We start from the raw sequence: 57,671 nt of genomic DNA, 5'->3' as shown, positions 1-57,671 counted from the left end.
CCTGAACCTGTTCACGCAGCCGTTTCAGCAACTCCAGCTCCGCCTGGAAATCGACGTAATGCGGCAGTTTCAGATGCGAAACAAAGCCCGCCGCTTCCACGTTGTCGGCATGCGACAGCACAAACTCTTCATCCTGCGCCGGACCGGCAATACGTTCATCGTAATCGGGTGCTTGCAGGGCACGATCCACCAGCGCCATTGCCATCGCTTTACGCTCTGAGCGCCCAAACACCAGGCCGTAACCACGGGTGAAGTGCGGCGCACCTTCAGTTTGCGTGGTGAAGCCGTTAACCATTTCACACTCGGTCAGCAGGATTTCGCCGATATCAATCTCGAAGCCCAGCTCTTCCGGGCAGATTGATACGCTGAGATAGCCGGTGCGAATCTCACCGGCAAACGGATGGTTACGCCCGTAGCCACGCTGGGTGGAATATCCAAGCGCCAGCAGAAAACCTTCATCGCCGCGTACCAGCTGTTGCAGGCGTGCCGCGCGCGTCGCCGGATAACCGGGCGGCTCGCGGGTGATATCGCACGGCTCGCTGCCATCATCCTCTTCACGCGCCGCCAGACCCTCTTTGGTCATCATGCTGAACACGTGCGGACAGCGTTCAGGCAGTGCCTGATCGTCACGCGGTGCCGCCGGGATTTCACCGTTGGCCAGCAACGTGAAATCGAGCAGACGATGGCTGTAATCGTAAGTGGGGCCGAGCACCTGGCCGCCCGGCAAATCCTTGTAGACCGCCGAAATACGACGTTCGATGCGCATCTCATCGGTTTCCAGCGCCAGGCTGTCGGCCAGACGTGGCAAGGTGGTGCGATAGGCGCGCAGCAGGAAGATGGCTTCCACCAAATCGCCGCTGGCTTGTTTAATCGCTAAGGCCGCGAGCTGGGGATCGTAAATGCCGCCTTCGGTCATCACGCGATCCACCGCTAATCCCAACTGTTGCGCGACCTGATCGCAACCCAGTTCCGCCACGTCACGGTCGCCACGGCGCAGATCGGCCTGAAGCTCATGGGCGCTGGCTATCGCCTTCTCGCCCCCTTTCACCGCAACGTACATCAGCACACCTCCACGTCAGTGGTGCGTGGCAAGGCCATCATCGCTTCACCGCAGGTGAAAATCAGATCCACGCCCAGTGGGAACGGATGCGGACGCTCGCGCAGATAAGTCAGAATCGCTTCCGGCAACTGTGGCGCGATGGCGCGTGATTCACGCAGGCCAGGGCCGGACAGGCGCAGGGTTAAACCCCCATTCAGGGAAGGCACTTCAATGATCAGCGTGGTGCTTTTTTCCGGTGACATATTGTCGCCCGGCGCGAACTGCGCAGGATCCGGATTTGACGCTGCATGGGTTAAGGCAAACGGTGCATGGCGCTCTTCCACAATCGGCACACCGGTGTGGAAACGCAGGTTGTTACGCACGATTTCGCTGTCTACACGGCTATCCAGCCACAGCGCACTCTCCTGATCCACCAGCGTCAGCAGTACCGCCGTCGCGGCAGGAGACAAATCGCCCCAGCCCTGTTCCAGCGGCAGTGAGACCATGACGCCTGGCTCGCTCATGGCTTTCAGGATGCGACGAAAAGCACGCTGTGAATCGGCAACCGGATGGTTAAAACTGGCGAGTAATGTCATTAGTTATCTCCGCGTACCAGCGTAAAGAAGTCCACTTTAGAGCTGGCGATTTCACGTGCACGCAGCTGACGCTGCTCTTCACGCAAGGCCGCCAGCGGGGCAATTAATTTTTCCTGCAACAGCGCATGGGTTTCCGGCTGTTGCAGCAGCGCATCAATCACGGCGCAGCGTTCGGCATGGGCTTTATCGCGGCCCAGCACATAGCTGAAGCCAAGGGTGCCATCGTACAGTTTCACTACGGCACGCGTGACGGTGGCATCGCCCATTACGAAGCGTTTGCCGCTACCGCCCATGCGCGCCTGCAAACGGGTTAAACCGGTTTCGGCGGGACGAATCGCTTCAAATTGTGCATTGAGGTGCAGCGACTGCCAGTGGGCATTTAGCTGGCTGGCTTCGCTGTGCGCGAGTACCGATAGCCAATGCTGGCGAGCGGTTTGCTGTTTCATTCATGCTCCAGAGTCAGTTCAATCATGTCGCCACGCGTCAGGCTGACGGAGTATTCCGCTACCTGACCGTCACGGTGTTTATTCAGGGTGCGCACGCACAGCAGCGGTGACTGCAGGGCAATCTCCAGCTGTTTACACTCTTTAGCCTGGGCGCGGCGGGTGCTGATTCGGGTTTGCGAACGCGTTAAATCGAGGCCAAGGTGCTGCTGCATAAAGTCATGCAGCGAGCCGTTCTGGAACTGCTGTATCGCCGGCCACCAGCTCAGTTCCGGCAGGAAGTGATTGATGACACACACCGGTACGCCATTGACGCGGCGCAGCGTGCGCAGATGAATCACGTTGTCGCCTTCATTAATGGCCAGTGCACTGGCCACGTCGCTGCTGGCCGGTCGCAGCACTGCCAGCAAACGTTCGCTGGTCGGATGGCTGCCCTGCTCCAGCAGGTTTTGGCTAAAGCGCGCCTGCGCATGCAAGGGGTAATCATAGGGACGCATCAACACCAGGATGCCGACGCCGTGACGGCGTTGCAGCAGCCCTTTGTTCACCAGTTCATCCACCGCGCGGCGCAACGTATGGCGGTTGACTTCATAGTGCTCGGCTAACTGCTGTTCGGAAGGCAGATAGTCACCGCAGCGATAACGCTCTTGCAGTGCCTGCTCCAGTTGGGCGGCGACCGCCTGGTAAACAGTGGTCGGATGTCTGGATATCTCCATCACGTTCAATACCTCATTCGCTAGGGTTGAGGAACGCAGCGACAAGTGCTGCGAGATGGCGACTACAGTGCGCGAGCCAGATGACAGCGCCGTGACGACTCAATGACGTGAGGATGAATTTGCTATAGGGCAGCAGGATCGAAGCGAAACGGCTGCGGTTGTGATAAAAAATTTTTAACTGTTGCCTTTGTGACAGTGTTCAAAAAATTATCGCTTATTTTCACCGCTTTATCGCTTTCCTTACTGGGTGAAGCTTGCGTAAAGTCTGCTAACGTTATTGATGAGCCCTCCTTGTCACGCGAACCTTAAAATGATTAATACAATCAAACTGTCAGATGGATTCAGACGCAATTTCGTTCGGGAAGTGATTTTGCCTTTGGTGGCGATTTTAGTTTTAGCCTTTGCCGGAGCAGGTGTTGGCTTGTTCTGGGGCAACTCGCTGAGCAATGAACAGGCTCGCGATCAACAGCAACGCATGATTGAGGCCTCCTTTAGCCAAAGTTTGAATGAACATTTGCGTCAGTTGCGCAGTTTGACTCGCTGGTCGCCTCTCGCTGACCAATTGGCGTTGGGCGTGCCGGATCAGAACTGGTTAGATCAAAATATCGGCGGCTGGCTTTATGACATGTTTGACCACCAGTTGATTCTGCTGATGGATCGTAACAATCAGCCACTGGCGGTCTGACGTGAGGGTAAACGCGTATCCAGTGACAGCGTAGGGCAATACCTTAAAGACATGCTGGCCAGTCCGCTCGTGGTGAGCAGCGATGAGGTGGCGGGTCCCAGCGATCGCGCCGATTTCGTGCGCATTGGGCAACGTGCCGCGGCCCTGGCCGTTGGCGATATCAGCAGCACCCGTGAAGCAGGCCGCTATAGATTAGTGAGTATCAAATTCCTCGATGATGGCTATTTACGTAATCTGGCGGATCGCAGCCAGCTGCAGCAGCTGCATTTTAGCGATGGCGCGCCGCAGCCCGGAACAGATGCACTCTACCAACTGAATTCACAGCAAGGCGATGCCGTGGGTTACCTGAGCTGGCTACCGGATAAACCCGGTGCGCAGATGTTGCGCATGCTCGGCCCTTCAACACTGTTATCCGTGCTGCTGATTACCCTGCTCTGCCTGTTTATGGTCAGACGCATCTGGACCTCCTCTCTCAATCTGTCGCAATCTTTGCTTAAGCTCGGTGCCAGTGAAGCGCAAGCGCAGCATCTGGCTTTTCACGATGTGCTGACCGGGTTGCCGAATCGGGCGCTGGTGGAAGATCGGCTGACCCATGCGCTGGCGGCATCCGCCCGGCACGATCAGCGTGTGGCGCTGCTGTTGCTTGATCTCGATCGCTTTAAAAACATCAATGATACCTATGGTCATCATGCGGGCGATGAGTTGATCATTGAGGTGGCGCGCCGCCTCACGCACATCTTGCGTGCCAGCGATACCGTAGGACGCATCGGTGGGGATGAATTTATTGTGATGATGCCTGACGTCGATAACATCGGTCAGGTGCAGGCATTGGCAAAACGCATTATCAGTGAGCTGAGTGAAGCCTATGAGCTGCAAGGCAGCGAAGTCTGGGTTGGGGTTAGCATCGGGCTGGCGCTGGCCCCTAAAGATGGCATTGACCGCATGGAGCTGATGCGTAAAGCGGACATCGCGCTCTATGAGGCGAAAAACAGTGGTCGCGGCCAGTATCGCCAGTTCGAAAAAGTGATGGATGAATCGCTGCGCACCCGCCAGCAGATGGCGACGGATTTACGTCAGGCGCTGGTCAATTTCGATGGCCTGCGCGTGTGGTATCAACCCCTGATGGAGATCAGCGGACAGCGTGTGGTGGGATTAGAAGCCCTGCTGCGCTGGCAGCATCCGGTACGTGGTGATGTCTCGCCGGGTGACTTTATCGCCATCGCCGAAGAGACCGGGATGATCATTCCGCTGGGCGAATGGGTATTACGTGAAGCCTGTAAAACCTCACTGAAAATGCCGCAGGTGATTGTGGCGGTCAACGTTTCTCCCGTGCAGTTCCGCGCCAGTGGCTTTGTGGAGCGCATCGTTGAAATTGTGCGTGAAGAAGGCGCCAATCCGCATCATCTGGAACTGGAGATCACCGAAGGCGTATTGATTTAGGATGAGCACGAAGCGCGTAATAACATCATCGCGCTGCGTGAGGCCGGTTTCCGGATTGCGCTGGATGATTTTGGCATCGGTTATTCCAGCCTCAACTATCTCAGCACGTTCCCGGTCGACAAAATTAAGATTGATCGCTCCTTCACCCAATCACTGGGCGTGGCGCAAAATTCTGCGGCAATCGTTGAATCCGTGGTGCGTCTGGGTCACGCTATGGGCTTAACGGTGACCGCTGAAGGGGTCGAAACCGAAGGCCAGAAAATGGCACTGGCCGATGCGGGATGTAATCAGCTGCAGGGATATCTGTTCAGCCAGGCCGTACCGTTTGAAGAGATTGAAAAGATGATATAAATGCCCAGCGGGAGGAGAGTGTTCCGCCCTACGGGCATTGACGTCAAAACCGCGCCGCTCGCGTTTAATCCGGTTAGCGGTGGCGGCGCGATCTACCCTGCACCAGGGTTATGACGGAAAATCTGTATCAATCGACGTCTGTTTCCAGTCTTCGATCTGCGCCAGGCGCTCTTTCAACTTATTGGTCACCGCCTCATAACCCCATGCGCCCATCACCAAATGGCGCGGAGGATTGTCATGTTCGGTGATGGCAATCATCGCCGTGGCCGCGCGTGCCGGATCGCCGGCCTGGGTGCCGCTGTATTCAGACGTGGCTTTCATGCGCGCTGCCGCCGTGTCGGCATACTCCGGTAAGGTGCTCGGCGTCTGATGCAGCGAACGCCCCGCCCAGTCGGTGCGGAATGGCCCCGGTTCAACACAGGTAACATGAATGCCCAAAGGTGCCGCTTCAACCGCCAGTGAATCAGACCAGCCCTCCACGGCGTGTTTGCTGGCCGAGTAGTAGCCTGAGCTGGCAAAACCAATGAATCCGGCCACTGAGGTGATATTGATGACGTGTCCACGACGCTGTTTGCGCATCGCCGGTAATACCGCACGCGTTAAGGCAAACAGGCCAAAGACGTTGGCATCGAATTGATCACGGATCTCGCGATCATCACCCTCTTCGACTGAACTCTGATAGCCGTAACCCGCATTGTTGACCAGCACATCAATGGCACCGAATTTCTCCAGCGCCGCGTGAACCGTGCGATCGATACTGCTCTGATCGGTCACATCCAGTGCCACCGCAAGTGCATTGTCATGCCCCGCCACCAAATCCTGCACTTTCGCCGGGTCACGCGCGGTCACCACGGTGTGAAAGCCGCGCGCAATGGTCTGCTGCGCCAGCTCCCGGCCAAAGCCGGTTGAACAGCCAGAAATAAACCAAACGGGGGTGTTTGCTGAAGCCATAGTGACATCCTCTTAAGTGCGCCCGATGAACCGTCATCGGGCAACAAAAGACTATGGCAAAGCCTGAAGCTGAATATTAGCGCTTAGTGCGACCGGTTCATCATCGCCGGATAGCGCTGTTGCAGATTTTGAAAGATAGCCTGCATCTGCGCGTCAAGTGCTGCCGGTTGTGTATCTGCTATGGCTGGCTTAAGTGCAACGGGTTGTGCCTCCGCCGCCACGGCGTCAAACACCTGTTGCTTCAGGAAGTGGCGCCAGCTGACCGGCGCTTCTGCCAGAAACGCGGTGAGCAACGCATAGCGCGCCGGTGTCCACTGCTGTTCAAATGCCGTGCGTGCCGGGCCGTGATCAAAATGCTGCCGGGCTTCGCGCTGCATCTCAGCGCGTAAACGCGAAGTGGTGACCTCATCCACCTCATCATTGATGATCGCCACGCCATAGCTATCACGTGCCACTGGCACTGAAACAAATCCGCAGCGCACATCCTGCAGCACCGCCGCCGGCTCGCGCTCCACCGGCAGGCCATACCCTCCCGCGCCCGGACCGCGTACCTCAACGATATCGCCTGGCTGGCAACGAATGACATCGGTGTTGCCGTGTTCAATGACCTTGCCGTTGCGCAGCGTGCGGAAGTGCGACAATGCCCCTGACTCACCGCCTAGCACGCCAGCCGAGGCGAACACTGACCGGTTGCGATTGCGCGCCGTTACCGTGGTGTTGGGCGCGGTAATTTCAAACGCCATCTCCGTGGCCAGACCGCCGCGATAGCGCCCGGCACCGGCACTGTCCGCCGCCAGCCCATAGCGATGGAAATGGATGGGGACTTCTGCCTCGTTGATCTCAATAGGCGTGTTTTTCAGAAACGCCGATAACCCGCCAGAACCATCCGGGCCATCATGACGTGGCGTCCCGCCCGCGCCACCGCCGACAGGCCCTAGCGAGGCCACGACGCTGCGGTTCTGACTATCGCTGGTACGGATATTCATGATTGAGTTGCCGCCGGGTGAGTTAGCCGGTAAGCGATTGGGCAATGCCTGGGAGAACACGCCAATGGTGGCGATCTGCGACAACGCGCAGGTCAGCGAACGCATGCCTACCGCGGCGGGCGCTTCACAGTTCATTACGGTGCCCGGCGGCAGGATGGCGCGCGTCGGGCGTAAGGTGCCCGCATTAAGCAGCAGATGGCGATCCAGCGTTGAGAGCACATAAGTCACACCCACCAGCGCCAGCGGATGCCGTTCACGGCCGCCGGTGGGCATATTCAGCGAGGAGGCCAGCTGCGGATCGCTGCCGGTGTAATCCAGTTCCAGCGTGTCGCCGCTAATGCGCAGCGTGATCGCCACGCGGCACGGATAGCCGCCTTCACCATCTTCGTCGGCAAAGTCAGCATAGAAGTATTCACCATCCGGAATGGTGGCGATAATGCTGCGCGCCTGCGCTTCGGCGTAGTCCAGAATGCCTTCAATGCCCTGCAGGAAATCCTCAATACCGAAACGCGCGATGATGTCATGGATCTTACGCTCGCCCACGTTTACCGAAGCAATCTGCGCTTTGAAATCCCCCCAGTTTTGCTCTGGTACACGCACGTTGAGGCGCATAATGCTGGCGACTTCTTCATTCAACTCACCGTTGCGCACAATCTTGAGTGGCGGAATGCGAATGCCCTCCTGCACGATATCGGTCAGCGAGCGCGACAGCGAAGCCGGCACCGCACCGCCCACGTCGGTGTTGTGAATATGACCCACCACAAAACAGACAATTTCACCGTTATGGAACACCGGCTTCCAGATGTGGATATCCGGCGAGTGGGTGGCCACATTGCCCGCATACGAATCATTGGTGATGCAGATATCGCCCTCTTCGTAATGATCGATTAACGCCAGCACCGGGCCGTAATCGATGCCGCTGTACCAGGGCGCGCCAAAGCTGCGTGGCGAAGCGAACGCCATGCCGTCACGGCTGACAATCTGACAGGAAAAATCTTCGGTCTCTTTAACGAAAGTGGAGTGCGCGGTGCGCATCAGCGTAAATGCCATCGCATCGGCCGCAGCGGCACAATAGTTCGCGAGAATTTGCAGGTTACGTCCGTTAATGGCCATATTAGTTTGCCTCCACAGGCGTAATCAGCAAGTTGCCAAAGGTATCGACATCCACCTGCATCTGCGGTGGAACACAGGTGGTACAGTCATCTTGTGCGATGATCACCGGTCCGTTGAGATGATGTCCGGCCCGCAGACTGGCACGCACCACCACATCCACCTGATGCGATGCGCCATCAATCCAGGCACTGACACGTTTCGCAACGGCAACGGGCCCGGTCGCGTCGGGTAAGATGTTGAGCGTTGGCTTCGGTGTGGGCGAGGCGATCACTAAACGCAGATTGATAATCTGCACGGGTGCATTGGCATCACAGTGACCAAATAGCAGCTGATGCTGGCGGTCAAAGGCCTCGTGCAAGGCCGCCACGTTGGCCTGCGCCAGCCACTCTGGCTGTAGCGCGACTTCGATCTCAAACGACTGACCGCGATAGCGTATATCAGCGCTGTAGTGCAAGGTGAATGGCATATCAGTGCCGTGTTGCTCGCACAGCCAGCCGCGTGCGCGTTGGCTCAGGCCTTCCGCTTCCGTTGCCAGTGCATCCGCCAGCGTCGCGTCCAGATCGCTATAAAGCGTGCGGATAAAATCATTGCGGATATCCGCCACCAACCCTCCTAGCGCTGACAGCACGCCCGGTGTAGGCGGCACGATCACCCCTTTCATATTGAGTTCGCGGGCGAGGAAACACCCCATCATCGGGCCCGCGCCGCCAAAGGCGAGGAACCAAAATTCACGCGGATCCAACCCAAAACGCGACAGCAATCCGCTGGTATCACCGTACATACTGGAGATCGCCAGCTCGATGGCGGTTTCCGCCGCCTCTTCCACCGTGATACCCAGTTGATCTGCCAGCGGTTGCCAGGCAGCATGTGCAGCAGCAACATCGACTTTCACCGCGTTGTAACCGAGATCGCCATGACCGATCATGCCACAGGCGGCAAAAGCATCGGTCGCCGTCGGTTGCGTCCCTCCACGCTGGAAACACACCGGCCCGGGCAGCGATCCGGCGCTATCCGGGCCCATCTGCAGCACGCCCTGGTTATCGATCCACGCCAGCGAGCCGCCACCCTGCCCCACCGAGGTGACTGCCACTGACGGAATATAAATCGGGAAATCACCGATGATTTCACCGTTGCCCTGCGCCACATGCCCATCGACGATCACCGCCACGTCCGCGCTGGTGCCGCCAATATCAAGACTCAGGATCTTGTCGAAACCACAAGCGCTGGCAAGGAAGCTGGCACCGATCACGCCTGAAGCCGTGCCGGACAACACCATCTGCACACATTCACTTTTCGCCTGCTCCACGCCCATCACCCCACCATTGGATTTGGTGATACGCGGCGGCGGCTTAACGCCCATGGTGTGCAACGCCTGTTCAAACGATTCCAGGTAGTGAATCACCATCGGCTGCACATAGGCATTAATGGTGGCGGTGATAGTCCGTTCATATTCGCGAATGATCGGCCAGATGTCGGCGGAGCAAGAGGTGAGCAGTTCAGGCGCCACCTCGTCGATAATGGCTTTGACTGCTGCTTCGTTGTGGCAATTGCGATAACTGTGTAACAGCGACACCACAATGCCCTGACAACCCGCCGCACGCGCCTGATCAATGGCATCCAGCACACTTTGCCGATCCACTGGCTGCAACACGGTGCCGTGGCGGTCCGTTCGCTCTTTGATGGCAAACACCCGATCGCGGGTAATCAACGGTGCCGGACGTCGCGAAAAGAGATCGTGAATATGAGGAATTTTGAGACGCGCCAGCTCCAGCACATCACAAAATCCTTCGGTGGCAAACAGCGCCAGCCGCACGCCACGTCGCTGGATGACCGCGTTGATGCCCACGGTGGTGCCGTGGGTAAAATAGTCAATATGCTGGGGTTCAATCCCGTCACGCTGCTGCAACTGCGACAGCCCGGTGAGGATTTCGCTGCCGGGCTGATCCGGTCGCGACAGGACTTTTAAGGTATGAATCTGATGAGTCTGTTCATTCAGCACGGCAAAATCCGTAAAGGATCCGCCAATATCAACGCCAACGCGGTAACCCATGGTGAGCAAGCTCCGTTATCAGGAGAGAGGAAATTCCATCAGTTTTTGCGGATCCTGCACCACACGCCAGCCAAGGCGCTGATACAGCTGATGGGCATCATTAGTAGAGAGCATCCAGCGGTGCACCGTGGCCAGCTCCGGGTGCGCACGCACACAGGTCGCCAGCCAGCTGCCCAGGCCGTGGCCTCGCCAGTTTTCATCGATCATCACATCGCACAGCCAGCCAAATCGGGTGTAATCCGTCACCAGTCGCGCGAAGCCAATCTGCTGTTGCTGATGGTAAACACCAAATGGCAACGAACCGGCAAAAGCGCGCTCGGTTTTGGCGCGTGGCTGCGCGTTGGCCCAGTAAGACTTCTCAGTCAATTGCTGGTGGATGTAATCCATATCAAGGCGCTGGCGATCGGTAGAGATGGTGAACTCGTCGCGCTGCCATTGATGATCGGCAAGGGTTAAAGCGGTCATGGCAACTCCTTGTAAAGCGATAAATTGAGTGTACGGATATGCAGGCACAGGACGCGCGTGAAGCCACGACCGGAACAGTAAAGATAAAGGGAATTTACGGCAGAGAAGAAATTTTATGCTGTGGCAGATGCGTTCGGAGGTTCAGGGGCGAATAGCGGAGTGGAAACAATACCTTCTCCCTGTCTGGGAGAAGGTCAGGATGGGGTCAATTACACACTAAAATCCACAGAATTATGCTTAGCAATCAGCGATCGCAATGGAACGGTGCTTTTCATAATCGGGGATTTAATCACGATATAGCTGAAGTACTTATCGATGCCGATTTGTGCGTCCAGCATCTTCTCAATCACTTCCTGGTAGTGCTCGATGCTGCGGGTAATAAAGCGCAGCAAATAGTCGTAGCCGCCGGTAATCAGATGGCACTCCATCAGCTCATCCACGTCGCGAACCGAATTTTCGAATTTCATAAAATCTTCGCGTCGATGGCCCGAGAGCGTGACCTCGGTGAACACCGTAACGGAATCGGTAATTTTGGTCAGATTGATGTGGGCTTCATAGCCGGTAATAAATCCAGCCTGCTCCAGGCGCTTCACCCGTTGCAAACAAGGGCTGGGCGAAAGTCCTACGGCGTCGGCGAGATTGACGTTGCTGATACGGCCATCTTTTTGTAGTTGCACCAGGATGTTGATGTCGATGCGGTCGAGTTTCATTAAGCCGTTCATAGCACCCCTCATTGTTGACCAATCGCGCAGGCTGATACGATGGTATATCACGCTTTGACGTGACGGCGCTAGCGACTTCCGCACGCCACGTCATTCATTGGTCGAGTCAATAATTCCTGAGATATCAATGAGGAAGCCGGATTTATCCCAGGCGACCACTGGCGCGGGCCAGCGCAATATCAAAGATATGTAACGCTTCTTCCAGCTGAGAATCTGTGGTCACCAGTGGCGCGAGGAAGCGCACCACGTTGCGATGCAGGCCACACTTGATCAACAGCAGGCCTTCCTGACAGGCGCAGTCGAGGATTTTCTGCGTCATCGCAGCGTCAGGACGTTTGGTTTCGAAGTCGATGATCTCCACCGCCTGCATAAAGCCCACGCCACGTACTTCACCAATGCAGGCATATTTCTCCGCCAGCTGTTGCAGACGTGCATTCAGCTGTTCACCCAGCTGATTGCTGCGCGCCAGCAGATTGTCGTTTTCCAGCAGGTCCAGCACCGCCAGCGCCGCCGCACAGCCCAGCGCGTTACCGCCATAGGTGCCGCCAAGACCGCCCGGCAATGGCGCATCCATGATGGCTGCTTTGCCGACTACGCCGGAAATCGGCAGACCGCCCCCCAGACTCTTCGCCACGGTCACCAGATCCGGTGTAATGCCCAGTTGCTCGAAGGCAAACAGCGTACCGGTGCGACCAAATCCGGTCTGCACTTCATCGAGAATCAGCACGATTCCGTGTTTTTCGGTAATGCGACGCAGCGCTTGCATAAAGTTCGTACCCGCTGGCAGGAAGCCACCGTCGCCCTGAACAGGCTCGATGATGATTGCTGCCACACGCTCCGGCAGGATCTGCACGGCGAACAACTGTTCCAGCGCTTGCAGGCAGTCATCATCGCTGACGCCATGGAAGGCATTAGGATAAGGCAGGCGATACACCTCTGAGGCGAACGGGCCGAAGTTCTGTTTATACGGCTGGCTCATCCCCGTTAGGGTACAGCCTAGCAACGTACGCCCATGGAAGGCACCCTCAAACGCGATAATGCCGCTGCGGTTGGTGTGCGCACGGGCAATTTTCACCGCATTTTCTACCGCTTCCGCCCCGCTGGTGAAGAACACGCTTTTGAAATCTTCACCTTTGCCGACCAGCGCATTCAGGCGCTGCGCCAGTTCGATATAGCCCGGGTAGGCAACGACCTGGAAACAGGCGTGTGACACCAGCCCAAGCTGTTTTGTCACCGCATTCACTACCGCCGGATGGTTATGGCCCACATTAAGCACCCCAATCCCGCCGACAAAATCGAGATAGCGATTGCCCTCGACATCCCACACTTCACTGCCTTTTGCCCGCTCAATCACCAACGGATGCGCGGTGACCACACCACGCGGCACGTTCTGTTCACGTGTATCCAGTAACAGGCTGTTATCGCTATACGTTTGCTGCTCCGCCATGACATTCTGCATTTTCAAAATCCTCATCCACGTAACGTTCGGTTGGCTCAAGTATCGCAACCCGTTGGTTTCTCACGCTGCCGTAATCAGCAAAGCAGCGGCATTTCGTTTCAAAATCTTCTGCCAATCAGCAGGGAAATTCTGCACGCAGCGCGTGGCGGGCGATGGCCGTCAAAGTCTGAATACCGTGCGGGATCAGCGCATCGTTGAAGTCGTAAGAGGAATGGTGCAACGGCTGGCTGGGTGCCGATCCGATCCACAGATAAGCCCCCGCTCTGGCCTGCAACATAAAGGCAAAATCTTCCGAGGTGAGAGCAGGCTGTCTGGCTTGTTCAGCAGGCATGTCCGCCTCACGCAGGGCATCCAGCGCCAGTTGTGCAGCACCCGCATGATTGACCGTGGCCGGGTAATAACGCAGATAGCTCACCTCTGCCTGCAGACCGTGCGCCGCCGTGACATGTTGCGCCATTTCACGCAGACGGCTTTCAATGATGTCCTGCGCCGCCGGGCTGAACGTACGTACCGTGCCGGTGATACTGGCTTCCGCCGGAATCATGTTGTGTGAGAAACCGCCCTGCATGCGCGTCACCGTCAGCAAACCCGGCTCGCACGGGTCAAGTGCGCGCGCCACCAGCGTATTGAGTTGCACCACCAATTCACTGGTGGCCAGCAAGGTGTCACGTGTCAGGTGTGGCTGTGCCGCATGACCGCCACCGCCCTTTACCGTGATATCAAAACGGTCCGCCGCCGCCATGATGGCACCCGGCCGCGTCTGCACTTCGCCCAGAGGCAGTTCAGGCCAGTTATGCAGGGCAAATACCGCATCGCAAGGGAATTGCTGGAACAGGCCGTCATCGATCATCGCTTTCGCGCCGGCTAAACCTTCTTCCGCTGGCTGGAAGATAAACACCAGCGTGCCGTCAAAATCGCCCTGCTGAGCCAACTGGATAGCCGCGCCCAGCAGCATCACCGTGTGACCATCGTGACCGCAAGCGTGACAGACATTGTCATGCACACTTTTCCACGGCTGGGTGCCGTTATCCTGCATCGGCAGCGCATCCATGTCCGCGCGCAGACCTATCATGCGCGGGCTATTTCCACGTTTCAGCACACCGACCACGCCGGTTTTACCCAGGCCGCGATGCACCTCAATGCCGTGCTCTTGCAGCACCTGCGCCACGATGTCGCTGGTGCGCGTTTCCTGATAGCCCAGTTCGGGATGGACGTGCAGATCCCGTCGCAGAGCGACTAATTGATCCAGTTGCATATCAGTATCCCCGGTTACGATCGATAAGGCCGACCATGGGTTCGCCACGTTGATAGCGGCGCAGATTATCGAGCAGCGCAGCCACCGCGCTGTCGGTTTGCGTCTGGCTGGCAATGTGCGGTGTGAGCCAGATCGCCGGATGCTGCCAGAAAGGATGCTCTGGCGGTAAAGGTTCGGGATCGGTCACATCGAGCACGGCTGCGCTCAATTGTCCGCTGGCCAGCGCCGTGAGCAGATCGTCATGATTTAACTGCGGGCCACGCCCCACCTGTACCAGTGCGGCTCCGGCAGGTAACTGCGCAAACAGCTCAGAGTTGAGTAAACCGCGCGTGCTGTCAGTCAACGGCAGCAAACACACCAGGATGTCGCTGTGTGCCAGAAACTCAGCCAATTGCTCAGCGCCATGCCAGCAGCGCACGCCCTCGAGTTCACGCGGTGTCCGGCTCCAGCCAGCACACTTAAACCCTAATGACACCAGCTGCTGCAAAGATGCCTGGCCGAGTTCGCCTAAGCCCATGACGCCCACCCGCCGCTGATTGGCGGTGCGAATCGGGTGCGTTTGCCACGTTGCTGCGCGCTGTTGCTGGAAATAGCGCGGCATATCACGATGCAACCCCAGCACGGCAAAAGTGACGTACTCCACCATGCCTTGCGTCAGGCCGGGTTCGATCATGCGCACCACCGGCAAATCGGGCGGCAGTTGGCTGAGATCGAACTGATCGGCCCCCGCGCCCACCGACAGTAGCGCTTTGAGATTAGGGAAGGTCGCCATGACATCTTCTGGCGGTTGCCAGGCCACCAGCAGTTCAACCTGTTCTGCGTCACCCACATCCGGCCAGATATGCAGCTGCACATCCGGTGCATGTTCAGCCAGCCAGCGCTGCCAGTGGGCTCCACGCGTGGCTTCCGATTTATAGACGATATGCATCACGCCATCGCCTGGGTCATCAACCCAAACGCCTGCATCTCACCGGCTTGCGGTGACCAAGGCGTTCCCCGATACATGGTGGTGGGCGCGTCAACCTTGACCAGCCCTAAACTCTCCAGCCAGTTTGCCAGTGGCAGTGCGCTGTCGGTGTCGATGCGGACAAACTCACCACCCAGCCCTTGCATCAGCGCGGCCACCAGCGCCTGCGCGACATCAACATGGCGCGCAATCACCGGGCCAATCGCCCAGCCATGCCCAAAACGGCGCAGGCTGGCAAAACCCTGTACCTGCTGCTGCGGATCTTGCAGTAACACGGTCTGGTGATCGGCAACCAGCGTTTGTATCAGTTGCGGGCGCCACATGCCGTGCGCCTGATGATCCAACTCAGTGAGCAATTCAACGTCATCGGCCAGAGCATTGCGCAACGTTAACCCCGTCGGGATGTTGACGGCGGGCACCGCTGCCAGCTCACGCGTCTGGTGCTGCTGAATGGTGCCTTTCACCACAAAACCCAGTTTCTCGTATAGCCCCTGGCCCATTTCGGTAGCATGCAGGCGAATCACGCAATCCGGGAATTTCTCCATCACCGCCAGCATCAACTGCTTACCAATTCCCCGCCCCTGACATGCTGGATTCACCACCACCAGACCAATGGTTGCCGCGCTGTCACCCCAGCGCCAACCGAAGGCGCTGCCGACAAACTGCCCCTGCTCTTCCGCCACCACGCCCTCACCCAGCGCCAGCGCCTGCTGCCAGTCTTCACGGCGATGCGGCCACTTAAGCTGTTGGGTGATGGCATAGCCATGTTCAATATCATCCTGCGTCATGGCGCGTAATGTGATCATTTGCTGCTCCTGGTTTGAGGTCGCCATAAATGGCCACCTGACAAATTCTTTGCGCGACTGCCACAGGGTGGGCACGCATTTGCGCTGGCTTGCACCATCTCTATTCCGCTTTCAGCACTTCTTCGTGCTCGTCCAGCCAGCCTTGACGCAGTTCCGGTACGGCTCGCTTCAGGCGTTCAAAATAAAGCTCACTGGTGGGTTTATCATAATCAGCACGGGAAATCTGCGTCACGATGCGACCGGATTTCATCACCACGATGTCGTCGCATACGGCGCGAACCGCGTGCATGTCGTGACTGATAAACAACACTGACAGCCCTAACTCACGGCGTAGCTCACTGATCAGATCCAGCACCGCCGCCGCGACCACGGTATCCAGTGCCGAGGTGACTTCATCACACAGAATCAGATCCGGCTCCGCCGCCAGTGCACGCGCCAGATTCACGCGCTGCTTCTGTCCGCCCGACAGCGCCCAGGGGCGACGCCACAACACGGTGCGCGGCAGTTTCACCAGATCCAGCAGTTGATACAGACGGCGCTGCAGTTCGAGCCCTTTCAGTTCATGGAACAGCGTCAGCGGACGTGAAAGAATACGCTCAACGCTGTGCGCGGGATTGAGCGCCGTATCCGCCATCTGGAACACGTACTGAATACGGCGCAGTTCATTGTCGGGACGCTTGTGCATGTCACCGTTGATATAGTGACCGTTAAACAGAATATGGCCGTGGCTGGGCGCATTGAGCCCGGCAATCGCATGTGCCAGCGTGGTTTTACCCGAACCCGACTCACCGATAATGCCAATCGCTTGCCCTTTCCACAGCTTGAGATTGATATCTTGCAGAATCAGCGTTTTCGGTTTGCCCTCACTATCACGTGGGCCATATCCGGCACTGAGATCGCGCACTTCCATCAGCGGCTGCACATCAGCCTCTGCGCAGGTCCAGCTACTCTCGCGCTCTTTCTGGCGTGCCGCATCCATTAACAGTTGGGTATATTCGGCCTGCGGCGCACCAATTAACCGTTCGGTGGTGCCATATTCCGCCATTTTTCCGCGCAGCAGCACCAGAATGCGATCCGCCATCTGCGCCACCACCGCCAGATCGTGACTGACGTAAATCGCGCTCACACCGCGCTGTGCCACCACACGGCGAAACGCTTTCAGTACTTCAACCTGAGTGGTGACGTCCAGTGCCGTGGTCGGCTCGTCAAGGATCACCACATCCGGGTCGCCAATCAGTGCCATGGCCGTCATCAGACGTTGCAGCTGTCCGCCAGAGACCTGATGCGGGAAACGGTCGCCAATGGTGTCAGGATTCGGCAATGCCAGCTCGCGAAACAGCGTGATCGCCTTCTCTTTGGCGGCTTTGCGTTTCATGCTGCCATGGATCACCACTGGCTCGATAACCTGGTCGAGAATACGCATTCCCGGGTTGAAGGAGGCTGCTGCACTTTGGGCGATGTAGGCCACTTTGTTGCCGCGAAATTCGCGCAGCTGGCCGGGCGACAGACTACGCACGTCGGTGCCCGCCAGATGAATGTTGCCCTCGGCGATGCGACAACCGTGGCGCGCATAGCCCATCAGCGCCATGGCGATGGTGGTTTTACCCGAACCGGATTCACCGATCAGCGCCAGCACTTCGCCTTTTTGTACGGTAAAACGGATATCTGAAACCAGATCGATCTCTTCGCCCTTATCCGTCTCGGCGGTGACACGCAGGTTTTCAACGGAGATCACGGGCATGGCTGTATGGTGTGTCACGTTCATGCTCCCTCCTTCGCCAGCGTCAGCGGACGCATCTGTTGCAGGCTGTCAATAAACAGGTTGGCACCGATGGTTAAACTGGCAATCGCCACTGCCGGCATCAATACCGCAGGCGAACCGTTAAACAGGCCTTGTAGATTTTCACGTACCAGCGTGCCCCAATCAGCATAAGGTGGTTGCACGCCTAAGCCCAGGAAGCTCAAGCCGCTGAGTAACAGCACGATATAGACAAAACGCAGGCCAAAATCGGTGAGCATCGGATGCACCATATTCGGCAGAATGTCATGGATTGCCACGTACCAGCGGCTTTCGCCACGCAGTCGTGAAGCACGGACATAATCCATATTGCGCAAACTGCTGGCCATAGCGAACGCGATACGGAACGCACCGGGCCAGTAGGTGAAGATGGCTGTCAGAATCAGCATCGGCAGCGAGGAACCAAACACGGCCACAATCATCAGCGACAGCACTTTGCCTGGCAGCACCAACATGGCATCGTTGATGCGGCCCAGCAACTCTTCGAGCCAGCGTCCTGCAACGGCGGCCAGCAGCGCCAGCAAGGTGCCGATTAAACTGGCACCCAGCGCAGCGGTCAACGCCAGCCCAATGGAGAACTTAGCGCCATACAAAATGCGGCTGAGGATATCGCGACCGAGATAATCGGTGCCCAGCAGGTTGTCAGCGGTCATCCCTCCTAGCATCGGGCCACCACCGATATCCTCTACGCTATGCGGCGCCAGTTGATTGCCGAACAGCGCCATCAGTACCCAAAACAGAGAGATTGCCAGGCCAATGCGACCGGAGATCGACAGCGACTGAAAAATTCGTACAGGAAGCAGCAAGCTATTCATCAGCTCCTCCATTTTGGGTTAAAGGCGATAGTCAGGATGTCAGCAATCAGCAGCAGCACCAGATAACAGGCGGCGAACATCATCACGCACAGCTGCACCACTGGCAGATCGCGATTACTCACGGCATCCACCAGCGCACTGGCGAGACCGGGGTAGCTGAAGATCGACTCAATAATGATCACCCCACCAAACAGGTAAGACAGGCTGAGCGAAATGGCGTTGGCAATCGGTCCCACCGCATTCGGCAGCGCATGACGCAACACGGCACGCAGCGGCGAGACCCCTTTCAGCAACGCCATTTCAAGATACGGGCTGTCGAGCTGATTAATGATCGCCGAACGCGTCATCCGTGCCATCTGCGCCACTAATAAGCAGCACAACGTCAGCACCGGCAGTGCATAGGCTTTCAGATAACTGACGAGATCCATGTCGGGGCTGCCAAACGACATCGCCGAGACCCAATGCAGTTTGACCGCGAAGATCAACACTGCCACGGTGGCCACCAGAAACTCCGGTACCGCCACCGTCGCCATGGTGGCGATCACCAGAAAGCGATCCAGTGCTGAACCGCGATTCATGGCGGCCAGGATGCCGATCACCAGCGCCAGCGGGACGCAGATCACCGTGGTGATGCCCGCCAGCTCCAGCGTGGCAGGAATACGCTGCCCCACCAGTTGCGTCACTGGCAGATGACTGGCAAACGAGGTACCAAAATCACCCTGCAACATTCCACCGAGCCAGCTGAAGTAGCGCATCAATAACGGCTGGTCGAGACCCAGCTGCTGGCGTAACGCCGCCACCGTTTCCGGCGTGGCGTTTTGCCCCAGGATCATCTGCGCGGCATCGCCGGGCAGCAGGCTGGTGATAAAAAACACCACCGCCGAGACGATAAGCAAGGTCAGGATGCCCGCACCTGCGCGCCGGGCAATCAGAAACAACATGTATCGGTTCATCGGCGTTCTCCTCTGACGGATGACGGATTAGGCTTTCAGCCAGGCGAACTCATGGAAGCGGTAACCCATCATCATGCCGCTTGGCCAGGCTTCAACACCGCCCACTTTTTTACTGTACCCGTCGAGGGTACTGATAAAGGTGGGGATGATGGTGCCACAGTGGTCATAGATCAGCTTCTGCATATCGCCATACATCTGCTTGCGTTTGCCCTGATCGCGCTCACCGCGTGCGGCGACGACCAACTGATCAAACTGATCGTTCTTCCAGCCCGATTCATTGTTGGCCGCGCTCGACATATAGAACTGAGAGAACAGCATATCCAGCGTTGGACGCGGGTTGATCGAGCCATAACCCACCGGGTCTTTGGTCCAGTGCGTTGACCAGTAGCCGTCATACGGCACGCGACGCACCTTAACGTTCAGCCCGGTGTTACGCGCCACCTGCTGGATTAACTGGCCCCCTTCCACCGCACCTTCGATGTTTGGCGTGGTGATGATCTCAACCGTTGCGCCCTTCATACCGGCTTTCTCGATATGGAATTTGGCTTTTTCGGCATCCAGCGGACGCGGTTTGAGATCGGCGTTAAACAGCGGATGCCACGGCGGCACGGGGGTGTCGTTACTGATATCACCGTAGCCTTGCAGCACGGTTTTCAGCACGGTGTCACGCGGCTGCAGATATTTCATCGCCAACACGAAATCCTCGCTGCTGCCCGGCTTCATGTCGGTGCGGATAATCAGGTTGGTGTACATCCCCGCCTTGCTCTCCAGCACGGCGAAGTCTTGCGTGGCTTTCAAACGATTACTGTCGGCTGCGCTCAGGGTCGAAACGATATGTAAGTCACCCGACATTAGCGCATTGACACGTGCCGCCTGATCGGTGACGCCCAGCAGTTCGATTTCGTCGAGATGTGGCAAGCCGGGCTTGTAGTAGTTTGGGTTCTTCACGCCAACAGAGCGTACGCCCGGCGTGAACTCTTTCAATTTGAACGGCCCCGTGCCAATACCCTTACTGAAGTCTTTGGTGCCATCCTGCACAATCAGGAATGGGGCACTGGCGAGCATATAAGGCACGTCAAAGTTGGCGCTGCTCAGCTCAAGTGTGACTTCGTTATCGTTCACCGCCGTGAAGGTTTTGAACTGATCGGCCAGCTTAAAGGCATTGGAAGCCACGGCGGGATCTTTGTGGCGGCTGAGTGAGTAAATGACGTCTTTCGCGGTGAGAGGTTTACCGTCGTGGAACGTGACCCCTTTGCGCAATTTAATGTGCCAGGTGACACCATCCGAAGACTCCACGGACTCCGCCAGCCCCGGTTGAATCGCCAACTTTTGGTCGAGTTCGGTCAGACCGCTGTAGACCATAAACTGGCGGGTATAGTCACCGCTGTTGTTGCCTTTGGCAGGATCGAGTGTGTCAGTAGCGGAGGCGTTGGACATGGCTGCGCGCATCTTGCCGCCTTTCACCGGTGTTTCAGCCGCAAAGCTCATCTGCGGAAAACCTATCAAGCCGCTGCTCATGACTGCACCCGCAGACAACAACTTCATCAGGCCACGACGTGACAGGGATCCCTCAGTCAGCATACGTGTCAGGGCCGGATTTACAGCGTCAGACTCTTTATCGAATTTACTCATCTGCACACCCTCAATATGAAAAGTGGTTTGTTTGATAATTGAGCGTCAATCAGATCGCCATTAATGTGGCCCCTACCAAACCGGATAGCGTCCGCATGAATGCCAAATCAATGACACCTTAGGATGTGCATTTATGCGTTCCCCTCGAAAGCATTCCCCTGGCGCGCATCAATAGCGACCTGAAGAATCCCATCGTAGAGTGCACATTGATGCGCACCGGATTAACGATCAGGAGAGCCGATCCTTAGCCTTGTAATACAGCCCCGCGAGAGGCAAAAACCAGGGTTTCCCGTGGTAACCGGGCAGCGCAGGCCATGTATCGCGCTGCCAGGGATTTTCGTTACGCTTTTCTGCCAGTAAATCGGCCATCACCCGCCCCATCCACACCGACATCTGTGTGCCGTGGCCGCTGTAACCCAGTGAATAGAACACGCCATCGTGCTCACCCGCATGCGGCAGGCGATCGGACGTCATATCCACCATGCCGCCCCAGCAGTAATCGATGCGCGATTTGCCCAGCTGCGGGAACAGCACGGTCATCGCGGCGCGCAACACTTCGCCGCTGCGCGTATCCGAGGTCGGATTGCTGACGGCAAAACGTGCGCGCCCCCCAAACACCAGACGACGATCGGCAGTGGTGCGGAAGTAGTTGCCGATGTTCAGCGAGGTGACATAGGTGCGGTCTTTGGGCAGCACTTGTTCAATCAGCGCATCACCCAGCGGTTCAGTCACCACGATAAAGCTGCCTACCGGCACGATGCGGCGCTGGAACCACGGGAACGGCCCTTCATTCGATACGCCGGTGGCCATCATGACTTTTTCCGCGATGATCTCGCCCTGGGCGGTGGTGACGCGATGACGGTAGCCATCCAGACGCGTCAAGCCGGTCACCGCGTGATGGGGAAAGATCTTCGCTCCCGCGCGGGCAGCGGCATTGGCGAGACCAATGCCGAACTTGCCCATATGCATCTGGCCACCGCGTTTTTGCAGTAAGCCACCGTGAAAGGCATCGCTGCCCACTTCACGGCGAATCTCATCTTTACTGATCAACTCGATTTCCGGGTCAACTGTGTCACGCATCAGTTGCCATGCACTGCGCAGTCCGGGGAAATGCGACGCTTTGCTGGCGAGCTTGAGCTTTCCGCACAGGCGAAAATCACAATCAATCTGCTCTTCCCGCACCAGTTGCTGGACATAACTCACGGCGTCATCAAAAGCCCGATAGAAGCGACTGGCTTGCTCGATCCCCTGGCTGGCTACCAGCGAAGCAAAGTTTTGCGATACGCCGGTATTGCAGTGTCCACCGTTACGTGCGGAGGCCTGACTCATCACGTTGCCACTTTCCAGCACCACCACGTTGATACCCTGTCGTGCGAGATTCAGCGCGGTTGAGATGCCGGTAAATCCGCCGCCAATCACCACCACGTCAGCAACCGACGGCAGTGCGCCACTCGCTGCGCCAGTAAATGCCGGTGCCGTGGCTTGCCAGAATGATTCGAGTTTCATCGCCGCCTCCGGGCTTAGAGTCCAACCACAGCGGGCAGACCGCCGATATCTTTAATCTCGGTGTATTCATAAGCTGGGTTGGCCGGATCGTGACCCCGGTTGACCCACACTTTGTTTTTGATGCCCATGTCGTAGCAGGTCATCAGGTCATAGCGCAGGCTCGACGAAACATGCAGGATCTCTTCGGGACCGCAATTCAGCTTGTCCAGCATGTACTCGAAGCCTTTCATCTGCGGCTTGTACGCACCCACTTCTTCTGCGGTGATGGTCATGTGGATCGGTGCACCAAGACGCGGCACGTGATGGGGAATCAAATCGTTCATTGAGTTGGTGAGCAGCACCAGTGGGAACGCTTTCGCCACTTTGGCAAGTCCTGCGGGCACGTCTGGGTGCGGCCCCCAGGTGGCGCAATCGGTGTAGATAAAGTCGCTATCGGCTTTGCTCCACTGCACGCCCCATTTTTTACAGGTGCGCTCCAACGCATCGCTGACGACGTCGTAGTAAGGTTTCCACGCCCCCAGCACTTCATCGCGGCGATAGATGGCGAAATCGGTGGTGAAGGCCAGCATCTCTTGCGCTGACACCCGATCTTTGAAGCAGCGCTCTGCCGCTCCTGCCATGTCAAAATTAATCAGGGTGCCGTAGCAATCAAAGGTGATGAATTTCGGTTTAAACAGTGCCATGACGCGACCTCGTCGTTGTCTGATACGTGAATTTAGAAATCGATTAATACACTCTTCTGGCGCTGGCAGGCCTGAAACGCCTGACGACCCAGATCCTTGCCAATACCGGAGCCAAGAAAGCCTCCAGTAGGAATAATGAAATCACCGGAGCGACCGTAGCGGTTGATCCATACGGTGCCGGATTCGATAGCACGCATCGCCCGCATGGCGCGTGGCAGGCTTAGCGTGTGCACACCGGCGCACAAGCCATAGGTTTCGTGCGCCGCCAATGCTAAGCCCTCTTCTTCGCTATCGAACTCCTGCACGGTCAGCACCGGGCCGAAGATCTCCTGCTGCACCGCCGGGTTATCTGCCGCCACGCCGCACAGTAAGGTCGGCTGCCAGAACCAGCCTTCGGCGGTATCCGCAAAACGTTCGCCGCCCACTAACACTTCTGCGCCCTGCGCTTTGGCTTCAGCGATCACCGATGCCACCTTGTTGCCCTGGCGCTCATCTATCAGCGGCGCATAACGGCTGCTGTCTTGCCAGGTGACACCCGGCTGCGGCTGCTGGCATAGCGCCACCAGGCGATCCAGCAGCGGTTGAGCGATGCCACGTTGCACAATTAAGCGAGTACCCGCGACGCATGCCTGTCCACCGTTGGCGGTGAAGCCGCGCAGGATGCGCTGTGCCAGGACATCGATATCGCCCGCATCATCGAACACCAGCTGTGGGCTTTTGCCACCTAACTCCAGCGTGACAGGCTTCATGCCATGCTGTGCTGCGTCACTCATGATGCGTGCACCCGTCACCGTGGAACCGGTGAACGAGACTTTGCGTACCAGCGGATGGGTGACCAGCGCGCTGCCGGTCACTGCACCACTGCCCTGCACAATATTCAGAATGCCCGCCGGTAAACCGGCCTGCACCGCCAGTTCCGCCATGCGTACGGTAGAGAAAGGTGTCAGCTCCGAAGGTTTCAGCACCACGGCATTACCCGCTGCCAGTGCAGGACCGCATTTCCACGAGGCCATCGACAGCGGGAAATTCCACGGTGTAATCGCGCCAATCACGCCGTATGGCTCCGAAATCAGCATGCCGAGGCTGCTTTCCTGCGTCGGGAACAGATCGCCACTGTATTTGTCTGCGCACTCAGCGTAGAAACGGATGGCCTCTGCGGTAAACGGAATCTCATGCTGTACCACATCGCTGATCGGCCGCGTCGACCCCAGCGCTTCGAGCTGAGCCAGTAACGGATCGCTTTCAATCAGATCCGCCCAGCGGCGTAACACTTTTCCACGTTGCCGTGGTGGGCAACTGCGCCAGCCACTGGTTTTCAGCGCTTCATGGGCCAGGGTGACAGCCCTATCAACATCGCTGGCCTGGGCTTCGCTCAGCTCGGCATAGACTTTGCCATCAGATGGCCTTTTTACGGCAAAACGCGCGCCCTGGGTGGAAACATGCTGGCCACCAATATAATGGCCAATCGGGAGAGAAACTTTTTCAGGGTCGAAACTTAACATGGAAAATTCCTTATTTGTTACACCCATCACATGTGCGCCAATTAACGATTTGCACATCATTTATCTGTCACGTTAATAAGCTAATGCAGAAAGTATGCCAGCCCAGTAAAAAATAAAAATGCGTAAAAAACAGCCCAGAAAAATTTTCTGCCGTATTGAAGAGGGAAAATTTGCGGATTTGCCGAAGGAATAAACAGATGATTTACTTCACAAAATTCGTGCATCCCTACGGTGCAGCTCGCACGAAACTTGCACTAAAACGGTGATAGGCCGGAAAAGTATTACGCCGCGCACAAAATAAAACAGCGCCGTGAACCTGAGGTTGCCGGCGCTGTTTATGTAATTGGTGATGAAAGTCATTATGCGCAATGAATTGCGCGATTACCTATTTGGAGCGGTACGATTTAACACGCATTGCTGCATTTATAAACTGCCCATATGAAACGTTTTCTGCTCCAGGTACTCTTCAATTCCATAGCGCGAACCTTCACGTCCTAAACCGGATAATTTAATTCCGCCAAAAGGTGCCGCATCTAAAGATATCGCACCGGTATTAAAACCGACCATGCCAAATTCTAATGATTCCGCCACGCGCCAGGCTCGACGTATATTCTCCGTAAAGAAATAAGCGCCCAATCCATAAGGCGTGTCATTCGCCATGCGTATCGCCTCCTCTTCGCTATCGAAGACAAAAAGCGGTGCGACCGGGCCGAAGGTTTCTTCATGCGCAATACGCATACTGCTGGTGACATTACCCAACACGGTCGGCTCAACAAAGGTGCCATTCGCTGCACTGATCCCGCCATGCAGCAAGGTCGCTCCCTGACTAAGCGCATCATCAATATGGCTGTTTACCTTCTCAACAGCGCGATCGTTAATCAGTGGCCCAATCGTGCTACTGGGTTCAAAGCCATCCCCCACTTTAAGGGTTGCCACTGCCTCCAGGAGTTTCTCGCTGAAACGCTCATAGATACCGCGTTGCACCAAAATGCGATTGGCGCAGACGCAGGTCTGACCGGCATTACGGAATTTACTCGCCATGACGCCAGGGATAGTGACATCGAGATCGGCATCATCAAACACAATCAGTGGCGCATTACCGCCCAGTTCCAGGCTAAGGCGTTTAATGCTGTCGGCACTTTGTTGCATCAGCAATTGGCCGACGCGCGTGGATCCGGTAAAGGAGATTTTGCGCACCGTGCGGCTGGCAGTCAGCGTGCTGCCGATCTCGGTGGGTAATCCGGTGAGCACCTGAAGTACGCCAGAGGGAAAACCTGCCCGCTCTGCCAGCACCGCCAGTGCCAGAGCCGACAGCGGCGTCAACTCAGAAGGTTTCACGATGATCGGGCAACCGGCGGCCAGCGCAGGTGCCACTTTGCGGGTAATCATCGCAATTGGGAAATTCCACGGCGTAATCGCTGCGGCCACGCCAACAGGTTGTTTCAGAACCAGAATGCGGCGGTCTTCACTGGGCGCCGGAATGGTATCGCCATAGATGCGGCGTGCCTCTTCAGCGAACCATTTAACAAAGCTGGCACCGTACAACACCTCGCCTTTCGCTTCTGCCAATGGCTTGCCCTGCTCGGCGGTCATGATGACCGCCAGATCGTCCGCGTTATCGAGAATCAGCTGATGCCACTTATCCAGCAGTGCCGCGCGTGACGCGTTCGGGGTTTTGCCCCAGCTGACACGCACCGACTCAGCATAATCTATTGCCTGCTCGGTTTCGGCTGCACCCAGTGCCGGAATAGTGGCAATCTGTTGCTGAGTGGAGGGATCGATGACCGGCAGCGTGGCCCCGGCGTGAGCGTCCTGCCAGCGCCCGCCAAACAACGCCTGCTGGCGTAACAGTTCTGTATCTTTTAGTTGAATCCGCGACATTTTCATCCCCTTTATCCTGTTCATTTCACTGTAACGTGGCGCAGCAGTGCAGGATGTTTTTCTAAGGGGTGGAAACCGGGCCAGGATGTGTTTTAGCGCGCCAAAAGAAATTTTATGCTGTGCATAAATGCGTCATTGATTACGGTGAGGTTTGTTGCCAGGTGCGCATGAATGCGTCATTGATTACGCTGCGGTTTGAGGCCAGCAGCGCAGGAATGCGCACCCTGTAGGAAATGTGTGGTCGCCATTTATGACGACCACTGCATTAAATCTGGAAATCGATAGCGGGTTCAGATTCCGTTTCATAGGAAAGCGCCTGACGCTTAATCTCCTCCAGCGACAGATTGGCGTTACACAGTTCCAGAAACTGCCAGACGTAATTGCGTTGCAACTGGCCGCGCTTCAATCCTAGCCATACGGTGTTGGCATCGAACAGATGATGGGTGTCGATTTTCACCAAATCTTCACCTTCATAAATGTCGCACGCCTGATCAGCCAGGATGCCAACGCCGAGTCCCAACTCAACATAGGTTTTCACCACGTCGGAGTCCTGCGCGCTGAGCACGATATCCGGCTTAAGTCCCGCCGCCTGGAACGCACGGTCAACACGCGAGCGACCCGTGATCCCCTGACGATAGGTAATCAAGGGATGGCGACTCAGGCTAGCCAGCGTGATCGGCTGATGCTGTAACAGTTCATGGTCGTGCGGCACCAATAACGAGTGGTGCCAGCTAAACCACGGGAAAGCCGCAAGGCTGCTGTTGTTCACCAGTTGCTCGGAGGCAATACCAATATCAGCTTCACCCGCCAACAGCATGGCCACAATTTCCTGCGGTGAACCCTGATTGAGTTCAAGACGCACATTAGGATAGAGCTGTCGGAATGCTTTGATCACACGCGGCAGACTATAGCGGGCCTGCGTATGCGTGGTAGCAATCGTTAGCACGCCGCTGGTTTCATTGGTAAACACATCCGCCAGGCGACGCACTTTGCCTGCTTCATCAAGAATGCGTTCAGCAATGGTTAACAGCGCCTTGCCCGGTTCCGTCATGCCCAGCAATCGCTTGCCGCGACGAATGAAGATCTCGACGCCGAGTTCATCTTCCAAATCACGAATATGGCGGCTGACCCCAGATTGTGAGGTAAACAGCGTGTTCGCCACTTCTGTCAGGTTGAATTCGCAACGTGCAGCTTCACGTATAATTTTAAGTTGCTGGAAATTCACACCCTTTTCTCCTGTTCCCTGCCCTGTTTCGTCCATGTTATGAAGTTGGTGTCATTGCAGGAAATAATAAAAAACGGTGTGTTATGCGGAATAGTAATAAGGAGTGTAATTTATCTCGACGCGTTTGTGGGTGTTAAAGCGTGAAGGGGTTACCCCAGCCGTAGATAGCTGGGGTAAAGAAGAAGGGATTAACCGACCAGCATTAACTCGCGCTCTTCCGTCATCGGCTTATTTAGCAGTGACAGCAGGATGTTTTTCACTGCCTGCGCGGAAGGTGACAGTGGCAAGCGCGCAGAGATATTCAGCGAGAGCGGCAGATTCAGCGATGGGCTGTTAATACGTGCCATCCACGCGTGAGTTGAACTCACCAGGGCGCGAGCCGCTGATTCCGGCAGAACGGTCACACCCATGCCGCTGGAAACTGCGGCAGTCAGGGTTGAGATTGACTCGATTTCACCGATGATTTTTGCGCTCAGACGACGCAGCGAGAATGCTTCATCAACACGTTTGCGCACCGCGCTGTAGTCACGCGGCAGGAACAAATTCATCTGCGCCACGTCGGCGAGATCAACGGTAGCGCCCGGACATGCGGTCGCACCGACCAGATACAACTCTTCTTTCATCAATGGAATGCTGTTAATGCCGGCTGTCGGCGCACGGTCATACAGCACCGCCATATCCAACTGACCGTTCATCACTTTTTCATTTAAAGAGGTGCCGCTATTCTCATGCAGATACACCAGTACATCCGGGAATTGTTCCCGCACCGTTTGCAGCAGCGGCATCGTCAACGAAGAAGCGGCGGTGCCCGGTGCCAGACCAATTGATACCTGACCATTTAACGCCTGGCCCGCGTTGATGACAGCCGTTTGCGCCTGTTCACACTGGCGCAGAATCGTACGAGCATGAGCATAAAGAATTTTGCCCGCCTCGGTTGGTGTTACGCCACGTTTGGTGCGAATCAGTAACTGCTGATCGAGTTCGTTTTCCAGCGTCGCAACTTGCTGGCTAAGCGCAGGCTGCGCGATGTGCAGCACTTCTGCTGCCTGAGTCAGGCTGCCGATATCGACGATTTTTACAAAGTACTTCAGTCGTCTTAAATTCATATTGCCTCCGTCAATCCCCGAATAACCCGTTTGGGTGTCTCAGCCTGCTGGCTTGTGTTCATGAAGTTGCAATATGCAGGCCAGGTTTATTCGGAGCGTGAAAAAGCAGTGCCAGAATATTCCTAACGGCACGGAAAATAAGCCTTTCTGATTACCTCTTAAGAGTTAATAAGCTGAGCACATGACACAGAGTGATTAAAAATAAATCGAAATGCACCACCATGGTGCGCAACTTGCGTGGCAGATGTGCAAAAAAGTGATGACCGAAAGCGTCGCAGTGGTGCATAACTCACAGAAAATGACCAAAAACGGTCAGAACGAAAGCAAACGCGGGGAAAGGAGCAGGATCAACCAGTGGGAAAACTTATTGTGAACAACGGAGCAAAATGTCCTTGAGGGCGCACACAGTGCGCCCTGCAATCAGGAAGTACTATCTCTTTTTACGGTTTCTATGCATATCGATGGACACTGCGGCGACAATGATGATGCCTTTAATGATGTCCTGCACGTAAGCATCCACACCCACGAAGGTGAATCCGCTCTTAATCAGACCCAGAATCACCGCACCAATCAGCGTCCCGGTAATACGACCCACGCCGCCCATCAGGCTGCTACCGCCGATAACCGCTGCGGCAATCGCATCCAACTCGTACGCCATACCCATACTTGACTGGCCGCTACTGACGCGCGCCGCCAGCACCACACCCGCCAGGCCAGAGAGCGCACCCGCGATAGTATAGACGATGATCAGGTATTTATTAACATTGATCCCTGACACTTTGGCCGAAGTCATGTTGCCGCCAATTGCATACACATACTTACCGTAACGGGTATGCTTCAGGGCGATGTGGAACAGGAAGGCCACCACCAGGAAAATGATCACCGGCATCGCGCCCTGGCCGATGGAGGTAAAGCCATCTGACAGGAAGCTGATCGGGTTACCTTGCGTGTAATACTGCGCCAGACCACGCGCCGATACCATCATGCCCAGTGTGGCGATAAATGGCGGGATACCGGTTTTGGTAATCAGGAAACCGTTCATGACCCCGCACAGCAAACCCACACCGATACCGGCCACAATCGGAATGACGGCAGGCAGGTTAACCAGTGACGGATACATCGGTGTCAGGCTGTCAGAGGTTTGTGCCAGACTGGCCGCCACTACCGCCGTCAGTGCAATCACCGAACCAGACGACAGGTCAATCCCCGTGGTGATGATGACCTGGGTCACGCCCACCGCAATGATGCCGATGATCGCCACCTGTAAAACAATCAATACCAGACGGTTGGTGTTGAGCAGGAAAGATTGGTCACGAACGTACCAGCCTGCAATCTCAAAAATTAAGGCAATACCCAACATCACCACAAAGATGCCGGTATCTTTCGGCAACTTATGGCGCAGGTTGCCAAAGAAGGATGTCGATTCCGCGGCCTGCGGGGCCGTAATTTTTACGTTACTCATAGATGTCTCGCGCCTCACTCGGATGCCAACGACAAAATGGTTTCCTGATTGGCCTCTTCTTTATCGAGGATGCCAGTTATACGTCCGCCGTGCATAACCATCACGCGGTCGCTCATGCCCAGAATTTCCGGCAACTCCGACGAGACCATAATGATGGCCACGCCACGGTTTGCCAGTTCGCTGATTAAGCGGTAAATCTCGGCTTTTGCCCCGACGTCAATACCGCGCGTCGGTTCATCGAGGATCAGAATCTTCGGTTGAGCCAGCAGCCAGCGCGCAATCAGCACCTTCTGCTGGTTACCGCCACTGAGGTTGTTGATGATCTGATCCATGGTCGGCGTTTTAATATTGAGCTTGCGGATCTGCTCCATGCAGTCCTGTGCCATCTTCATGTGGCTAACGAAACCGGCTTTACTGACATAATCCGGCATGTTGACGATGCTCATGTTCTCCATCACCGACAACACCAGGAATAAGCCGGACTTTTTACGGTCTTCGGTCAGGAACGCCATGCCCTTCTCAATCGCCGTGGAAGGCGAATCGATTTTGACCGGCACGCCATCGATCAGCACTTCACCGCTGTCGAAGCTTTCCATCCCGAACAAACTTTCCATCACTTCACTGCGTCCCGCCCCCACCAGACCGGCAACACCGAGGATTTCACCCTTACGTACCGTAAAGTTGATATCGGTGAAACGGTCTTTACAGGTAAGGTTGCGCACCGTCAGCACTTCCTCACCGATTTCACCATTGAATTTCGGGAACAGCTGCGTCAGTTCACGCCCCACCATCTGGGTAATTAATGACTGACGGGTAAACTCGGAAGTGCTGTTGCTACCCACCCAGGTGCCGTCGCGGAATATGCTGATCTCATCGGTGATGGTGAAAATCTCATCCATCTTGTGACTGATATAGATGATGGCTTTACCCTGCGCACGCAGGTCGCGGATGATGGTGAACAGATGCGCCACTTCGGTTTCCGTCAGTGCCGAGGTCGGTTCGTCCATAATCACAATGTCGGAGTTCCACGACACCGCTTTGGCAATTTCCACCATCTGCTGAGCAGCGATACTCAGCTCGCCAACCATACGATCGGCTTTTAAACGGATATTGAGTTTGTTGAGTAATTCCTGCGTTTGCTTGTTCAGCAACGCGTGGTCAACAAAGCCGTACTTCATCGGTTCGCGACCCAGCCAGATGTTCTCAGCCACAGTCATGTAAGGCACCAGATTCAGTTCCTGGTGGATCATGGAGATGCCAGAACGCAGCGCATCCATGGTGTCCTGAAACTGCACCGGCTCCCCTTTAATGCGAATGGTGCCCTTATCGGGACGGTACATCCCGATAAGGCATTTCATTAAAGTGGATTTGCCCGCGCCATTTTCACCCATCAGGGCATGTACCGACCCCGGTTTAATGCGTAGTGAGACATTGTCGAGTGCCTTCACTCCGGGGAAGAACTTGCTGATGCCTTCGGCTTCAAGCGCAAAAGCGGTCATACATCACCTCCGTACGGCTGAGTCGGGAACGATTATTTCTGGTTACGAGATTCGAACTGCGCCATGTTGTCTTTGGTGATCAGCTGGTAAGGGATGTTAATCACCTTCTCCACTTTCTCGCCTTTCGCCAGTTTCACGGCAGTCTGTACGGCGCCTTCACCCTGACCTTTAGCATCCTGGAATACAGTGGCGACCATCTTGCCGTTCTTCAGCATCTGCAACGCATCCGGTGTACCATCCACGCCCGCAATCAGGATGTGGTTCGGGTTTTTGCCCAGCGCCTGCAGCGCACCGATCGCCATTTCATCGTTGTTAGAAGCAATCGCCTGAATGTCATCGCCTGCGGTCATCCAGTTACTCACTACGTCCACCGCGTCATTACGGGTGAACTTCGCGGTCTGTTTCTGCACCACTTTGATGCCAGGATATTTAGCCACCACCGCTTCAACACCTTTGGTGCGGTCACGGGTGGATTCGTTAGCCAGATCGCCCATCAAAATGGCGACGTTGCCTTTACCGTTCATCGCTTTTGCCAGCGCTTCCATTTGCAGACGGCCCGCTAATTCGGAGTCAGAGCCGACGTAAGCCATTTTGTCGGTCAATTCACCTGCCGGTTTGCGGTTAACAAAGATCAGCGGCACACCCGCTTTAGAGGCCGCATCCATCAAAGGTTTGACGGCATTGGTATCCACTGGGTTAACGATAATGGCGTCAACGCCCTGACCGATGAAGTTCTGAATTTGTTGCAGCTGTTGGGAAACGTCGCCCTTCGCATCTTCGACCTGACCCTTAACGCCATCTTTGGTCATCTCTTTCTGCATCGCGGTGCGCAGAATGGTCAGGAAGTTATCGTCAAACAGCGCCATAGAGACGCCCACCTGAAGGTCTTTTGCCATAACAGCGGCAGGTAACATGCAAGCTAACAGGGAAGTCACTAACGCTTTTTTGAATTTCATAGGTAACCCTTCTTATTCGTTAACATGCTCAGTTGGGCTGATACGACGAATGAAAAATATTTTTTACATTCACTCAACGGCACTGGCGTTATTTATCTGGTTGTAGAGGTAAGGCTTCTGGTCTAACGCTATCGTTTCGGTACTGCTCTTTCCTGCAACTATCTACTTATCAAAAGGTTATTTTCGAAATGCTGTTTCAGACGCCAAAACTGATTTCACCCGTGATGATAAGCAGTTCATTTGTTTCATCTGATCAGCATTTGAAATTTTCATCATAAAAGCACTGAAATGATTGTTTTAAAATCGGCAAATAACAAAACTTTGACATGCATCTAACATCTCAAAGGAAATGCGCTTAAAGTGAGATCTTGCTGGCAGTTTGAAATCTGAACGTTCAAGGCAGAAAAACAGCATTCCGCTGCTTTTACGCGCACTTAAACCAGAAGTGTGCGATCGGGCTTTGACATTGGGGATCGGCATCGCTAATATGCGCCTCGTTCACACGATTCCTCTGTAGTTCAGTCGGTAGAACGGCGGACTGTTAATCCGTATGTCACTGGTTCGAGTCCAGTCAGAGGAGCCATATTTAGAGAAGCCCGCTCAGGGAAACCTGAGCGGGCTTTTTGTTTGCAAAAAAGCTCGCTAGTTATGGATATGAGGCAAACTTTAGCTTAGGCAGATACCTGTGCCGTTGTTCCAGTCTATTTAGTTTGTCCAGCAGGACACTTCATGGTTCCGGGGGTGATTGTGCAAGCACCGCTTGCACAAATTTTGCATCCCACCAGGCTTTGGCGAAATCGCGCATATAATTGAGGTTACGCGCTGAGAGAGCAGACTGTTGAAATGATCTAATAGACAGGTGGGATTATCATTTACTGCGAGAGATAGTCTAGTCTCCAGGTTTGAGATCATATCTTGCGAACACGCTGCGGCATTTTAGAAGTAGCCAAAAAAATGCAAAAAGCCCGCTCAGGATTACCTGGGCGGGCTTTTGTCTTTCTACGATATTTTTCTTTCTATTAACGCGCCAGCGAAGCCGCCTGACTCAGCGTCATATTACGCGTCTCAGGTGCCAGCCATACCGATACTAGCAGACCAATAAAGGAAACAATCGCGGCAGCATACATGGTGTATTCGATGCCCAGGCTTTGCAGGGAAATCGGCACCAGCCAGGTTCCTGCGGCAGAACCGATACGTGACATGGATGAACCCATACCGACAGCGAAGGCACGCACTTCCGTTGGGAACAGCTCGTTCGGATACACTAACTCCAGCACCTGTGCTCCGCCGATAAATACCGCGTAAGCACCAAACATCACCAGTACCAGCATTTCAGAACCGTGGGAGAACATCCCCAATGCCAACAGCGCCAGACTTGACCATAAAAAGCTGTGGATGATCAGACGGCGGCGGCCCATGCTATCAATCAAACGGGTTGCCACAACGCAGCCCACCACAAACAGTAAGGTGATGGCTATCGAACCCAGTGAGGCCCATTCGCCATCCAGATTCAGGGCTTTCAGTACTACGGGTGCGAACGAATACACCGCAAACATCGGTACGACGGCAGCACTCCAGAACACCGAGACAAACAACATACGTTTGCCGTAACCAGAGCGCACCAGATCTTTCAACGTGACTTTGGCTTCCACCGACTCCGCTGGCATATTTTTCAGCGAGAATTCTGGACCGTAGACTTTCTTGATGATCTGCTCAGCCTCATTGAAGCGACCTTTGCTGACTAACCAGCGTGGCGATTCCGGCGTGCCGATGCGCAGAACGAAAAGGAGTACCCCCAACACGGCCGGGCTGGCCAGTACCAGACGCCATGCGGCATCACCGCCAATCGAGAGAATGAGGTTACCCACGATATAAGCGAGGGCTGCACCGGCAAACCAGAGAATGGTCAAACCGGCCAAACGTTTACCACGATGCTTTTGCGGCAGGAATTCAGTGAGCAGTGACCCGGCAACCGGATATTCTAATCCCACTCCAACACCCACCAGGAAACGCAGGATAAACAGCGTGAGGGCCGATTCCGCCCAGAAGGTGCCGACCGAACCCAGGATAAACAGGATTGGCCCGACAAAGAACAGACGACGACGACCCACAATATCGGTCAGCCACCCGCCAAGGAAACCACTGCAGAAGGTGCCGAGCATCGCTGAAGCGGCCACCATGCCCTGCCAGAAGGTATCAAGTTGCAGATGCTGGGAAAACTGCACGATCGCCACGCCGATGATACTCAGTACGTAGCCATCGAGGATCCAACCGCCACCCGCGCGCAGCGACATTAACTGGTGAAAATTATTAAGCGGGACATCTTCAATGGATATATTGGTGTTGCTCATAACAGGGTCTCTCCTGAATTATTCATTTCTCTGCAGGCGCAGCGATCTGTCCAAATCAAAGATGATTTGGCGGAACGTTAAAGAAACAGAAAAAACATCATTGACTGATTTAGGTATTTCTTTGAAAAAGAAATTGACCTATAAATTGAAAAACCCTGCGTTTAATCCCTGAACATAAATAATGAAATTAAGCATGACCCACTTGCAGATCGTCTGTCTTCATCATTGTTTAGCGGTGTGTTGACCCAATACGCATTTGTTCGCTTTTGTCTGTTAATCACAGGTTAACTCCATGTTCAAACTATGCTGAATTTCAGGTGGTGTAAACATGCCCAGGACACCCAAAACTTGAGATTGTGATCATCTCCAAAATTCATCTGAAAAAATAATTCGAAAAAGTTATACGTATAACTCATTGAAAATTAATTTATTAATTTCAAACTAAGGTAAAATCATACTACTTAATTGTATTTCCTTTGTATTTTCCATGTATGCAAAAAGTTACGTGGCGGGATGGATTTTCATGGGTTGGGGAGCAAGCAGGTAGGAGTGAGTCGGCGTGCAAGTACGCGAAACAGTGCGCCAGATCGCACTGTTTTTTCGCGGATAGAAAGTCAAAGAAGGGAATTAAACAACAAACTCATAATGCGAGCCATCGGGAAGCTCAATGTTGAGGCGCAGTTTTCCTCCTGCCGCTTCAACATAGCGCTTCAGCGTCGAGAGTTTTAAATCCCGGCCAGGCTTTTCCATTCCAGCCACGGTGGGTTGTTTAATATTTAATTGCTGCGCTATCTCTACCTGCGTTTTGTTTACTCTTTCACGCAATTCAGCAAGATGGATATTTAACAATACTTCTTCAGCCATGGCGTTAGCTTTAGCCACTACCTCAGACTTCTCAGACGCTAGAATCTGTTTGAGTGTTCTGCCCATGTCGTTACTCCTTTCTCTCTTCGCGTTGAAGATGATGGGTGAATTCTTTATCTGCGAGCGGGATCAGCTCAGCATAAAAACGCTTTTCATTGCCACTCTTATGACCTGCACAAAGCAACACACCGCTGCGCCAGGGGTCAAATGCGTAAAATGCCCGAATAGGATCATCTTTGCTCTGAATGCGAAGCTCTTTCATATTGCTAAAGCGAGAGCCTTTCAGGGAGTCGGCGTAGGGCCTGCATAATGCGGGGCCAGCTTGCTGCAATACAATCATTGCGGACAGAACGCAGGCTCGGTCAGTGTCGTCTTGCGCTACAAGCCAATCATCAAACGTGTCCGTTGTAATTATTTGCCACATGATACGCTCCTTGTGATATAGGTCAAATGCTATATAGGTTAAAGGCGATAATCAGTGTGGCGAGGCAGTTTGAATCATGCACTTGTTCTGTTAAAACGTGTCGATAAGGATTCCAAAAAAATGCCCGCTCAGTTATCCAGAGCGGGCATGAACAGAATCAACGACGATATTAATCCACGGCGGGCGGTAAAGGTGCCACATCTGCGTTGCTGTCGCCAATGATGGAATGCAATGCGCGAAGTCTAGTGTCGCTTATCGATGTGCTGCACCAGTCGATCGCCGACCCACTGAATGCCACATACCAGCACAATTAATACTGCGATCACCGCGATCATCACTGAGGTTTCAAAGCGTTGATAACCGTAGCGAATCGCCAGGTCGCCTAATCCGCCCGCACCAATCGCTCCCGCCATCGCCGATGCGCCGATTAATGCCACCAGCGTCACCACAAACCCCGAGAGAATGCCGGGCAGCGCTTCAGGAATCAGCACATCCCAGACGATGCGAAGCTTGCTGGCGCCCATCGCGCGTACTGCATCAATCAGGCCCCGCTCCACATCACGCAGTGACACTTCGGCCACGCGAGCAAAATACGGCGTTGCGGTGATCGACAGTGGAACTATCGCCGCCCACGTCCCCAGTGACGTACCGACCAGAAAGCGGGTAAACGGAATCAGCGCCACCAGCAAAATGATGAAAGGGAGCGAGCGGAAGCCGTTGATCACCAGCCCCAGCACCCGGTTAATGCCACGGTGTTCTGCGATGCCGCCTGCACTGGTCATCACCAGAATCAGCCCCAACGGTAAACCGGCAACCAGTGAAAACAATCCTGAAATCAGCGTCATCAACACCGTTTCGCCCAACGCGTTGAGCAATAAATCAATCATCACTGGCGACATAACCGACTAACTCCACTTGCGCCTGCTGCGCGCGCAGCCAGCTGAGAATCTGTTGCTCATCGGCCACGTTGGCGACCGGAAGCGCGATAAAAAAACTCACCACGGCGTAGTGCTGAATATGATCGATGCCGCCTTGCAGTAAGCGGAACTTGTCCGGCAACGCCGCCGCAAATCGGGTCAGCAAATCGCCCTGCGCGTCCTCGCCAGCAAAGTGCACGCTGTAAATTGCCTCGCCCTGTCTCCTCTCGGTAACCCGTGCGGCCAGCGCTTCCGGTAGCTGCGGCAGCAAACCACGCAATAAGGTGCGCGTCAGCTCGGATTGCGGATGCGCAAACACCTCCCACACCGGGCCTTGCTCAATGATCTCACCCGCGTCAATTACCGCCACGCGGTGCGCCACCGACTTGATGACTTCCATTTCATGGGTGATCAGCAGAATAGTGATACCCAGCTTTTGATTGAGCGATTTAAGCAATGCCAGAATGGAACGGGTGGTTTCAGGATCCAGTGCTGAAGTCGCTTCATCACACAACAGCAGTGCCGGGCTTGCCGCCAGTGCACGAGCAATGCCAACACGCTGTTTCTGACCGCCTGAGAGCGCCGCCGGATAGTGCTGTGCCTTATCGGACAGCCCCACCAATTCCAGCAATTCCGCCACGCGTTGGGCACGTTGCACCTTATCCAGACCGGCAATTTTCAGCGGCAACGCGACATTCTGCGCCACGGTTTTCGCCGACAGCAGGTTGAAGTGCTGGAACACCATACCGACGCGGCTACGCACAGATTGCAGCTGTTTTTCCGACAGGCCGGTAATTTTCCGGCCTTCGATTTCAATGACGCCTTCGTCAGGTTGCTCCAGCCCGTTCAGACAGCGAATCAACGTCGATTTGCCCGCGCCACTGCGGCCAATCAGGCCGAGAATTTCACCTTTCTGCACCGTTAGTGAAACATCGCGCAGCGCCTGAGTTTGCCCAAAGCGACGTGAAACGCCCTGCAAGCGCACCACGCTGCCGCTTTCGCGAGCAAAACGTTCACGGTCTTGCGCATTCTCTACCACGCCACGCGTTATCGCGCTAAACGGCGCTTCGACTCCTGTGAAAATCGTCATGCTAGATCCTTACCAGGCCGTTTCACCGATGCCTTTAGTGCCCGCCAGCAGCATAGCGCCAGCGGTTAACAAAAATGTCGTTTTGGCGGATGCCAGGCGAGTGTGCATAGTTATTTCCTCATCGTTATAATTGCAACGGTCAAAGTACACTGTCGTGATGAACAGATAGCCGCAGTATACGCAGATGCTTATTCCTGCATTATGATTTATCCGGGAATGCTATTCCTGAAAAGAATAAAGACACGCAGCCGCTCGCATCGCCACAAGTGAAAGGACGGCTGTGGTACCATGCCGTTTTGATTGACCTGTTATTGAGCGCTATGTCGGACACTACAACGAAACGTAAAAATGACCCGGAAGGGCTGAAAAAACGCATCCTTGCCGGTGCCCTGAAAACCTTCGCCGAGTTCGGTATGCAGGGCGCACGCCTTGAGCAGATTGCTGAACACGCGCAGACCACTAAGCGCATGGTGGTGTATCACTTCGTCAATAAAGAGAAGCTGTATATCGAGGTGCTGGAGCAGGTCTATCAGGCGATTCGTGAACACGAAACCGGATTGAACCTTGCACAGATGGAACCCGAGCAGGCGATGATTAAACTGGTCGAAGCCAGCTTCGACTATCACGCCACCCATCAGGATTTCATGCGTTTGGTGTGTACGGAAAACCTGTTGCGCGGTCGCTACATTGTGCAGTCCGAGCGCATCAAAGCGTTGAACAAAAGTACGCTGGATCTGCTGGATGACATTCTGACGCGCGGTCAGCAGCAAGGCATCTTTATTGATGGCCTGAACACCGTGGACGTGCACCGCTTATTGAGCAGTATCTGTGTGCACCACGTCGCCAACCGCTACACCTTCCACTTCCTGTTCACCCCTGAGGATACGGAAGAGGACAGCATCCGTCGTAACCGCCAACTGGCCGTGACCGCAACGCTGCGCTACATCTGCAAGGCACCTTAAACCTGGGCAGTGCTGTGATGGTCTACGCTTAAAGCTTTGGGACCGTCACAGACCTCAGTATAAGGAACGCCGTAGTGAACAGAGATTCCCTCCTTTACCCCCTTCGCAACCCGCAAAATACCGAGCACGACAGTGTCCTGTGGAACTGGGCGCAAAACACCGTGGTGGGCCAGCGTGAGCAAGTTCATCAGCCGCAAAACGAAGCCGAACTGCAACAGCTGCTGAGTTCGTCAACAGGTAAAGTGCGCGTCATCGGCAGCCGTTTATCACCCGGCCGCATGCTGTGTGTGAATGCCGACGATCTGTTACTCGATCTCAGCGCCATGCAAGGCGTATTGGGAGAGGATAACGACAGCATCACTTTCGCGGCAGGCACGCTGCTGCAGCATGTGTTCGACGCACTCACCGCGCGAAATCGCATGTTAGGCTGTTCGCCAGGCGTGATATCCGTTCAGACGCTGGCGGGCGCAATAGCGACGGGCACCCATGGCCAGGGATTGGATCAGAGTTCACTGGCGGATGAAGTGATAAGCATCCGCATGGTTATGGCCGACGGCAGCGTGCGGGAGTTTCAACGTGGCGATAGTGATTTCCCTGCGGCGCAAACCTCATTAGGTTCGCTGGGGATTGTGACCGCCGTGACGATGCGCACCCAGCCGTTCCGCCTGTTTACCTGCCATAAATTTGCCGAGTCCGCCGATACGCTGGAGCAGGATCTGCCGCGCTGGAATCAGCAGTATGAACTGAGCAAAGCCTGGTGGTTTGTGGATGACAACCTGATGCACGTCTGGAATGCCAACCCCGCCAGTGAAGCAGATGTTCAGGCGTGGCACACCAATGGCGGCGAGGTGATCGAGCATGGCGACGACACTGATAGCAGTCTGAATGACACCATCGATCAGACGCTGGCGCAGATGCATCGTGATACGCAAATTGAAGGTAAAGGTGGTAAACAGTTTCGCACCGTCACGCGCTTCCGCGATTTCACCGACCTCAGCGGCGACATCTATCAGCTGTTTTGTCGCGGTATTGCCGTGCCGCAAATCAACGTGGAAATTGGTGTGCCGTTGAATAAAACGCCGGAGATTATCAGCAAAATCAAAGCCTGGTATGCCGAGAATCATCCACACATGCACTACCCCATCATTCTGCGCTGCACGGGCGCGTCAGAAGCCTGGCTCAGTCCAGCGTATCAGCAGCCGACCTGTTTCTTTGGCTTCGTAGTCTATTACGCCGATGACGGTTCGCTGTCACAGGACGGTCTGCATTTCCTCACCGAGGTCGAGAAATTACTGGCAGCAGAAGGCGGACGACCGCACTGGGGAAAATACTACGATCCGCAGCGCTACAGCTGGCGGGATATCTATCCACAGTGGGATGCGTTCCGCGCGGTGCGGGAACAACTCGATCCGCAGCGTCGTTTTAGCAATGACTATGTCACGGCTTTGTTTGATTGAATTTTGACGGGGGAGAATGTATGTACGCCTGGGTAACACTACTGACACAACCGGATTATTTTATCGGCGTGAAAGCGCTGCACCGTTCACTGAAACGCAGCGAAACCGCATGGCCATTGATTGTGATGGTGACCGATGCGATTGACATCGAAACGCGTGAAGATTTGCAGGCTTTAGGCTGTGTGATTCATCCAGTCGATCCTCTGATGCCGAATGCGGACCTGGAGCAGCATTATGCCTCTGCGCAATTTGGTGAAGTGTGGAGCAAGCTGCGGGCATGGGAACTGACCGGCTGTGAGCGCGTGGTATTTCTTGATGCCGACATGCTGGTGCTGCGCAATATGGATGAGCTGTTTACGCTGGATCTCGGCGATCATGCGCTGGCCGCCTGTCACGCTTGTCGCTGCAATCCGAATAAAATCGCCAGTTATCCCGCCAGCTGGCAGCCGGAAAATTGCCACTATACCTGGCAGGATCGCGGTGAAGCGGCACCTGCCAGCCTGGACCGCTATCTGAATGGTGGCTTTTTGGTGCTCGAACCGGATGAAGAGGTGTTTAGCTGGCTACAGCAAAAAGTCGCTGCTATCACTGATCTACGCCGCTATCCGTTCTCTGAACAGGATTTACTTAATGAAGTGTTTGAGAATCGCTGGCTGCCGCTGCCGTATATTTACAACGCGCTGAAAACGCTGCCATTCCAGCACAGTGCCATGTGGCGGGAAGAGGATGTAAAAAACCTGCATTTTATTCTGGCCAAGCCGTGGAAGCGCGATCTCAATCAACCTGAAAGCGAACGCGACCGCTACTACGCATTGGATAAGCTGTGGTGGGAGTTAGGGGTTAATTAAGAAAAGAGGCGCACTTCGCAAAGTGCGCCTCTTTAGTTTTAACGCCAGCCCAGTTCCGGTGCCACATGGGTCAGAATACTTTCCATCACGTGCGCACAGTAATCCACGCCCAGCTGGTTAGGGATGGTGAGCAGCAGCGTATCGGCTTCGGCGATTCCTTCGTCCTGAGCCAGCTGTTTGATCAACTGCTCTGGCTCTGCCGCATAGCTACGACCAAAGATGGCGCGGGTTTTCTCATCGAGGAAGCCCACGGAGTCCTGATCCTGACCACTGCGACCAAAGTAAGCACGGTCGATATCATTGGTCAGCGCAAAGATACTGCGGCTCACTGACACACGCGGCGTGCGCTGATGTCCGGCGGCTTTCCAGGCTTCACGGTAAGCGCGAATCTGTTTCGCCTGCTGGATGTGGAACGGTTCGCCAGTTTCATCATCCTTCAGGGTGGAGCTTTGCAGATTCATGCCCTGCTGTGCTGCCCAGACTGATGTCGCATTTGAACCGGAACCCCACCAGATACGCTCACGCAGCCCTTCTGAGAATGGCTCCAGACGCAGTAAGCCCGGTGGATTCGGGAACATCGGCTGTGGATTCGGTTTAGCAAAACCCTCACCGCGCAGCACTTCCAGCAACTCTTCGGTATGACGACGTCCCATATCGGCATCGGTTTCACCCTCTTTCGGGTTAAAATCAAAGTAGCGATAGCCTTCAATCACCTGCTCCGGGGAGCCGCGGCTCAGACCGAGTTGCAGACGACCGTTAGAAATCAGGTCTGCCGCACCGGCATCTTCCGCCATATACAGCGGGTTTTCATAACGCATATCGATCACGCCAGTACCAATCTCAATGCGATTGGTTTTGGCACCGACTGCCGCCAGCAGCGGGAACGGCGAGCTTAACTGACGCGCGAAGTGGTGCACGCGATAGTAAGCGCCATCCGCGCCCAACTCTTCTGCAGCCACGGCTAAATCGATGGATTGCAGTAACACGTCCTGAGCGGAACGGGTGGCTGACTGCGATGACGGGGTCCAGTGACCAAAGGATAAGAAGCCAATCTTTTTCATGGTGAAATTCTCCAGGGGGACCGTACTGGCCCGCACATGATGCATTAGGTTTCGATGGAGAAAGGTTACGCCAGGCGAGAGGTGACTAATAGCCAATAGTTTTCGCGCGCTTCATCAACTTTTTTGCATAAGTCATAAAAACACGGTCTTTGTGTTTATCACGATGATCAATCATCTTGCGGGGAATTCATCCGATTCACAGGTTTATGGCATCCGCATGGCAAACGACTATATCAATGCACAGCAGCGTGAAGTGGTGCATCAGCTGGGCCGCAATTGGTTGTGGCGCAGTGAACTGCCCACCTGGGCGCTGATGGTCGGAGTGTATGGTGGCTGGTTTGGCTGCGTCATCTATTGGCAAACGCCGGGTCTGTTTTTAACCACTCTGCTGCTGATTGTGTTCACCACCTGGTATATGTCGCTGCAGCATGAGCTGATCCATGGCCATCCCACGCGTTTTCCAGGGCTCAACCAGCTGTTTGGTACCCTGCCGCTGGCGTTGTGGTATCCCTATGGGCTGTATCGCGATTCCCATCTGGCACATCACCGCAATCACATCCTCACCGAACCGGATGAAGATCCGGAAACCTATTACCTGTCGCCGGAACGCTGGGCACAGCTCAAGCCGTGGCAGCAACGCTTGATTCACCTGCGTAATACGTTTCCCGGCCGTTTGCTGTTAGGTCCGCTGCTGGATATCGTGGCGACCCTGAAGATGATGCTTTTGGCGCGTGATCGTGCCGCTATTTCGATGTGGGTGATTCATCTGACGCTGCTGGCTGGGCTTTTCTACTGGATGCAGCAGCAAGGATTGTCGCCGCTGTGGTTCGTGGTTGCCGTGAGTTATCCGGCATTGGCGTTGACCAAAATACGTTCTTTCTACGAGCATCGCGCAGAAGAAGCCCCGCTGGCCCGCTCCGTGAACAATGAAGCCGCCTGGCCGTGGCGTTGGCTATTTCTGAATCTCAACTATCATTCTGTACATCACGATCTGCCCGGTTTGCCCTGGTACGGCTTGCGCAAAGTCTATCTGCTGTATCGCGACGGCTACCATCAGCGCAATCACGGTTTCCGCGTCGCGGGTTATGGCGAGTGGTTGCTGCGCTTCTGGCGCAAACCGGTCAACGTTAACGCCCATCCGGGAACGCACAAGGATGCACAGCATGCCGATCATTTCACTGCCGATGTACGATATTCATCATCCAACGACGCTTGGCCTGACTGCTGCGCTAACGACGCTGCTGAAACAACGCGGCGTGCAGGCTGAAGTAGAGTGGCACAACGAACTCTTACCCCACTGGCGCGACGCTGATTTGCTGTTAAGCCAGACCTGCGGCTATCCGCTGGTGGCTTTATTGCCTGATGTGCAACTGGTTGGGGCATTTCAATCCAGCGCGCAAGGCTGTGAGGGACTGCGCTATCGCAGTTGGCTGGTGGCGCGCAAAGAGGATGAAAATCTTACCCTGAGCGATTTTCGTGGTCGCCGCGCGGTGTGCAACAGTGATGACTCGCACTCGGGCTACAATTCGCTGCGCTACGTGATCGCGCCACTGGCACACGACGGGCATTTCTTCAGTGAAGCGCTGCAGAGTGGCAGTCATCGTCAATCGTTGGCCGCGTTGCGTGAACAGCGAGCGGATATCGCGGCGATCGATTGCATCACCTGGGCACTGTTGCGTGCTCATCACCCTGAAGAACTGGCCGGGTTAGAGATCATTGGTGAAACCCCGCTGTGTGCCGCACTGCCGTTAATCACCTCAGCAAAAACCGATGCCAAAACGCTTGAGCGTCTGCGCAGCGCCTTGACCGAACTCACTACTGATAAGAAGCATCAGCAGTTGCTGGCAGCGAGTCTAATCAGCGGTTTTGCGGTGCCAGAGCGGGCGTTTTACGATGAGGTGCAAGCGTGGGAAGATCAAGCAGCGGAATACGGCGTGAAGTTGCTGTGATTTGAACAGCCGCGATGTAATTTATCGCGCAACGACCATCTTTCATCGCGCTGCAGCTATACGCAATATATCGCGCAGCTTAAAGGCGGCATCCTTGCCGCCCAAAAAATCACTCTGCGCGTGACGCAATAATTCCCTCGGCCACATTGCGTGGCGCTTCAGCGTAATGCGCAAATTCCATGCTGTAAGTGGCACGGCCCTGCGACATGGATCGCAGCGTGGTGGCGTAGCCAAACATCTCTGACAGCGGCACTTCGGCTCGGATGATGCGCGCACCAAAGCGCTCATCCATACCTTGCAGCGTACCGCGACGCGAAGAGAGATCGCCCATCACCCCACCGGCGTAATCCTCTGGCGTTTCCACCTCCACCTGCATCACCGGCTCAAGGATCACCGGATCGGCCTGTTTAGCCGCCGCTTTGAAACCAAAAATCGCCGCCATGCGGAAAGCCATTTCCGAAGAGTCGACGTCATGATACGAACCGAAGGTCAGTGTGGCCTTGAGATCCACCACTGGATAGCCCGCCAGCACGCCGGAATTGAGCGCTTCACGAATCCCCTTCTCCACCGAAGGAATAAACTCGCGTGGCACTACGCCGCCCTTGGTGGCATCTTCAAAGGCAAAACCTGCGCCTGCTGCCTGCGGCTCCAGCGTCAGCACCACGTGGCCATACTGACCTTTACCACCCGACTGGCGCACAAACTTGCCTTCCACATCGCGCACCGTCTTACGAATGGTTTCGCGATAGGTGACCTGTGGCCGACCAATGTTGGCTTCCACACCGAATTCACGCTTCATGCGATCAACGATGATCTCCAGATGCAACTCACCCATACCGGAGATAATCGTCTGCCCCGACTCTTCATCGGTGTGCAGGCGGAATGACGGATCTTCTGCGGCCAAACGCTGCAACGCCAGCCCCATTTTCTCCTGATCTGCCTTGGTTTTCGGCTCAATCGACAGCGAAATTACCGGGTCCGGGAACTCCATGCGTTCCAGGGTGATCACCGCATTCGGATCGCACAGCGTTTCGCCAGTGGTCACCTCTTTCAAACCGACACAGGCGGCTATATCACCCGCACGAATCTCCTCGATTTCGATGCGATCGTTAGCCTGCATCTGCACGATACGTCCGATGCGCTCCTTACGCCCTTTCACCGCATTCCACACGCTATCGCCTTTGCGCAATACACCGGAGTAAACACGCACGAAGGTGAGTTGGCCCACATAGGGATCGCTCATCAGTTTGAAGGCCAGCGCCGAGAACGGTTCATCGTCATCAGCATGGCGCTCATCGTGCTCGCCTTTTTCGTTCACACCGGAAACCGGCGGCACGTCCAGCGGCGACGGCATCAGCTCAATCACCGCATCAAGCATGCGCTGCACACCTTTGTTTTTGAACGCGCTACCACACAGCATCGGCTGGATCTCGCCAATCAATGTGCGCTGACGTAAGCCCGCGATGACCTCTTCTTCGCTCAGGTCACCCTGCTCCAGATAACGATCCATCAACGCTTCACTGGCTTCCGCCGCAGCAGCCACCATATTCTCACGCCATTCGGCAGCCAGCGCCTGCAACTCATCAGGGATTGGCGCATAGCTGAACGTCATGCCCTGGCTGGCTTCATCCCAGTAGATGGCGCGCATCTTGTTGAGATCCACTACGCCTGCAAAATGCTCTTCCGCACCAATCGGAATCACGATCGGTACCGGATTGGCATGCAGACGATCTTTCATCATCTGCACTACGCGGAAAAAGTCCGCACCCTGGCGATCCATCTTATTAACGAAAGCAATGCGCGGCACATGATACTTGTTGGCCTGGCGCCACACGGTTTCCGATTGCGGCTGTACGCCACCGACGGCGTCATACACCATCACGGCACCATCCAGCACGCGCATGGATCGCTCCACTTCGATGGTGAAATCGACGTGTCCGGGTGTGTCGATGATGTTGATGCGGTGCGGCGTGAAGCTGCCATCCATGCCCGGCCAGTAGCAGCTTACTGCCGCCGAGGTGATGGTAATGCCGCGCTCTTGCTCCTGCGCCATCCAGTCTGTGGTTGCCGCGCCATCGTGCACTTCACCCAACTTGTGACTCATCCCGGTGTAAAACAGAATGCGCTCAGTGGTGGTGGTTTTACCGGCATCGATGTGCGCGGAGATGCCGATATTGCGATAACGTTCGATAGGTAGGGGTCGGGGCATGATGCGTCCTTAGTCTGTTCGACTGGATAAATGGGGCGAGCACCATTGCCCGCCGCTGCGCAACAGCATAGACCCATTGTACGAATAAATACGAACAGTTTGAGCCTTTTTTAGCCATCGGAAAAATCTTGTGACGGTTTCAGCATTTACGGGCTGGCAAGCTCAGCCCTTCCCGATTTATGGTAAGGACTTCACTCTCAACGGGAAATTTAACCATGCGCATTCTGGTTGTCGGCGCCGGTGCCACCGGCGGGTATTTCGGTGCACGTCTGGCGCAAGCAGGACGTGATGTGACTTTTCTGGTGCGCGAGCGCCGTTTTCAGCAACTGCATCAAAACGGTCTGGTGCTAAAAACACCGGGCGGCACAGAAGTGATTCACCCGCAGCTGGCGCAAACCGGCAAGCTGACAGGCCAATTTGATCTGATCATTCTGACGGTGAAAAGCTTCGGGCTCGATCAGGCTATCGAGGATATCGCACCCGCCGTCGGGCCAGAAACACTGATCATGCCGATCCTCAACGGCATGCGGCATATCGATACGCTGCGCGCACGCTTTGGCGACAAGGTGATTGGCGGCTTGTGTAAAATCAACGCCACGCTGGGTGAACAAGGTGAAGTGGTGCAGATGACGCCGCTGCATATTCTCTACTACGGTGCACTCGATGGGCACAATGATGCACGTCTGCAACGTGTCAATGAAACGCTGAACATCGCGCAATTCGATACGGTCTTTGCTGACAACATCATCAGCGAACTGTGGGAGAAGTGGCTGCTGCTCAGCACATTAGGGGCGGTGTGCTGCATCGCGCGAGGTAATACCCAACAGGTGTTGCGATCCCAAGGTGGTGAAGCCTTGTTGCAGGGGATTTTTACTGAGGTGCTTTCCGTGCTTGGTGCTGACGGCTATCAGGAACGGCCAGCGGTAACGGCAAAGATTTATGAGACGCTAAATAATCCGCAGGTGGCGATGACCTCCTCGATGTATCGCGACTTAACCCAGGGTTATGAGATTGAGGCGGACCAGGTGATTGGCGATCTGCTGGTGCGAGGCGCACGCAGTGGCGTGGTGACGCCGTTGTTGAATGCGGTGTATGTGAATTTGCAGGTGTATTTGCAGAATCGTTAAATCGCAGGTTAATACCGTTGCGGTGCAATATTATCGCGCGAATCTGAGAAGGCTAATTCGCTGACTTATGCGCAATGAATTGCGCCGCTACGGGGTTAGGCGTGAGTCTGATAGAGCCAAATCGCCGCCCCATGCGCAATAAAGTGCGCCGCATCGGGGTTATACGCGTTTTATCCAAGCCGCGACTGCACGCCTTTCAGTTGCATCAAGCGCTGCCAGCCTGCTTCTACCTCGTCCGGGATATCCACATGCCCGAGGAAACCTTTGCCGCGTGGACCGTAGCCGTTTTCATCATCGCGCAGGCGCTGGATCTCGCCCATCAGCAGCGAAAGAAAACGCTCCATCGACCACAATCCTTGCGGTGGCGCACCGATAATGCGCAGCATACCCGCATCCATCATCACCTGCGGAATAAACACCGGCCAGCTGATAAATTCGGGTGCGTCGGCACGGTCACGCCACTGGTAGCGGAAAGTTTCCCAGGTGCGTCGCTGCATCAGTGGGTCCTGCACCAACAGTACATGCTGCGGCTGCCACTTCTGCTCATCGAGCAGTTTTTGGCTGAAAGCGGCATTCTCACCACAGTTGCGTGAGGCGGTCTCCAGCAGCAGCTGCTCGTCCGGCAGTGCGGCAAACACCCGCGCCATGTCGCCCAGCAGCTCTGCTTCGCTTTTACCTTGGGTAGAAATCTGACGATAAAGGGGATGATTAGCAATCATCTCCGCCAGTAACACCGTAGAATGACCGATACCGCCGCTGATCATCAGAGGCAGCTGATACTTCTTCGCCAGTGCTATCACACCTTCAACGTTGGGCAGTACCGCGTGACCGGCAAGAATTGCCAAATCAACCTCGAGCGTGCCATCTGTCGGCATGTGGTCAAGCGCCAGCCAGGCCGCAAGCGTATTGATATCCTGAATCTGTTGGCTATTGAGCTGCATCGCGTTCTCCTCGCATTAACACTGGCAGTGTAGCGGCTTAACTCCGCGACAGCAGAGAAAAATTTGCTACACTCGCCGCTATCAGATTCAGGAGAGTTTATGACTGCGCGTTCCGTTACCCTCGATGATGTCGCTGCACTGGCGGGGGTTTCCTACCAGACCGTTTCCCGTGTGCTCAACCATTCCGTGCAGGTTTCGCCACGCACGCGCGCCAAAGTCGAAGCCGCGATGCAACAGCTGAACTATGTGCCCAACCGCGTGGCACAGCAGCTGGCAGGAAAAGCCACGCGCACGCTGGGGCTGGCCACCAGCGATCTGGCATTGATGGCCCCGGCACAGATTGCCTCTGCGATCCATGAACGTGCCGCCGCACAGGGTTACCATCTGGTGATCGCCATGGCGAATGCGGCCGGAAATGCCCAGGACACGGTGAATGAACTGCTGGCGCAGCGCGTTGATGCACTACTCATCAACCTGCCGCTCGATGCTGAACAGGCGGCGCAGGTGCAGCAGCAGTGCGGCAGTAAGCCTGTGCTGTTTCTCGATGTTGAACAACATGCTGCTGTCAGCCAGTGCCAGTATCAGAGTGAATCGGGTGCGCAGCAGGCAGTGGAGCATCTCGTCGCGCTGGGCCACCAGCAGATTGGCGTGCTGAATGGGCCTGAAAGTTCGGCTTCGGCGCGGGCGCGCTTCACTGCATGGCAACGGGCGTTATCGTCACACCAGTTGCAGCCGATATGCGTACTGCATGGCGACTGGAGTGCGGCATCCGGGTATCAGGCGCTATTGCAGTTACTGCCGGACCGCCTGCCACAGGCCCTGCTGGTGGCGAACGATCAGATGGCGCTTGGGGCGATGCGTGCACTGCACCAACACGGCGTGAAAATTCCTGGAGAGATGTCGATTATTGGTTATGACGACACTGCCGAGAGCGCGTGGTATCAGCCGCCGCTCACCACCGTGCGTCAGGATTTGCAGCAGTTGGGTGCAGTATCTGTGGACCGCTTGTTGGCGGAACTGGCCGGAGAAGCTGTACAGCCCCTACCGCTGGTAACCGAGCTGATATTGCGCGAAACGACAGCTGCGCCGATGCATGGGGATGTGGATATAGCGGAGATCGCCGGTCAGTTGCAGGCATTAGCGCGACAATTAAAACCCAAAGCCTGACCAGGTTAAAGCAGCACAGGCTATTGCGCACGCCACGGCAGGCAGTGCGGAAGCCGTTACGCTGCAAAAAATTTGGGACCTTACGGTCCCAACATTTTTACTGCGGCTTTGGTTCACCCATCGCTTTCAACTTCTTCGACAGCTCGCGACGCTCTTTCGACAAGTCAGCATTTTTGATGATGTACTCATCGACGCGGTCTTCATAGTCCACACGCATGGATGCAATGATTTCCTGAATCGCCTCAACGCTCATGCCTGGTTTGATGTACTCGCTCAGGTTGTCCAGCAGCAACACACGTTTCTGGTTATCACGGACTTTCTTCTCGTTATCCACGATTTCGCGCTGCAGTTTGTTTTTACGACGAAACATACGTACAAACTCCAGAACGTCCTGAAATGATTGCTTGGCATTTTCCATGTTGGCACCTTTCTTTGAGCCTGCCGCGGCAGGCGGAATAGTCATGAGCTACAGCTTAGCGGCTTGCTAGCTGGATTCGCAATTTTCACAGCTAATTTCGGACTGGCACTTATCTTAGCGCAAAGAAAGGGTGATTCACATTAAGTCATTGCCTGAGAAAACTATTTGCGCAGTGCCAGACGGACCAGATCCGTAATGCGCTCCAGTTGACGCGCCTGTTCCAGACTCAACCACACGTAGCCATAGATCGCCGTGGTCTCTAAGCGCCCGCTGCGGTTGGCAATCAACTGTTCCAGTTCCTGGGTGATCTCCTCCAGTTCATGGCTGTTGGCGATCACCCCTTCCGTCTCCCCTTTCACCATCAATGTGGCCAGCGCTTTCAACGTGTCTTCGGTCATTTTCTGACTGCGGCGCAGCGTCGGGGCATTGAGCAGCAACAGATGGCTCTCACGTGATGACCACCATGCATCAATTTGCATCTGCATCGTGTTAACCATATTACGGTTGATGGTCTGAATCGCTTCAAACACTGATTTCGGAATACGCGTCTCTTTACTCGCCGGTTCCAGCAGCGCGCGCATTTTAATCACGCTGGAGAGCTGCTTCTGGAATGGTTTGTTCAGTCGCGGTTTCTCCAGCAGGTTGGCGGAAAAGCCGGTGTGATGCAGTTTCGCCATGGCGATAAACGAATCCGACAGCTGAATGCGCCAGTGCGTGTAGGCACGCTGAGCGAGAATCGCACTGAACAGCAGCGCCATAATCGAACCCAGGATCACATCGCCGCCACGCCACAGCGCCACAGTGAAGTCACCGGCCGGCGCACCCACCACCACGCCGAGCGTGATACCAATCAACAGCGCCATATAAGGATGTTTACCCAGCGTCAGATAGCCGCAAATAATCATCACCACGAAGCACCACGACAGCATCATTGGCAGTGAGATCAGCTCCAGCTTCAGGGCGATCAAACCCGATGCCAGCCCGGCAAACGTACCGCTGATGCGCTGGATGACGCGCGGAAACACATTGCCCCAGGTCGAGATCGGCCCCATCACCACCACCAGCGTGATTAGCGGCCAGGTGCCTTCCGGAATATCCGTCAAACGCACAAACAGAAAACAGAGCACAAAGGCGATAGCGATGCGCACGCCGTGCACAGCGCGATAGTGGCGGTAGAACCAGAACTCAATGGCAGAGATGGGTTTGTCGGCGCGTAACATGGTAGTCCGGGAACGATAAAAATTTGCGCGCTATGTTACCCTGGCGCGACACGAACATTGAGTGCTGCGCAGCACTATTTCCGCTCTTTTTTTGCGATTCAACAAGTGCGCTACATCTTATTTTCGCTTATGAAACGTAGAAGTAACGCACTGATGATATTAGTCGGCTGCACGTACCGGAATGTACATATCCACCAGCCAGTCGCCGCTGTCAGAGCCGTCGGAAAGGTAGTGTTCGAAGCAGGGACGATTATCCACCTGCCAGTCGGTTTTCGTCTTGAGATGATCAAACAGGCTGTGCCAGGCGGTGAAGAAATCGTTGTTCATCACTTCCATGCGCGCATGAAAATATTGCCCACCGGGCAGCAGGCCTTGCTCGATGTCGTCACTATAAGAGGGCACAGCATCGGTGGGCGCAGTGATCACCGTTTCAACGCACAGCTCTTCCGGCGGAAGAATTTCAGGATTACCGTAATAGATGGCCAGCCATTCGCCTTCGACACCATGCTGCTCGACCCAGCTTTTTAGCTGGTTAAATCCGCGCGGCACCGTTTCCTGCCACGGACCCTGCAAATGGTAGCCCTGCCAGCTTTGAGGATTGCGCTCGACGATTGATGCTTTCATACCTTTGCCTCCGTTCAGCAGCAGAAAGCCCGCTCTGGCCGCTCCCCGATATCGACGGGAGCGGCCGCGACATCCGCTGCGGATTACAGTTTCTGTTTTATGTAGTCACTGATACGCGTGATGATGCCGGCTTTATCCACACCTTGTAGGGCATACAGCGGATAGCTCGCCAGCTGCTTGTCTTTGTCCATTACCTGGATTTCACCCACCTGCTCACCGGCTTTCAGCGGTGCTTCCAGATCTTTACGCTCAATCACATATTTCGCCATGACGTTTGAAACTTCGTTGCGCGGCAGAGACAGATAAATATCCTGAGTGGTGCCGACATCCACTTTGTGCGGATTGCCGTACCAGACGTTTTCGGTGCCGATTTTCTTACCCGCATGGAACAGTTGCACGGTATCGAAGTTGTTCTGACCCCACACCAGCAGTTTACGCGCCTGCTCTTCACGTCCTTTCGAGCTCTTACCGCCCATGATCACCGCAATCAGGCGATGACGACCAACAATGTTTGACGCGATGATGTTGAAACCTGCCGTTTCAGTATGGCCTGTTTTCATGCCATCAACGTGAAGGTTTTGATCCCATAACAAACCGTTACGGTTGTTTTGCGTAATCCCGTTCCAACTCAGGGTTTTCTCCGCGTACATGGCGTAGAAATCCTGCTCACCATTGATGATGGCACGCGACAGCACCGCTAAATCACGCGCGGTGGTGTGCTGGCCGGGTGCATCCAGGCCGTGCACGGTTTCAAAATGGGTATGCGTCAGACCGAGCTTCTGTACGTAGTTGTTCATCATATTGACGAAGCTGTCCTGGCTGCCCGCCACATAATCCGCCAGCGCCACACAGGCGTCATTGCCGGAATCGATGATCACGCCACGCATCAGATCGCGTACCGTCACTTTGTCGCCGGGCTTGAGGAACATCAGTGAGGAGCCTTTGAACACCGGATTACCTGCAGCCCAGGCATCCTTACCCACGGTGACCACATCATCACGGGTGATTTTTTTCTGATCAACCGCGCGATCCACCACGTAGCCGGTCATCAGCTTGGTGAGGCTGGCCGGGTTACGCTCTTCATCGGGATTGCCGGCAGTAAGGATCTGGCCCGTGGTGGCGTCCATTAACACCCACGAAGCCGCATCGATCGGCGGAGGCGTCAGTGGGAATGGCATGCTGTCGTCAGCGTGTGCCAGTGATGCCCAAACAATCATTCCAGATACAGTTACCAGCAGACGCCTTTTCAACACTTCTTCCTCTAATCAAAAAATGAATTTACCGCCGCACGTTTTACGGCAATTAGCGCCTGGATAGTTGAATAAATTGAAAAAAAGTATGAACTGCGGACAAATGCTGTGCGCCTGCCCACAGCAGCGGTAAACAAGGTTGTGCTGCCTGCTGCACACGACTATTCTGTGCGTTGATTTTCTATTGCCAGGATACTGCCGTGCCCGCCTCTGAGTTCACCTTTTTGTCCACGCTTATGAGAATGGATGCTTTACCTGCTGATTTAACTATGTTTTTATTTTTCCGGTTTTTGTTTGGTACTCACTTTGGTACGCATCGAGATTTTTAGCATCTGCTTTACATTGCTGGCCGCCACTTCTCACCCCGCATCGACATAAAAGTAAAGGGTTTTTACCCGCCTCATCCAAATCTTATCAATTTTCCTTCGTTGTCTTGATCAGACCTTAACCCAATGCCAGAATCGACCTAATTTGAATACGGAAAAGCCATGTCTAAAATTTTTGCACGGTATGTCACTATCGGGGTGATCAATACAGCCATTCACTGGATTACATTCGCTATCTGCGTCGAGCGAGGGCAGCCTCAGTCGCTATCAAACTTCGTCGCCTTTTGTGTGGCCGTGACTTTCTCTTTCTTCGCTAACGCAAAATGGACATTTAACGCGGAAGCAACAACCATCCGCTACATGATGTATGTCTTATTTATGGGCCTGGTTGCCGTGATGATTGGATCGTATGCCGATAGGCTCAAGGTATCTCCGATCGCTACGCTCGTCGTTTTCTCAGCCATCAGCCTGGTGTGTGGTTTCGTTTATTCCAAGTACGTAGTTTTCAGGGAAAGAAAAAAGAAATGAAAATCTCTCTGGTTGTTCCCGTCTTTAATGAAGAGGAGGCGGTGCCTATTTTCTATCAGGCAGTGCGCCGCGAGTTGATAGATTATGAAGTTGAAGTAGTTTTCATAAATGACGGCAGCAAAGACGGAACAGAGAGCATCATTAATGCGCTGGCCGTTTCCGATCCCCTGGTTAAGTCGATTTCATTTACGAGAAATTTCGGCAAAGAGCCAGCTCTGTTTGCCGGTCTCGAGCACGCCACCGGCGATGCCATCATTCCAATCGACGTTGATTTACAGGACCCCATCACTGTTATCCCTCAACTCATAGAGAAGTGGCAGGGTGGCGCAGATGTTGTGCTGGCAAAGCGCACTGATCGCAGCACAGACAGTCATCTGAAGCGCAAAACAGCCGAGTGGTTCTATCGCCTTCATAACAAAATAAGCTCTCCAAATATTGAAGAGAATGTTGGTGACTTCAGGCTTATGTCCAGAGATACAGTGGAAAGCATTAAGCTCATGCCTGAGCGCAATCTTTTTATGAAGGGAATTCTTTCTTGGGTAGGAGGCCGGGTTGAACTGGTTGAGTATTCCCGAGCAGAACGTGTGGCAGGAATTTCTAAATTCAATGGCTGGAAGTTGTGGAATCTGGCACTCGAGGGAATAACCTCTTTTTCAACGTTCCCTCTGCGCGTGTGGACATACATTGGATTTATCGTGGCTGGATTGTCTTTCATTTACGGAGTATGGATGATTGCAGACAAGCTTGTATGGGGAAACCCTGTGGCTGGCTATCCTTCGTTACTCGTATCAATTCTGTTTCTTGGCGGGGTCCAATTGATCGGCATTGGGGTGTTAGGTGAATATATTGGTCGAATATATATAGAAACTAAACAGCGCCCCAAATACATCATAAAGAAGTAACTTATTAGCAAATAAGGGAATTAACTACATGCGTAACAATTTTAGGATCGACATATTTTCCTGGCTTTCTTTGTTTTTTGGGCTGGCCTCTTTTTTAATATTTTCTGATATTGCTATTTTAAACCCAACGAACATCTCTTGGCTGATGAGGGGTGACCCAGCTCAACATTATCTTGGCTGGAGCACATTTCGGCACACTCCGCTTCTGCAGTGGCCTGTTGGACTTAACTACAACTATGGTATGGCAATTAGTAGCTCAATTGTCTTCACTGATAGCATACCTCTCGTTGCTATCCCTTTAAAATACCTTAGCTCAATACTACCTGTGGAATTTCAATACTCTGGCATTTGGCTATTAATTTGCTACGTACTTCAATCACTTTTTGGTTATAAAATTTTCAATCACCTCACCAAAGATAAAGCATTCTCAATTGTTGGCGGATTCATCCTTTCTTTTGCACCAACATTACTTCTTCGCATGCAAGGTCATTATGCTTTATGTGCTCAATTTTTAGTTCTAGCCTCTTTTTTGCTTTATCTTAAGCCATTTTCATTCAGAAAATGGGCAGTTCTAATATGCATAACAGCTTCAGTGCATGCATATTTGCTAATGATGGTGCTAGCTGTTTTCTTTGTTAAAGTTGTTATTGAATTGTTTGAGTCGAGAGATTATAAGCGTTATATCACATCCTTCTTCGTGACATTACTATTATGCTTTATTCTTATGTATGCAGAAGGATATTTTGTAATAAGCAATGGGTTGGCCGCGGGAGGGTTTGGCGAATTCAGGTCTGACCTGCTTACGTTTTTCAATCCATTCTCCCCAGCCTTCTCAAGATTTTTAAGAGTCAACAACAACCAACTTGAAAATGGCGAGGGGTTAGGGTATCTAGGTTTTGGTGTAATAATATGCCTATCTGCGTTGTTGATAATGTTTTCTAAAAAAATAGAATGCAGCGGAAAGAAAATTTTGTCTCTTACTTACATTTTGCCTGCAGTAGGCCTTTTAGGTTTATACATCTTCGCGGTATCAAATGTAGTTTCTCTCCAAGGATTTGAAACATTCAGATTTAAACTCCCTGAATTCTTGGTTGGACCATTTAATACATTCCGTGCTAGCGGTAGGTTTATTTGGCCGGTGAGTTATTTCTTAATGATAGCATCTATTGTCTCCATATGGTTTCTAGCAAAAAAACATTGTTTACCTTTAATCATCTTAGTAGCGCTAGTACAGTTATTCGACATTTATAAGTTTGGCGACTTAGCGCGTGCAACTATTGAGACCACGTCGGAAAAATGGATAAAGAACGATATCAATGAGTATAATGTAGACTACTCAAGGTTTAATAGCGTTGCGATGATCCCGCCAAGGGATTTCACAGACAAAAGTAATGTAATATATTTATCTGCATTGCACGGTCTGCCTGTAAATGCGGGTTACATGGCTCGATATGATGTGATTAAGGATGCGGCGCAAAATAAAGAAATTGATGAATTGATTAAAAATAAGATTCTTGACAAGGATACCATATACTTCATTGGAGATTCAGCAAGAGACTTATCGTCTCTTTGCGGCAAAGGGTATATATGCCAAGATGGGTTCGCTGGCCTAATGATGTATAAATCAGAATAAAAAGGGGCGAAAGCCCTAATGCCAGTCAGTTAAGCCTGACTGGCATTTTTTCTTCTGGCTGTCGGATATTTATAGGGTCTCTCTTTCACCACCCTTGGGAACGAGCGCTCCCGTCGTCCCGGTAGTCTGACCATCTCTGCTATCGAACTTACGTCCTTTACCAGTTCCGGGATACGCCCAGGCGAAGCGCTGAATCGCTATGGGTTTAACAGACACCTCAGAGTCATTTAAGATGGCTTAAAGAGAGGTGCCCATGAGCGGTATGCGTTATCCAGAAGAGTTTAAAATTGAAGCAGTCAAACAGGTTGTTGATCGTGGCCATTCTGTTTCCAGCGTTGCAA

49 protein-coding genes, 1 tRNA gene and 2 pseudogenes (1 of these 52 running past the window's edge) are annotated in these 57,671 nt (G+C 54.4%); 13 read left to right on the top strand and 39 right to left on the bottom strand.

What is annotated here, in order from left to right; all coding sequences use genetic code 11:
* The 4 genes in view from JK231_RS08335 to phnF are tightly spaced (each overlapping or abutting the next) and all read right to left on the bottom strand, a layout consistent with a single transcriptional unit that may run on beyond the window.
* A protein-coding gene (locus JK231_RS08335; protein WP_211728361.1) for a carbon-phosphorus lyase complex subunit PhnI crosses the window boundary here: on the bottom strand, nucleotides 1–1,060 show its 5' portion. Its footprint begins 17 nt before the window's first position; 1,060 of the gene's 1,077 nt are visible here — the first part of the coding sequence; its start codon is at nucleotides 1,058–1,060; its stop codon lies beyond the left edge, outside the window.
* A complete protein-coding gene (gene phnH, locus JK231_RS08330) occupies nucleotides 1,060–1,635 on the bottom strand; it encodes a phosphonate C-P lyase system protein PhnH (RefSeq protein WP_034824582.1) in 576 nt (191 codons plus the stop codon). Before phnH ends, JK231_RS08335 begins: the two co-directional genes overlap by 1 nt.
* Nucleotides 1,635–2,081, bottom strand: coding sequence for a phosphonate C-P lyase system protein PhnG (gene phnG / locus JK231_RS08325; protein WP_211728360.1), 447 nt, complete (start codon nucleotides 2,079–2,081; stop codon nucleotides 1,635–1,637). The genes phnH and phnG overlap by 1 nt, the downstream gene beginning before the upstream one ends.
* Nucleotides 2,078–2,794 carry a phosphonate metabolism transcriptional regulator PhnF gene (gene phnF / locus JK231_RS08320; RefSeq protein WP_211728359.1) on the bottom strand — a complete coding sequence of 239 codons (717 nt, stop codon included), beginning with the start codon at nucleotides 2,792–2,794 and terminating at the stop codon, nucleotides 2,078–2,080. Before phnF ends, phnG begins: the two co-directional genes overlap by 4 nt.
* Nucleotides 2,795–3,104: 310 nt before the next feature.
* On the opposite strand from phnF, the pseudogene JK231_RS08315 reads away from it, so the two are divergent.
* Nucleotides 3,105–5,270 (top strand): annotated as a pseudogene (locus tag JK231_RS08315) (EAL domain-containing protein).
* Between the two features lie 108 nt (nucleotides 5,271–5,378).
* Here the strand turns inward: JK231_RS08315 and JK231_RS08310 are convergent.
* The 22 genes from JK231_RS08310 to JK231_RS08205 form a co-directional block, all read right to left on the bottom strand.
* Nucleotides 5,379–6,221, bottom strand: a complete 843-nt coding sequence (locus JK231_RS08310) for an oxidoreductase (protein ID WP_211728358.1) — start codon at nucleotides 6,219–6,221, stop codon at nucleotides 5,379–5,381.
* 83 nt (nucleotides 6,222–6,304) lie between these two features.
* Nucleotides 6,305–8,320 (bottom strand): hydantoinase B/oxoprolinase family protein, encoded by a 2,016-nt coding sequence (locus tag JK231_RS08305; RefSeq protein WP_211728357.1) that lies wholly within the window; start codon nucleotides 8,318–8,320, stop codon nucleotides 6,305–6,307.
* A gap of 1 nt (nucleotide 8,321) precedes the next feature.
* Nucleotides 8,322–10,370 (bottom strand): hydantoinase/oxoprolinase family protein, encoded by a 2,049-nt coding sequence (locus tag JK231_RS08300; RefSeq protein ID WP_211728356.1) that lies wholly within the window; start codon nucleotides 10,368–10,370, stop codon nucleotides 8,322–8,324.
* 18 nt (nucleotides 10,371–10,388) lie between these two features.
* A complete protein-coding gene (locus tag JK231_RS08295) occupies nucleotides 10,389–10,835 on the bottom strand; it encodes a GNAT family N-acetyltransferase (RefSeq protein WP_034824597.1) in 447 nt (148 codons plus the stop codon).
* A gap of 209 nt (nucleotides 10,836–11,044) precedes the next feature.
* Nucleotides 11,045–11,557 (bottom strand): Lrp/AsnC family transcriptional regulator, encoded by a 513-nt coding sequence (locus JK231_RS08290; RefSeq protein ID WP_034824599.1) that lies wholly within the window; start codon nucleotides 11,555–11,557, stop codon nucleotides 11,045–11,047.
* 142 nt (nucleotides 11,558–11,699) lie between these two features.
* Nucleotides 11,700–13,016, bottom strand: a complete 1,317-nt coding sequence (gabT, locus tag JK231_RS08285) for a 4-aminobutyrate--2-oxoglutarate transaminase (protein WP_211728355.1) — start codon at nucleotides 13,014–13,016, stop codon at nucleotides 11,700–11,702.
* A gap of 115 nt (nucleotides 13,017–13,131) precedes the next feature.
* Nucleotides 13,132–14,265, bottom strand: coding sequence for a M20 aminoacylase family protein (locus tag JK231_RS08280; RefSeq protein WP_211728470.1), 1,134 nt, complete (start codon nucleotides 14,263–14,265; stop codon nucleotides 13,132–13,134).
* Nucleotides 14,266–14,272: 7 nt separating this feature from the next.
* On the bottom strand, nucleotides 14,273–15,199 hold the full coding sequence (locus JK231_RS08275) for a glyoxylate/hydroxypyruvate reductase A (RefSeq protein WP_211728354.1): 927 nt from the start codon (nucleotides 15,197–15,199) through the stop codon (nucleotides 14,273–14,275).
* Nucleotides 15,199–16,044 (bottom strand): GNAT family N-acetyltransferase, encoded by an 846-nt coding sequence (locus JK231_RS08270; RefSeq protein WP_097117244.1) that lies wholly within the window; start codon nucleotides 16,042–16,044, stop codon nucleotides 15,199–15,201. Before JK231_RS08270 ends, JK231_RS08275 begins: the two co-directional genes overlap by 1 nt.
* Nucleotides 16,045–16,144: 100 nt before the next feature.
* Nucleotides 16,145–17,809: an ABC transporter ATP-binding protein gene (locus JK231_RS08265; protein WP_211728353.1), complete on the bottom strand. Its 1,665-nt coding sequence runs from the start codon at nucleotides 17,807–17,809 to the stop codon at nucleotides 16,145–16,147.
* Nucleotides 17,806–18,657, bottom strand: a complete 852-nt coding sequence (locus JK231_RS08260; protein WP_058962118.1) for an ABC transporter permease — start codon at nucleotides 18,655–18,657, stop codon at nucleotides 17,806–17,808. Before JK231_RS08260 ends, JK231_RS08265 begins: the two co-directional genes overlap by 4 nt.
* Entirely contained in the window at nucleotides 18,657–19,610 is a 954-nt protein-coding gene (locus tag JK231_RS08255; RefSeq protein WP_211728352.1) for an ABC transporter permease, read from the bottom strand. The genes JK231_RS08260 and JK231_RS08255 overlap by 1 nt, the downstream gene beginning before the upstream one ends.
* 27 nt (nucleotides 19,611–19,637) lie before the next feature.
* The gene (locus JK231_RS08250; RefSeq protein WP_211728351.1) at nucleotides 19,638–21,242 is read right to left on the bottom strand and encodes an ABC transporter substrate-binding protein; all 1,605 of its coding nucleotides are present in this window, start codon (nucleotides 21,240–21,242) and stop codon (nucleotides 19,638–19,640) included.
* 228 nt (nucleotides 21,243–21,470) lie between these two features.
* Nucleotides 21,471–22,748: an FAD-binding oxidoreductase gene (locus tag JK231_RS08245; RefSeq protein WP_211728350.1), complete on the bottom strand. Its 1,278-nt coding sequence runs from the start codon at nucleotides 22,746–22,748 to the stop codon at nucleotides 21,471–21,473.
* A 14-nt stretch (nucleotides 22,749–22,762) separates the two neighbouring features.
* Complete coding sequence (locus JK231_RS08240) at nucleotides 22,763–23,431, bottom strand: haloacid dehalogenase type II (protein WP_097116702.1); 669 nt, start codon at nucleotides 23,429–23,431, stop codon at nucleotides 22,763–22,765.
* A gap of 32 nt (nucleotides 23,432–23,463) precedes the next feature.
* A complete protein-coding gene (locus JK231_RS08235) occupies nucleotides 23,464–24,933 on the bottom strand; it encodes an aldehyde dehydrogenase family protein (RefSeq protein ID WP_211728349.1) in 1,470 nt (489 codons plus the stop codon).
* 423 nt (nucleotides 24,934–25,356) lie between these two features.
* Nucleotides 25,357–26,814: an NAD-dependent succinate-semialdehyde dehydrogenase gene (locus tag JK231_RS08230; protein ID WP_211728348.1), complete on the bottom strand. Its 1,458-nt coding sequence runs from the start codon at nucleotides 26,812–26,814 to the stop codon at nucleotides 25,357–25,359.
* Nucleotides 26,815–27,079: 265 nt separating this feature from the next.
* The gene (gene cbl, locus JK231_RS08225; RefSeq protein ID WP_045832269.1) at nucleotides 27,080–28,039 is read right to left on the bottom strand and encodes an HTH-type transcriptional regulator Cbl; all 960 of its coding nucleotides are present in this window, start codon (nucleotides 28,037–28,039) and stop codon (nucleotides 27,080–27,082) included.
* A 188-nt stretch (nucleotides 28,040–28,227) separates the two neighbouring features.
* On the bottom strand, nucleotides 28,228–29,145 hold the full coding sequence (gene nac, locus JK231_RS08220) for a nitrogen assimilation transcriptional regulator NAC (protein WP_034824624.1): 918 nt from the start codon (nucleotides 29,143–29,145) through the stop codon (nucleotides 28,228–28,230).
* 430 nt (nucleotides 29,146–29,575) lie between these two features.
* Nucleotides 29,576–30,607 (bottom strand): ABC transporter permease, encoded by a 1,032-nt coding sequence (locus JK231_RS08215; RefSeq protein ID WP_038646197.1) that lies wholly within the window; start codon nucleotides 30,605–30,607, stop codon nucleotides 29,576–29,578.
* Nucleotides 30,608–30,621: 14 nt separating this feature from the next.
* Nucleotides 30,622–32,106 carry a sugar ABC transporter ATP-binding protein gene (locus tag JK231_RS08210; protein ID WP_034824628.1) on the bottom strand — a complete coding sequence of 495 codons (1,485 nt, stop codon included), beginning with the start codon at nucleotides 32,104–32,106 and terminating at the stop codon, nucleotides 30,622–30,624.
* Between the two features lie 32 nt (nucleotides 32,107–32,138).
* Nucleotides 32,139–33,062: a sugar ABC transporter substrate-binding protein gene (locus JK231_RS08205; protein ID WP_034824630.1), complete on the bottom strand. Its 924-nt coding sequence runs from the start codon at nucleotides 33,060–33,062 to the stop codon at nucleotides 32,139–32,141.
* Between the two features lie 507 nt (nucleotides 33,063–33,569).
* Between JK231_RS08205 and JK231_RS08200 the strand changes: the two genes are divergently transcribed.
* Nucleotides 33,570–33,645, top strand: a tRNA-Asn gene (locus tag JK231_RS08200).
* Between the two features lie 436 nt (nucleotides 33,646–34,081).
* On the opposite strand, the gene JK231_RS08195 is transcribed toward JK231_RS08200, so the two are convergent.
* From JK231_RS08195 to JK231_RS08175, 5 genes are all read right to left on the bottom strand, one after another.
* Complete coding sequence (locus JK231_RS08195; RefSeq protein ID WP_211728347.1) at nucleotides 34,082–35,413, bottom strand: MFS transporter; 1,332 nt, start codon at nucleotides 35,411–35,413, stop codon at nucleotides 34,082–34,084.
* Between the two features lie 627 nt (nucleotides 35,414–36,040).
* The gene (locus JK231_RS08190; protein ID WP_097116700.1) at nucleotides 36,041–36,343 is read right to left on the bottom strand and encodes a helix-turn-helix domain-containing protein; all 303 of its coding nucleotides are present in this window, start codon (nucleotides 36,341–36,343) and stop codon (nucleotides 36,041–36,043) included.
* A 4-nt stretch (nucleotides 36,344–36,347) separates the two neighbouring features.
* Nucleotides 36,348–36,701, bottom strand: a complete 354-nt coding sequence (locus JK231_RS08185) for a type II toxin-antitoxin system RelE/ParE family toxin (protein ID WP_211728346.1) — start codon at nucleotides 36,699–36,701, stop codon at nucleotides 36,348–36,350.
* 242 nt (nucleotides 36,702–36,943) lie between these two features.
* Nucleotides 36,944–37,600, bottom strand: a complete 657-nt coding sequence (locus JK231_RS08180; protein WP_097116698.1) for a methionine ABC transporter permease — start codon at nucleotides 37,598–37,600, stop codon at nucleotides 36,944–36,946.
* Nucleotides 37,581–38,708, bottom strand: a complete 1,128-nt coding sequence (locus JK231_RS08175; RefSeq protein WP_211728345.1) for an ATP-binding cassette domain-containing protein — start codon at nucleotides 38,706–38,708, stop codon at nucleotides 37,581–37,583. The genes JK231_RS08180 and JK231_RS08175 overlap by 20 nt, the downstream gene beginning before the upstream one ends.
* A gap of 320 nt (nucleotides 38,709–39,028) precedes the next feature.
* On the opposite strand from JK231_RS08175, the gene JK231_RS08170 reads away from it, so the two are divergent.
* From JK231_RS08170 to JK231_RS08160, 3 genes are all read left to right on the top strand, one after another.
* Complete coding sequence (locus tag JK231_RS08170) at nucleotides 39,029–39,670, top strand: TetR family transcriptional regulator (RefSeq protein ID WP_058962323.1); 642 nt, start codon at nucleotides 39,029–39,031, stop codon at nucleotides 39,668–39,670.
* Between the two features lie 74 nt (nucleotides 39,671–39,744).
* Nucleotides 39,745–41,127, top strand: coding sequence for a D-arabinono-1,4-lactone oxidase (locus JK231_RS08165; RefSeq protein WP_160832745.1), 1,383 nt, complete (start codon nucleotides 39,745–39,747; stop codon nucleotides 41,125–41,127).
* 20 nt (nucleotides 41,128–41,147) lie between these two features.
* Nucleotides 41,148–41,975: a glycosyltransferase family 8 protein gene (locus tag JK231_RS08160; protein ID WP_211728344.1), complete on the top strand. Its 828-nt coding sequence runs from the start codon at nucleotides 41,148–41,150 to the stop codon at nucleotides 41,973–41,975.
* A gap of 38 nt (nucleotides 41,976–42,013) precedes the next feature.
* Here JK231_RS08160 and JK231_RS08155 read toward each other — a convergent pair whose 3' ends face one another.
* Nucleotides 42,014–43,036 (bottom strand): LLM class flavin-dependent oxidoreductase, encoded by a 1,023-nt coding sequence (locus JK231_RS08155; RefSeq protein WP_211728343.1) that lies wholly within the window; start codon nucleotides 43,034–43,036, stop codon nucleotides 42,014–42,016.
* 217 nt (nucleotides 43,037–43,253) lie between these two features.
* Here JK231_RS08155 and JK231_RS08150 point away from each other — a divergent pair, with 217 nt between their 5' ends.
* Together JK231_RS08150 and JK231_RS08145 are read left to right on the top strand one after the other, a co-directional pair.
* Complete coding sequence (locus JK231_RS08150) at nucleotides 43,254–44,303, top strand: fatty acid desaturase (protein WP_211728342.1); 1,050 nt, start codon at nucleotides 43,254–43,256, stop codon at nucleotides 44,301–44,303.
* Nucleotides 44,191–44,985, top strand: a complete 795-nt coding sequence (locus tag JK231_RS08145; RefSeq protein WP_211728341.1) for a PhnD/SsuA/transferrin family substrate-binding protein — start codon at nucleotides 44,191–44,193, stop codon at nucleotides 44,983–44,985. The genes JK231_RS08150 and JK231_RS08145 overlap by 113 nt, the downstream gene beginning before the upstream one ends.
* A gap of 109 nt (nucleotides 44,986–45,094) precedes the next feature.
* Here JK231_RS08145 and fusA read toward each other — a convergent pair whose 3' ends face one another.
* Nucleotides 45,095–47,194 (bottom strand): elongation factor G, encoded by a 2,100-nt coding sequence (gene fusA / locus JK231_RS08140; protein ID WP_211728340.1) that lies wholly within the window; start codon nucleotides 47,192–47,194, stop codon nucleotides 45,095–45,097.
* A 215-nt stretch (nucleotides 47,195–47,409) separates the two neighbouring features.
* Here fusA and JK231_RS08135 point away from each other — a divergent pair, with 215 nt between their 5' ends.
* The gene (locus JK231_RS08135; RefSeq protein WP_160832739.1) at nucleotides 47,410–48,321 is read left to right on the top strand and encodes a ketopantoate reductase family protein; all 912 of its coding nucleotides are present in this window, start codon (nucleotides 47,410–47,412) and stop codon (nucleotides 48,319–48,321) included.
* A gap of 170 nt (nucleotides 48,322–48,491) precedes the next feature.
* On the opposite strand, the gene JK231_RS08130 is transcribed toward JK231_RS08135, so the two are convergent.
* Nucleotides 48,492–49,262, bottom strand: coding sequence for a YdcF family protein (locus JK231_RS08130; RefSeq protein ID WP_211728339.1), 771 nt, complete (start codon nucleotides 49,260–49,262; stop codon nucleotides 48,492–48,494).
* Between the two features lie 99 nt (nucleotides 49,263–49,361).
* Here JK231_RS08130 and JK231_RS08125 point away from each other — a divergent pair, with 99 nt between their 5' ends.
* Nucleotides 49,362–50,429 carry a LacI family DNA-binding transcriptional regulator gene (locus JK231_RS08125; RefSeq protein WP_160832737.1) on the top strand — a complete coding sequence of 356 codons (1,068 nt, stop codon included), beginning with the start codon at nucleotides 49,362–49,364 and terminating at the stop codon, nucleotides 50,427–50,429.
* A gap of 97 nt (nucleotides 50,430–50,526) precedes the next feature.
* On the opposite strand, the gene tmaR is transcribed toward JK231_RS08125, so the two are convergent.
* From tmaR to dacD, 4 genes are all read right to left on the bottom strand, one after another.
* Complete coding sequence (gene tmaR / locus JK231_RS08120; RefSeq protein WP_034824689.1) at nucleotides 50,527–50,847, bottom strand: PTS system regulator TmaR; 321 nt, start codon at nucleotides 50,845–50,847, stop codon at nucleotides 50,527–50,529.
* Between the two features lie 161 nt (nucleotides 50,848–51,008).
* A complete protein-coding gene (locus tag JK231_RS08115; protein WP_211728338.1) occupies nucleotides 51,009–52,067 on the bottom strand; it encodes an FUSC family protein in 1,059 nt (352 codons plus the stop codon).
* A gap of 159 nt (nucleotides 52,068–52,226) precedes the next feature.
* A complete protein-coding gene (locus JK231_RS08110; protein WP_211728337.1) occupies nucleotides 52,227–52,691 on the bottom strand; it encodes a GyrI-like domain-containing protein in 465 nt (154 codons plus the stop codon).
* Nucleotides 52,692–52,774: 83 nt separating this feature from the next.
* Nucleotides 52,775–53,941, bottom strand: a complete 1,167-nt coding sequence (dacD, locus tag JK231_RS08105; protein ID WP_211728336.1) for a serine-type D-Ala-D-Ala carboxypeptidase DacD — start codon at nucleotides 53,939–53,941, stop codon at nucleotides 52,775–52,777.
* Between the two features lie 488 nt (nucleotides 53,942–54,429).
* On the opposite strand from dacD, the gene JK231_RS08100 reads away from it, so the two are divergent.
* The 3 genes from JK231_RS08100 to JK231_RS08090 are packed head-to-tail and all read left to right on the top strand — an operon-like array spanning nucleotide 54,430 to nucleotide 57,330.
* Nucleotides 54,430–54,795, top strand: coding sequence for a GtrA family protein (locus JK231_RS08100; protein ID WP_211728335.1), 366 nt, complete (start codon nucleotides 54,430–54,432; stop codon nucleotides 54,793–54,795).
* Entirely contained in the window at nucleotides 54,792–55,697 is a 906-nt protein-coding gene (locus JK231_RS08095; RefSeq protein ID WP_211728334.1) for a glycosyltransferase family 2 protein, read from the top strand. Before JK231_RS08100 ends, JK231_RS08095 begins: the two co-directional genes overlap by 4 nt.
* Nucleotides 55,698–55,725: 28 nt before the next feature.
* A complete protein-coding gene (locus JK231_RS08090; RefSeq protein ID WP_211728333.1) occupies nucleotides 55,726–57,330 on the top strand; it encodes a DUF6311 domain-containing protein in 1,605 nt (534 codons plus the stop codon).
* Between the two features lie 29 nt (nucleotides 57,331–57,359).
* Here JK231_RS08090 and JK231_RS25470 read toward each other — a convergent pair.
* Nucleotides 57,360–57,455: pseudogene (locus tag JK231_RS25470) on the bottom strand (hypothetical protein); the annotation flags it as partial.
* 128 nt (nucleotides 57,456–57,583) lie between these two features.
* Between JK231_RS25470 and JK231_RS08085 the strand changes: the two are divergent.
* On the top strand, nucleotides 57,584–57,671 hold an 88-nt coding region (locus JK231_RS08085; RefSeq protein ID WP_211728469.1), incomplete at its 3' end, for a transposase.

The sequence above is a fragment of the Pantoea sp. JGM49 genome (genome assembly GCF_018257655.1).
GTDB lineage: Bacteria > Pseudomonadota > Gammaproteobacteria > Enterobacterales > Enterobacteriaceae > Pantoea > Pantoea communis.
Note: the sequence above shows the minus strand (reverse complement) of the source record. Positions and strands in the feature narration are given on the sequence as shown.

Excerpts from the sequence above, each read along its gene's own strand:
- phnH (WP_034824582.1), bottom strand. The coding sequence starts at position 1,635 with ATGACATTACTCGCCAGTTTTAACCATCCGGTTGCCGATTCACAGCGT.
- phnG (WP_211728360.1), bottom strand. The coding sequence starts at position 2,081 with ATGAAACAGCAAACCGCTCGCCAGCATTGGCTATCGGTACTCGCGCAC.
- phnF (WP_211728359.1), bottom strand. The coding sequence starts at position 2,794 with ATGGAGATATCCAGACATCCGACCACTGTTTACCAGGCGGTCGCCGCC.
- JK231_RS08310 (WP_211728358.1), bottom strand. The coding sequence starts at position 6,221 with ATGGCTTCAGCAAACACCCCCGTTTGGTTTATTTCTGGCTGTTCAACC.
- JK231_RS08305 (WP_211728357.1), bottom strand. The coding sequence starts at position 8,320 with ATGGCCATTAACGGACGTAACCTGCAAATTCTCGCGAACTATTGTGCC.
- JK231_RS08300 (WP_211728356.1), bottom strand. The coding sequence starts at position 10,370 with ATGGGTTACCGCGTTGGCGTTGATATTGGCGGATCCTTTACGGATTTT.
- JK231_RS08295 (WP_034824597.1), bottom strand. The coding sequence starts at position 10,835 with ATGACCGCTTTAACCCTTGCCGATCATCAATGGCAGCGCGACGAGTTC.
- JK231_RS08290 (WP_034824599.1), bottom strand. The coding sequence starts at position 11,557 with ATGAACGGCTTAATGAAACTCGACCGCATCGACATCAACATCCTGGTG.
- gabT (WP_211728355.1), bottom strand. The coding sequence starts at position 13,016 with ATGCAGAATGTCATGGCGGAGCAGCAAACGTATAGCGATAACAGCCTG.
- JK231_RS08275 (WP_211728354.1), bottom strand. The coding sequence starts at position 15,199 with ATGCATATCGTCTATAAATCGGAAGCCACGCGTGGAGCCCACTGGCAG.
- JK231_RS08270 (WP_097117244.1), bottom strand. The coding sequence starts at position 16,044 with ATGATCACATTACGCGCCATGACGCAGGATGATATTGAACATGGCTAT.
- JK231_RS08265 (WP_211728353.1), bottom strand. The coding sequence starts at position 17,809 with ATGAACGTGACACACCATACAGCCATGCCCGTGATCTCCGTTGAAAAC.
- JK231_RS08260 (WP_058962118.1), bottom strand. The coding sequence starts at position 18,657 with ATGAATAGCTTGCTGCTTCCTGTACGAATTTTTCAGTCGCTGTCGATC.
- JK231_RS08255 (WP_211728352.1), bottom strand. The coding sequence starts at position 19,610 with ATGAACCGATACATGTTGTTTCTGATTGCCCGGCGCGCAGGTGCGGGC.
- JK231_RS08250 (WP_211728351.1), bottom strand. The coding sequence starts at position 21,242 with ATGAGTAAATTCGATAAAGAGTCTGACGCTGTAAATCCGGCCCTGACA.
- JK231_RS08245 (WP_211728350.1), bottom strand. The coding sequence starts at position 22,748 with ATGAAACTCGAATCATTCTGGCAAGCCACGGCACCGGCATTTACTGGC.
- JK231_RS08240 (WP_097116702.1), bottom strand. The coding sequence starts at position 23,431 with ATGGCACTGTTTAAACCGAAATTCATCACCTTTGATTGCTACGGCACC.
- JK231_RS08235 (WP_211728349.1), bottom strand. The coding sequence starts at position 24,933 with ATGTTAAGTTTCGACCCTGAAAAAGTTTCTCTCCCGATTGGCCATTAT.
- JK231_RS08230 (WP_211728348.1), bottom strand. The coding sequence starts at position 26,814 with ATGTCGCGGATTCAACTAAAAGATACAGAACTGTTACGCCAGCAGGCG.
- nac (WP_034824624.1), bottom strand. The coding sequence starts at position 29,145 with ATGAATTTAAGACGACTGAAGTACTTTGTAAAAATCGTCGATATCGGC.
- JK231_RS08215 (WP_038646197.1), bottom strand. The coding sequence starts at position 30,607 with ATGAGTAACGTAAAAATTACGGCCCCGCAGGCCGCGGAATCGACATCC.
- JK231_RS08210 (WP_034824628.1), bottom strand. The coding sequence starts at position 32,106 with ATGACCGCTTTTGCGCTTGAAGCCGAAGGCATCAGCAAGTTCTTCCCC.
- JK231_RS08205 (WP_034824630.1), bottom strand. The coding sequence starts at position 33,062 with ATGAAATTCAAAAAAGCGTTAGTGACTTCCCTGTTAGCTTGCATGTTA.
- JK231_RS08195 (WP_211728347.1), bottom strand. The coding sequence starts at position 35,413 with ATGAGCAACACCAATATATCCATTGAAGATGTCCCGCTTAATAATTTT.
- JK231_RS08190 (WP_097116700.1), bottom strand. The coding sequence starts at position 36,343 with ATGGGCAGAACACTCAAACAGATTCTAGCGTCTGAGAAGTCTGAGGTA.
- JK231_RS08185 (WP_211728346.1), bottom strand. The coding sequence starts at position 36,701 with ATGTGGCAAATAATTACAACGGACACGTTTGATGATTGGCTTGTAGCG.
- JK231_RS08180 (WP_097116698.1), bottom strand. The coding sequence starts at position 37,600 with ATGTCGCCAGTGATGATTGATTTATTGCTCAACGCGTTGGGCGAAACG.
- JK231_RS08175 (WP_211728345.1), bottom strand. The coding sequence starts at position 38,708 with ATGACGATTTTCACAGGAGTCGAAGCGCCGTTTAGCGCGATAACGCGT.
- JK231_RS08170 (WP_058962323.1), top strand. The coding sequence starts at position 39,029 with ATGTCGGACACTACAACGAAACGTAAAAATGACCCGGAAGGGCTGAAA.
- JK231_RS08160 (WP_211728344.1), top strand. The coding sequence starts at position 41,148 with ATGTACGCCTGGGTAACACTACTGACACAACCGGATTATTTTATCGGC.
- JK231_RS08155 (WP_211728343.1), bottom strand. The coding sequence starts at position 43,036 with ATGAAAAAGATTGGCTTCTTATCCTTTGGTCACTGGACCCCGTCATCG.
- JK231_RS08150 (WP_211728342.1), top strand. The coding sequence starts at position 43,254 with ATGGCAAACGACTATATCAATGCACAGCAGCGTGAAGTGGTGCATCAG.
- JK231_RS08145 (WP_211728341.1), top strand. The coding sequence starts at position 44,191 with ATGCACAGCATGCCGATCATTTCACTGCCGATGTACGATATTCATCAT.
- fusA (WP_211728340.1), bottom strand. The coding sequence starts at position 47,194 with ATGCCCCGACCCCTACCTATCGAACGTTATCGCAATATCGGCATCTCC.
- JK231_RS08135 (WP_160832739.1), top strand. The coding sequence starts at position 47,410 with ATGCGCATTCTGGTTGTCGGCGCCGGTGCCACCGGCGGGTATTTCGGT.
- JK231_RS08130 (WP_211728339.1), bottom strand. The coding sequence starts at position 49,262 with ATGCAGCTCAATAGCCAACAGATTCAGGATATCAATACGCTTGCGGCC.
- JK231_RS08125 (WP_160832737.1), top strand. The coding sequence starts at position 49,362 with ATGACTGCGCGTTCCGTTACCCTCGATGATGTCGCTGCACTGGCGGGG.
- tmaR (WP_034824689.1), bottom strand. The coding sequence starts at position 50,847 with ATGGAAAATGCCAAGCAATCATTTCAGGACGTTCTGGAGTTTGTACGT.
- JK231_RS08115 (WP_211728338.1), bottom strand. The coding sequence starts at position 52,067 with ATGTTACGCGCCGACAAACCCATCTCTGCCATTGAGTTCTGGTTCTAC.
- JK231_RS08110 (WP_211728337.1), bottom strand. The coding sequence starts at position 52,691 with ATGAAAGCATCAATCGTCGAGCGCAATCCTCAAAGCTGGCAGGGCTAC.
- JK231_RS08100 (WP_211728335.1), top strand. The coding sequence starts at position 54,430 with ATGTCTAAAATTTTTGCACGGTATGTCACTATCGGGGTGATCAATACA.
- JK231_RS08095 (WP_211728334.1), top strand. The coding sequence starts at position 54,792 with ATGAAAATCTCTCTGGTTGTTCCCGTCTTTAATGAAGAGGAGGCGGTG.
- JK231_RS08090 (WP_211728333.1), top strand. The coding sequence starts at position 55,726 with ATGCGTAACAATTTTAGGATCGACATATTTTCCTGGCTTTCTTTGTTT.